At 70.5% G+C, this 55,022-nt stretch carries 59 protein-coding genes and 1 pseudogene (1 of these 60 only partly in view); 29 read left to right on the top strand and 31 right to left on the bottom strand.

Translation table 11 applies throughout. The annotated features are described in order from the left end of the window. A protein-coding gene (locus ABD151_RS13970; protein ID WP_343995372.1) for an MFS transporter crosses the window boundary here: on the bottom strand, positions 1-25 show its beginning. It extends 1,175 nt beyond the left edge of the window; only the first 25 of its 1,200 coding nucleotides appear in the window; its start codon is at positions 23-25; its stop codon lies off the left edge, out of view. Between the two features lie 172 nt (positions 26-197). Here ABD151_RS13970 and ABD151_RS13965 point away from each other — a divergent pair, with 172 nt between their 5' ends. Continuing rightward, positions 198-662 (top strand): MarR family winged helix-turn-helix transcriptional regulator, encoded by a 465-nt coding sequence (locus tag ABD151_RS13965; RefSeq protein WP_343995371.1) that lies wholly within the window; start codon positions 198-200, stop codon positions 660-662. Positions 663-674: 12 nt separating this feature from the next. Here ABD151_RS13965 and ABD151_RS13960 read toward each other — a convergent pair whose 3' ends face one another. Continuing rightward, the gene (locus tag ABD151_RS13960) at positions 675-1,448 is read right to left on the bottom strand and encodes a hypothetical protein (protein ID WP_343995370.1); all 774 of its coding nucleotides are present in this window, start codon (positions 1,446-1,448) and stop codon (positions 675-677) included. Positions 1,449-1,488: 40 nt separating this feature from the next. On the opposite strand from ABD151_RS13960, the gene ABD151_RS13955 reads away from it, so the two are divergent. From ABD151_RS13955 to ABD151_RS13945, 3 genes are read left to right on the top strand one after another with little or no spacing between them, the layout of a single operon-like run. Next, positions 1,489-1,893 carry a hypothetical protein gene (locus tag ABD151_RS13955; protein ID WP_343995368.1) on the top strand — a complete coding sequence of 135 codons (405 nt, stop codon included), beginning with the start codon at positions 1,489-1,491 and terminating at the stop codon, positions 1,891-1,893. After that, positions 1,890-2,480 carry a hypothetical protein gene (locus ABD151_RS13950; RefSeq protein WP_343995366.1) on the top strand — a complete coding sequence of 197 codons (591 nt, stop codon included), beginning with the start codon at positions 1,890-1,892 and terminating at the stop codon, positions 2,478-2,480. The genes ABD151_RS13955 and ABD151_RS13950 overlap by 4 nt, the downstream gene beginning before the upstream one ends. A 26-nt stretch (positions 2,481-2,506) precedes the next feature. Continuing rightward, complete coding sequence (locus ABD151_RS13945; RefSeq protein WP_343995365.1) at positions 2,507-2,992, top strand: hypothetical protein; 486 nt, start codon at positions 2,507-2,509, stop codon at positions 2,990-2,992. On the opposite strand, the gene ABD151_RS13940 is transcribed toward ABD151_RS13945, so the two are convergent. Continuing rightward, positions 2,989-3,306: a hypothetical protein gene (locus ABD151_RS13940; protein WP_343995364.1), complete on the bottom strand. Its 318-nt coding sequence runs from the start codon at positions 3,304-3,306 to the stop codon at positions 2,989-2,991. The two genes, ABD151_RS13945 and ABD151_RS13940, sit on opposite strands and share 4 nt — an antisense overlap. Beyond that, positions 3,303-4,145, bottom strand: coding sequence for a leucine-rich repeat domain-containing protein (locus ABD151_RS13935; RefSeq protein ID WP_343995362.1), 843 nt, complete (start codon positions 4,143-4,145; stop codon positions 3,303-3,305). Before ABD151_RS13935 ends, ABD151_RS13940 begins: the two co-directional genes overlap by 4 nt. Positions 4,146-4,231: 86 nt before the next feature. Here ABD151_RS13935 and ABD151_RS13930 point away from each other — a divergent pair, with 86 nt between their 5' ends. Further along, positions 4,232-4,777: a TOPRIM nucleotidyl transferase/hydrolase domain-containing protein gene (locus ABD151_RS13930; protein WP_343995360.1), complete on the top strand. Its 546-nt coding sequence runs from the start codon at positions 4,232-4,234 to the stop codon at positions 4,775-4,777. 9 nt (positions 4,778-4,786) lie between these two features. Here ABD151_RS13930 and ABD151_RS13925 read toward each other — a convergent pair whose 3' ends face one another. The 16 genes from ABD151_RS13925 to ABD151_RS13850 all read right to left on the bottom strand — a co-directional run bounded on the left by ABD151_RS13925 (position 4,787) and on the right by ABD151_RS13850 (position 21,364). Further along, positions 4,787-5,296, bottom strand: a complete 510-nt coding sequence (locus tag ABD151_RS13925; protein WP_343995358.1) for a flavin reductase family protein — start codon at positions 5,294-5,296, stop codon at positions 4,787-4,789. A gap of 80 nt (positions 5,297-5,376) precedes the next feature. Beyond that, positions 5,377-5,745 (bottom strand): HNH endonuclease, encoded by a 369-nt coding sequence (locus ABD151_RS13920; RefSeq protein WP_343995357.1) that lies wholly within the window; start codon positions 5,743-5,745, stop codon positions 5,377-5,379. A gap of 123 nt (positions 5,746-5,868) precedes the next feature. Continuing rightward, positions 5,869-6,420 carry a TetR/AcrR family transcriptional regulator gene (locus tag ABD151_RS13915; protein ID WP_343995355.1) on the bottom strand — a complete coding sequence of 184 codons (552 nt, stop codon included), beginning with the start codon at positions 6,418-6,420 and terminating at the stop codon, positions 5,869-5,871. Between the two features lie 91 nt (positions 6,421-6,511). Beyond that, positions 6,512-7,498 (bottom strand): NAD(P)H-dependent flavin oxidoreductase, encoded by a 987-nt coding sequence (locus ABD151_RS13910; RefSeq protein WP_343995353.1) that lies wholly within the window; start codon positions 7,496-7,498, stop codon positions 6,512-6,514. 1 nt (position 7,499) lies between these two features. Continuing rightward, positions 7,500-8,432 carry a DMT family transporter gene (locus ABD151_RS13905; protein ID WP_343995351.1) on the bottom strand — a complete coding sequence of 311 codons (933 nt, stop codon included), beginning with the start codon at positions 8,430-8,432 and terminating at the stop codon, positions 7,500-7,502. Between the two features lie 56 nt (positions 8,433-8,488). After that, on the bottom strand, positions 8,489-9,646 hold the full coding sequence (locus tag ABD151_RS13900; RefSeq protein ID WP_343995349.1) for an acyl-CoA dehydrogenase family protein: 1,158 nt from the start codon (positions 9,644-9,646) through the stop codon (positions 8,489-8,491). 116 nt (positions 9,647-9,762) lie between these two features. Continuing rightward, complete coding sequence (locus ABD151_RS13895) at positions 9,763-11,169, bottom strand: aldehyde dehydrogenase family protein (RefSeq protein WP_343995347.1); 1,407 nt, start codon at positions 11,167-11,169, stop codon at positions 9,763-9,765. Continuing rightward, positions 11,169-12,761 (bottom strand): thiamine pyrophosphate-binding protein, encoded by a 1,593-nt coding sequence (locus ABD151_RS13890; protein WP_343995345.1) that lies wholly within the window; start codon positions 12,759-12,761, stop codon positions 11,169-11,171. The genes ABD151_RS13895 and ABD151_RS13890 overlap by 1 nt, the downstream gene beginning before the upstream one ends. Beyond that, positions 12,761-14,794: an acetate--CoA ligase family protein gene (locus tag ABD151_RS13885; RefSeq protein ID WP_343995343.1), complete on the bottom strand. Its 2,034-nt coding sequence runs from the start codon at positions 14,792-14,794 to the stop codon at positions 12,761-12,763. Before ABD151_RS13885 ends, ABD151_RS13890 begins: the two co-directional genes overlap by 1 nt. Then, a complete protein-coding gene (locus ABD151_RS13880; protein ID WP_343995341.1) occupies positions 14,781-15,881 on the bottom strand; it encodes an ABC transporter ATP-binding protein in 1,101 nt (366 codons plus the stop codon). The genes ABD151_RS13885 and ABD151_RS13880 overlap by 14 nt, the downstream gene beginning before the upstream one ends. 16 nt (positions 15,882-15,897) lie before the next feature. Then, a complete protein-coding gene (locus ABD151_RS13875; protein WP_343995340.1) occupies positions 15,898-16,710 on the bottom strand; it encodes an ABC transporter permease in 813 nt (270 codons plus the stop codon). Then, the gene (locus tag ABD151_RS13870) at positions 16,707-17,612 is read right to left on the bottom strand and encodes an ABC transporter permease (RefSeq protein ID WP_343995339.1); all 906 of its coding nucleotides are present in this window, start codon (positions 17,610-17,612) and stop codon (positions 16,707-16,709) included. The genes ABD151_RS13875 and ABD151_RS13870 overlap by 4 nt, the downstream gene beginning before the upstream one ends. Beyond that, a complete protein-coding gene (locus ABD151_RS13865; protein WP_343995337.1) occupies positions 17,609-18,658 on the bottom strand; it encodes an ABC transporter substrate-binding protein in 1,050 nt (349 codons plus the stop codon). The genes ABD151_RS13870 and ABD151_RS13865 overlap by 4 nt, the downstream gene beginning before the upstream one ends. Positions 18,659-18,876: 218 nt before the next feature. After that, a complete protein-coding gene (locus ABD151_RS13860; RefSeq protein WP_343995335.1) occupies positions 18,877-19,404 on the bottom strand; it encodes a hypothetical protein in 528 nt (175 codons plus the stop codon). A gap of 149 nt (positions 19,405-19,553) precedes the next feature. Continuing rightward, positions 19,554-20,102, bottom strand: a complete 549-nt coding sequence (locus ABD151_RS13855) for a hypothetical protein (protein WP_343995333.1) — start codon at positions 20,100-20,102, stop codon at positions 19,554-19,556. Between the two features lie 41 nt (positions 20,103-20,143). Further along, positions 20,144-21,364, bottom strand: coding sequence for an acyl-CoA dehydrogenase family protein (locus tag ABD151_RS13850; protein WP_343995331.1), 1,221 nt, complete (start codon positions 21,362-21,364; stop codon positions 20,144-20,146). A gap of 89 nt (positions 21,365-21,453) precedes the next feature. Between ABD151_RS13850 and ABD151_RS13845 the strand changes: the two genes are divergently transcribed. Continuing rightward, positions 21,454-22,062 (top strand): peroxidase-related enzyme, encoded by a 609-nt coding sequence (locus ABD151_RS13845; protein ID WP_343995329.1) that lies wholly within the window; start codon positions 21,454-21,456, stop codon positions 22,060-22,062. A 91-nt stretch (positions 22,063-22,153) separates the two neighbouring features. Here ABD151_RS13845 and ABD151_RS13840 read toward each other — a convergent pair whose 3' ends face one another. Both ABD151_RS13840 and ABD151_RS13835 read right to left on the bottom strand, forming a co-directional pair. After that, on the bottom strand, positions 22,154-22,330 hold the full coding sequence (locus ABD151_RS13840; protein ID WP_343995327.1) for a hypothetical protein: 177 nt from the start codon (positions 22,328-22,330) through the stop codon (positions 22,154-22,156). A 148-nt stretch (positions 22,331-22,478) separates the two neighbouring features. After that, positions 22,479-23,408, bottom strand: a complete 930-nt coding sequence (locus ABD151_RS13835; RefSeq protein ID WP_343995325.1) for a DUF1707 SHOCT-like domain-containing protein — start codon at positions 23,406-23,408, stop codon at positions 22,479-22,481. A gap of 77 nt (positions 23,409-23,485) precedes the next feature. Between ABD151_RS13835 and ABD151_RS13830 the strand changes: the two genes are divergently transcribed. Together ABD151_RS13830 and ABD151_RS13825 are read left to right on the top strand one after the other, a co-directional pair. After that, positions 23,486-24,565 carry a GNAT family N-acetyltransferase gene (locus ABD151_RS13830; protein ID WP_343995323.1) on the top strand — a complete coding sequence of 360 codons (1,080 nt, stop codon included), beginning with the start codon at positions 23,486-23,488 and terminating at the stop codon, positions 24,563-24,565. Positions 24,566-24,613: 48 nt separating this feature from the next. Continuing rightward, positions 24,614-25,429, top strand: a complete 816-nt coding sequence (locus ABD151_RS13825) for a thioesterase family protein (protein WP_343995321.1) — start codon at positions 24,614-24,616, stop codon at positions 25,427-25,429. Between the two features lie 34 nt (positions 25,430-25,463). On the opposite strand, the gene ABD151_RS13820 is transcribed toward ABD151_RS13825, so the two are convergent. Together ABD151_RS13820 and ABD151_RS13815 are read right to left on the bottom strand one after the other, a co-directional pair. After that, positions 25,464-26,552, bottom strand: coding sequence for a hypothetical protein (locus ABD151_RS13820; protein WP_343995318.1), 1,089 nt, complete (start codon positions 26,550-26,552; stop codon positions 25,464-25,466). A 9-nt stretch (positions 26,553-26,561) separates the two neighbouring features. After that, positions 26,562-28,529 carry an FHA domain-containing protein gene (locus ABD151_RS13815; RefSeq protein WP_343995316.1) on the bottom strand — a complete coding sequence of 656 codons (1,968 nt, stop codon included), beginning with the start codon at positions 28,527-28,529 and terminating at the stop codon, positions 26,562-26,564. Between the two features lie 107 nt (positions 28,530-28,636). Here ABD151_RS13815 and ABD151_RS13810 point away from each other — a divergent pair, with 107 nt between their 5' ends. The 4 genes from ABD151_RS13810 to ABD151_RS13795 are packed head-to-tail and all read left to right on the top strand — an operon-like array spanning position 28,637 to position 32,004. Then, on the top strand, positions 28,637-28,933 hold the full coding sequence (locus tag ABD151_RS13810) for a hypothetical protein (protein WP_343995314.1): 297 nt from the start codon (positions 28,637-28,639) through the stop codon (positions 28,931-28,933). Positions 28,934-28,938: 5 nt separating this feature from the next. Then, entirely contained in the window at positions 28,939-29,847 is a 909-nt protein-coding gene (mshB, locus tag ABD151_RS13805) for an N-acetyl-1-D-myo-inositol-2-amino-2-deoxy-alpha-D-glucopyranoside deacetylase (RefSeq protein ID WP_343995312.1), read from the top strand. Then, positions 29,844-30,215, top strand: a complete 372-nt coding sequence (locus ABD151_RS13800; RefSeq protein ID WP_343995310.1) for a hypothetical protein — start codon at positions 29,844-29,846, stop codon at positions 30,213-30,215. The genes mshB and ABD151_RS13800 overlap by 4 nt, the downstream gene beginning before the upstream one ends. 43 nt (positions 30,216-30,258) lie before the next feature. Next, the gene (locus tag ABD151_RS13795; RefSeq protein WP_343995308.1) at positions 30,259-32,004 is read left to right on the top strand and encodes a VanW family protein; all 1,746 of its coding nucleotides are present in this window, start codon (positions 30,259-30,261) and stop codon (positions 32,002-32,004) included. A 35-nt stretch (positions 32,005-32,039) separates the two neighbouring features. Here the strand turns inward: ABD151_RS13795 and ABD151_RS13790 are convergent, their stop codons facing one another. After that, a complete protein-coding gene (locus tag ABD151_RS13790; RefSeq protein WP_343995306.1) occupies positions 32,040-33,017 on the bottom strand; it encodes a GNAT family N-acetyltransferase in 978 nt (325 codons plus the stop codon). Between the two features lie 58 nt (positions 33,018-33,075). Between ABD151_RS13790 and fdxA the strand changes: the two genes are divergently transcribed. The 11 genes from fdxA to rplQ all read left to right on the top strand — a co-directional run bounded on the left by fdxA (position 33,076) and on the right by rplQ (position 42,221). Then, positions 33,076-33,402 carry a ferredoxin gene (fdxA, locus tag ABD151_RS13785; protein WP_343995304.1) on the top strand — a complete coding sequence of 109 codons (327 nt, stop codon included), beginning with the start codon at positions 33,076-33,078 and terminating at the stop codon, positions 33,400-33,402. Further along, entirely contained in the window at positions 33,399-34,496 is a 1,098-nt protein-coding gene (gene dapC / locus ABD151_RS13780; RefSeq protein ID WP_343995803.1) for a succinyldiaminopimelate transaminase, read from the top strand. Before fdxA ends, dapC begins: the two co-directional genes overlap by 4 nt. 80 nt (positions 34,497-34,576) lie before the next feature. After that, the gene (locus tag ABD151_RS13775) at positions 34,577-36,949 is read left to right on the top strand and encodes an FHA domain-containing protein (RefSeq protein ID WP_343995302.1); all 2,373 of its coding nucleotides are present in this window, start codon (positions 34,577-34,579) and stop codon (positions 36,947-36,949) included. Positions 36,950-37,034: 85 nt separating this feature from the next. After that, the gene (locus tag ABD151_RS13770) at positions 37,035-38,087 is read left to right on the top strand and encodes an LLM class flavin-dependent oxidoreductase (RefSeq protein ID WP_343995300.1); all 1,053 of its coding nucleotides are present in this window, start codon (positions 37,035-37,037) and stop codon (positions 38,085-38,087) included. A 251-nt stretch (positions 38,088-38,338) separates the two neighbouring features. Next, complete coding sequence (gene infA, locus ABD151_RS13765; RefSeq protein WP_011757309.1) at positions 38,339-38,560, top strand: translation initiation factor IF-1; 222 nt, start codon at positions 38,339-38,341, stop codon at positions 38,558-38,560. A gap of 84 nt (positions 38,561-38,644) precedes the next feature. After that, positions 38,645-38,758 carry a 50S ribosomal protein L36 gene (gene rpmJ, locus ABD151_RS13760; protein ID WP_004008316.1) on the top strand — a complete coding sequence of 38 codons (114 nt, stop codon included), beginning with the start codon at positions 38,645-38,647 and terminating at the stop codon, positions 38,756-38,758. Positions 38,759-38,964: 206 nt separating this feature from the next. Further along, on the top strand, positions 38,965-39,336 hold the full coding sequence (gene rpsM, locus ABD151_RS13755; protein WP_343995298.1) for a 30S ribosomal protein S13: 372 nt from the start codon (positions 38,965-38,967) through the stop codon (positions 39,334-39,336). A gap of 91 nt (positions 39,337-39,427) precedes the next feature. Further along, entirely contained in the window at positions 39,428-39,835 is a 408-nt protein-coding gene (gene rpsK / locus ABD151_RS13750; RefSeq protein ID WP_343995296.1) for a 30S ribosomal protein S11, read from the top strand. A 46-nt stretch (positions 39,836-39,881) separates the two neighbouring features. After that, a complete protein-coding gene (rpsD, locus tag ABD151_RS13745) occupies positions 39,882-40,490 on the top strand; it encodes a 30S ribosomal protein S4 (protein ID WP_343995294.1) in 609 nt (202 codons plus the stop codon). A 107-nt stretch (positions 40,491-40,597) separates the two neighbouring features. Continuing rightward, positions 40,598-41,614 (top strand): DNA-directed RNA polymerase subunit alpha, encoded by a 1,017-nt coding sequence (locus ABD151_RS13740; protein ID WP_343995292.1) that lies wholly within the window; start codon positions 40,598-40,600, stop codon positions 41,612-41,614. A gap of 73 nt (positions 41,615-41,687) precedes the next feature. After that, entirely contained in the window at positions 41,688-42,221 is a 534-nt protein-coding gene (rplQ, locus tag ABD151_RS13735; protein ID WP_343995290.1) for a 50S ribosomal protein L17, read from the top strand. 27 nt (positions 42,222-42,248) lie between these two features. On the opposite strand, the gene ABD151_RS13730 is transcribed toward rplQ, so the two are convergent. Beyond that, on the bottom strand, positions 42,249-42,983 hold the full coding sequence (locus tag ABD151_RS13730) for a DUF2786 domain-containing protein (RefSeq protein ID WP_343995288.1): 735 nt from the start codon (positions 42,981-42,983) through the stop codon (positions 42,249-42,251). A gap of 22 nt (positions 42,984-43,005) precedes the next feature. Beyond that, entirely contained in the window at positions 43,006-43,212 is a 207-nt protein-coding gene (locus tag ABD151_RS13725; protein ID WP_343995286.1) for a hypothetical protein, read from the bottom strand. Between the two features lie 50 nt (positions 43,213-43,262). Here ABD151_RS13725 and truA point away from each other — a divergent pair, with 50 nt between their 5' ends. From truA to ABD151_RS13710, 3 genes are all read left to right on the top strand, one after another. Next, positions 43,263-44,090, top strand: a complete 828-nt coding sequence (gene truA, locus ABD151_RS13720) for a tRNA pseudouridine(38-40) synthase TruA (protein WP_343995802.1) — start codon at positions 43,263-43,265, stop codon at positions 44,088-44,090. A gap of 64 nt (positions 44,091-44,154) precedes the next feature. Next, positions 44,155-44,763, top strand: a complete 609-nt coding sequence (locus ABD151_RS13715; protein ID WP_343995284.1) for a class I SAM-dependent methyltransferase — start codon at positions 44,155-44,157, stop codon at positions 44,761-44,763. After that, positions 44,760-46,136 carry an FAD-dependent oxidoreductase gene (locus ABD151_RS13710; protein ID WP_343995282.1) on the top strand — a complete coding sequence of 459 codons (1,377 nt, stop codon included), beginning with the start codon at positions 44,760-44,762 and terminating at the stop codon, positions 46,134-46,136. The genes ABD151_RS13715 and ABD151_RS13710 overlap by 4 nt, the downstream gene beginning before the upstream one ends. Positions 46,137-46,187: 51 nt before the next feature. Here ABD151_RS13710 and ABD151_RS13705 read toward each other — a convergent pair. Next, a pseudogene (locus ABD151_RS13705) lies at positions 46,188-46,928 on the bottom strand (phosphatase PAP2 family protein); the annotation flags it as partial. Positions 46,929-47,020: 92 nt separating this feature from the next. Next, positions 47,021-48,025, bottom strand: coding sequence for a phosphatase PAP2 family protein (locus ABD151_RS13700; protein ID WP_343995280.1), 1,005 nt, complete (start codon positions 48,023-48,025; stop codon positions 47,021-47,023). Between the two features lie 169 nt (positions 48,026-48,194). Between ABD151_RS13700 and ABD151_RS13695 the strand changes: the two genes are divergently transcribed. Next, complete coding sequence (locus ABD151_RS13695) at positions 48,195-49,871, top strand: ABC-F family ATP-binding cassette domain-containing protein (RefSeq protein WP_343995278.1); 1,677 nt, start codon at positions 48,195-48,197, stop codon at positions 49,869-49,871. A 61-nt stretch (positions 49,872-49,932) separates the two neighbouring features. Here ABD151_RS13695 and ABD151_RS13690 read toward each other — a convergent pair whose 3' ends face one another. After that, positions 49,933-50,868, bottom strand: coding sequence for a type IV toxin-antitoxin system AbiEi family antitoxin (locus ABD151_RS13690; RefSeq protein ID WP_343995276.1), 936 nt, complete (start codon positions 50,866-50,868; stop codon positions 49,933-49,935). A gap of 145 nt (positions 50,869-51,013) precedes the next feature. Beyond that, entirely contained in the window at positions 51,014-52,426 is a 1,413-nt protein-coding gene (locus ABD151_RS13685) for a S1C family serine protease (protein WP_343995274.1), read from the bottom strand. Between the two features lie 161 nt (positions 52,427-52,587). On the opposite strand from ABD151_RS13685, the gene ABD151_RS13680 reads away from it, so the two are divergent. Both ABD151_RS13680 and ABD151_RS13675 read left to right on the top strand, forming a co-directional pair. Then, entirely contained in the window at positions 52,588-54,165 is a 1,578-nt protein-coding gene (locus ABD151_RS13680; protein ID WP_343995272.1) for a long-chain-fatty-acid--CoA ligase, read from the top strand. 34 nt (positions 54,166-54,199) lie between these two features. Beyond that, positions 54,200-55,006: an SMP-30/gluconolactonase/LRE family protein gene (locus tag ABD151_RS13675; RefSeq protein ID WP_343995270.1), complete on the top strand. Its 807-nt coding sequence runs from the start codon at positions 54,200-54,202 to the stop codon at positions 55,004-55,006. Positions 55,007-55,022 lie beyond the last annotated feature (16 nt).

Genomic DNA, 55,022 nt, shown 5'->3' with positions numbered 1-55,022 from the left:
CGAGGGCGTAGAGGGCGACAGGCATGACGCGAGGGTCCTTCCGGCGAGCCGATCAACTCTGCTGCTTGAGCAATAATTGCAAGTGCAGTAGTTGCAGACGCAACGGAAAGATAGTTGCACGCGCTTGTTATCGGCGCAAGTCGGGTAGGATGGTTGCCATCCGCGCAGGAGCAGCGGGCTGAGAGAAGGGCGAGCAGATGGGCGTCTCCGACGACGCGATCGAGGTGCGCGCGCAAGGCTGGCGCACGATGGTCGCTCTGCACGGCCTGATCGAGACCCGGTTGGAGCGCGCACTGCAAGGTGCGCACGGACTGTCGGTGGTCGAGTTCACCGTCCTCGACGCATTGAGCCGCCAGGACGGCTGGCACATGCGCATGCAGCAGTTGGCGCGTGCCGCAGCGCTCTCATCGAGCGCGACCACGCGGTTGGTCACCCGGCTCGAAGATCGTCACCTGCTCACCCGCATCCTCTGCGCGGACGATCGCCGGGGCATCTACACAGAGCTGACCCAGGCCGGCGTCGACCTGTTGAACCGAGCTCGACCCACCCATGACAGCACCTTGGAAGCCGCGCTCGCCGAGGCCGAGGCAGTGCCGGAGCTGGCCGCGCTCGCGGCGGCGTTGCACGACTCCGTCGTGCCGGTGACGGCCGCCGCCGACTGAGAGCCGCTTCGGTCATTCCCCAGGTCCGCAAGGCGTCGACGACGCAGGTGTCGCCGCGCCCGCGGCGTCGCGCAGACCGGGCACGGCGAGCAGGCAGCGGGCGCGAGCCAGATCGGGTGGCGCGACGATCAGGCCGTCCCGCCAGACGTGCACGCTCTCCGCGCCCCACGGTGCCGGCACCCGTGCCCTCTCGGCGTGGTCGTCGGCCGCGAGCACCACGATCTCCTGGGGCACCACCGGATAGGCGCTGGTCGCGCCCACCAGCAGGCCGGCGTCCTGGCTCAACAGCCGCACGAACCCCGCCCTGGCCAGGGCAGGCGTGAGGGTCGGGGAGCCGAGCGGGCCACGCCGTCGACGTCGCACCACCTCGAGGGTGTCCAGCGACACCAGGCTCTCGGTGGCACGCTCACGGTGCCCGACGGCGACCAGGCCGTCGTCGTCGAGGCGGAGGTCGTCGTTGTGGCGCCCGATGCCGGCGGTCAGCTTGCGGGTCACCGCGAGCACGTCGAGGTCCACCTCGAAGAGTCCGTATTCGCTGAGCAGCAGCACCTGATCGCCGTCCACCCGCACGGCACCGCGCAGCATGCCGCGGACCCCCTTGAGCACCCGCCACCGTCCGGTGGCCAGCTCCAGCACCCCGATCCGTGCGGTGGCGCGACCCTCGCACCAGGAGGTGAGCAGCAGGCCGCCGTCCAGCAGACGGGTGCTGGTGTGGAAGCCCTCGGGGGAGGCCGCCGGCACCGGGACGCTGATCTCCAGCACGCGTTGCTGGCCGGGCTCCGTCATGGCCTCACCCTAGTGGTGCCGGATCGCTACCATCCTTCCCGTGACGACTGACGCGGGCAGGATCAGCTTCCGAACGGTCTATGGCGGGCCGGACGCAGGGGTGGCATACGCCGCAGACGTAGCCCTGCTCAAGCGGCAGCTGCGGGAGCTCGCCTTCGCCTACGACGTCGATCTCCTGCTGCACCTCGGAGGTGAGATCTCCTCCGCCGAGGGGGCGAGCGGACTGTACGCGCCCCGGGTGTCGGTGGCGAAGCGCACGGTGACCGCCCAGATCCGGGTGCGACAGCAGGATCTGGCGGACGCCGCAGAGCCGGGCGCGACGCTGCGCCGGATCATCAGCGATGCGTTGCTGGAGCTGGTCGGACGCGTTGCCGGCAAGGACAAGAGCGTCGACGCCTCCGCGGAGTCGGCGAAGCTGGAGACTGTCCTCGGAGACGACGCGTGAGCGACGACGGCCCGCGCGGCTTCACGCCCGCGCTCCCGGATCGGGCAGAGGGCGGTCGTCTCGGCGGAGCGCCGCCGCGAGCGATCGAGGACCATCCGTTGCTGGAGACGCACCGCTACCTCCTCACGCTTCCCGCGGGTTGCGCCGAGTGGGCAGCGGATGTGGAGGTCTCTGTGCTCCTGCGCAACGGGTTCTCCATCGCCGACGACGACGTGACCTATCCCGAGATGGCGATGCGAGCGCTCGTCCATCCCTCCTCGCCCCGCGGTGACCGATCCGATCTCGGCTGGCCCGGCCTGCGGTCGGCGGCGCTGAGCGAGCTCGACGGCGCCGACGAGACGCCCGCGCTGGTGCGGACCGGTGCGCAGCCGGTGTTGATCCAGAACGAGCCCGGCTACGCGGCTGCGGTCCTGGCCGACGGCCACCGGTTCCTCTTCCAGATCGACGAGGACGGGTGGCCCGTCGACGGCCCGCTGGAGGACGTGATCGAGGAGTACCTGTGGGGCTACGGCTCGGTCTACTTCTACGGGACACCGGGCACTGACGGCCAGGTGCGAGACGTCCACGCCGGGTTCCTGGACTTCTGATGACCGAAGCGGAATCGCTTGGAGCGGTGACGGAGTTCCTCAGCGGGCTGCGCCGACGCGGGTGGCGAATGGAGCCTGCCCGAGCAGAGGCGCCTGAGCTGCTGTCCGCGGCGCACGAGGTGGCGATTCCGGAGGGCTGGCGGGCCGTACTGGAGCGCTTCTCGCTGCTCGTCGACGAGCACGAGAGCCGGTGGTTCCTCTCCGCCGCGGACTATGCCGGCACCTCCGACAGCGCCTTCGCCTGGAACGCGTTCGAGCAGCTGAGCCTCGAGGCCGCCGTCGATGACGCAGATCGCCGACGCAGCACGGACTTCTGGCGCGAGTTCCTGCCGATCGCCCTCGGCGTCGCGGGCAGCTATGAGTACCTCGCGATCAGCAGGGTGAGCGGCGTCGTCGTCCACGGTGCCGAGCCCGAGTTCGAAGAGGTCACCCTGCTCGCCGACGACCTGCCGGAGTTCCTCGCCGGTGTCGCCGACGGCAGCTTGGGCGCTGACTTCTTCGGCAAGTCCTAACCGACGATCTCCCAGCGAACCGGCGGCAGGTTGCCCGAGGCCAGGTCCGCCAGCGCGACGTCCACCTGCGAGCGGCTCAGCACGTAGTGGGCGGGGTAGTCGATCGCCTGCTCGCCGACCGTCAGCTCGACGAACTCGTCAGGATCCGCAACAACGGTCGCGTTGGCGACCTGGCCGCCACGGGTGGCCGTCACCACGTAGCCGTCCGGTCCGCCGCCTACCATCGTCTGCCAGCCCGCGAGATCGGCGGCGGCGAGGGTCTGCTGGAGGCCGTCCAGCGCGTCGATGGCTGCACTGAGCGGGTCGTTCGTCATCTGGTCGCTCCGATCGTGGCCTGCTCGAGGCCCTCGATGCGCTGCTGCACCGCCGCCAGGCCGAGGTCGCCGCACCCGACCAGGGTCAGGCGCTGCAACGCATCGAGATCGTTGAGCACCTCGATGTTCGCGATCCTCTTGCAGTACTGGAGATCGAGGCGCCGCAGAGCGGGAAGCGTGCGCAGTGCGGCGATGTCGGTGAGGTTGCGCAGGTTCTTCAACCGCAGCTCCTCCAGGTGCCGCAGACGCTCGATCCCGTCGAGGCCGGTGAGCTTGGTGCCGGAGATCAGGCCGAGCCGCCGCAGGGGGCGCTGCGCCAGCAGCGGGAAGAGCTCGTCACCCTCCACCGGGACGTTGAGCAAGGTGAGGTCGGTGAGCTCCAGCTCCATCGCCTGCCGGACGATCCGCAGCGGCCGGTCCGGCTGGATCGAGAGCGCGGTCAGCGCTGGGAAGGAGGCGTTGTCGAAGCGGAAGCGGCCTGCCACCGACAGCGTCCGCAGGCTCGGCATCACCACGTCCGGCCAGGCGAGCACCTTCAGGTAGTCCTGGTGCAGGTGCAGCTCCTCCAAGCCGGCGGGCAGATCGCCTTGTGCTGCTTGGCTGATCACCGACGCCGTGGTGCTGCTCCCGCTTATGGTCAGGGAGCGCAACGACGTCATCGCCGCGAGGATCGGCGGCAGCTGTTGGAGGGGGTCGTCGGGCGGCGCCCAGAGCTGCACGGAGGTGATCCGGGCCAGCGCGTCCGTGGACGCCGGACGGTCCAGGAGCAGCAGATCGCGATCCGAGCCGGGGAACTGCTCGGCATGGCTGCTGTGCAGGAGGACGGTGTCGGACGCCATGGCGGTGAGAGTAGCGAACCGCCGGCCGAGCGGATGCCGAACCCGGACGGAAGGGCCCGGGGCGTTGCACGGCATACTCGCCTGTCGTGCCACGACCGATCACCATTCTTGTTGAGGGCGAGTCCGACAGGGCCGCCGTTGAGACCCTCGCACCGCGCTTCGGCGTGGACCTCGAGGCTGAGCAGATCACCGTCCACGTGATCAACGGCGCCGGCAACTTTCGCGCCGCGATCGCCGAGAGCGTCGCGCAGGGCCACCGCGTCGGCGGGCTCTACGACGAAGGCGAAGAGCGCTACGTCGCCGGTGCGCTCAACCGTCAGATGGGGGAGGACCTGACCAGGCAGGGCTTCTTCGCCTGTCGTCGGGACCTTGAGGAGGAGCTGATCCGGGCCACAGGGGTTGCCGGGGTGACCGCGATTCTCGAGGCCAAGAACGACCTCAAGGGCTTCCGTCAGTTCCAGGCGCAGGAGGCGCACAGCAGCGAACAGGCTGACGAGCAGCTTCGGCGCTACGTCTCCGCCAACGGCGCCCGCAAGCGTGAGTACGCTGCGCGGATGGCTGAAGAGGTTCCCTTCGAGGACGTTCCCGAGCCGATGACCGGGCTAATCAACTGGATCTGGGCCGCGGGCTGACCCGAGCCATCAGGGCTGGACGGCGCGCTCGTCGCTCTCGTGCCCCGGTTCGAGGTGGTCGGCGTCGGAGAGGCGCAGCGGTGTGAAGGCACCGCTCGACTCCGCCGACACCACCCGACAGGTGATGCAGACGTGGTCGCTGCCGTCGTCCAGCAAGGCGATCCGCTCCAGGGCGACCCGGTTCGGCAGTGCCGCGAGCAACGGCACCCCGGACGCCGACGGCTCGACCTCCAGTCCGTCGAACTTGTCGCCGTCCTCACCGGTGCGGGTGCCGAACCGCTCCGCCAGCTCGAGGTCGTCGGCGGTCAGGTAGTGGACCGCGAGGTGGGTGGCGCGCAGCGCGACCCGGTAGGTGTGGTTGGCCTTGGAGAGCCAGACGCAGTAGCGCTGCTCGGTGATGCCGGCCTGGGAGTGGAAGCCGATCAGGCACCCCGCCCGCTGGCCCTCGGCTGCGGTGGTGACGATCGCCAGCGGCGAGTCGAGCGAGGCCATCAGGGAGTCGAAGACGTCGTCATCCACGGGCGGGCTCCTGGGCTCGGATCGCCCCGGCGGGGCGAAGGTGCTCGCTCAGTACCCGAGCGGTGGCCCTTCCATCCCTGTCACGCCCCGGGTTCCACGGGCTCGTTCGCAGCGACGCTGAGGGCACGGCTGATCTCGAGCTGGCGCACCAGGAACGCCTTCTCGTCGAGCTTCTTGCGACGCATCCAGGTGGTCAGCTCGCTGTTGCACTTCGAGGCGTTGCAGGAGCGGCAGGCGGGAACGACGTTGGTCACCGTGTAGCGGCCGCCGCGGGAGATCGGCAGCATCGTGTCCTTCTGCAGGGCCGGCTCCTCGGCACCGCAGTACGCACAGCCGGCCCAGGCCTCCATCAGGTCGAGCCACTGCTGGTCGGTCAGGTCGTTGTCGGCGGCCGCCACCCGGCGCCGACGGCGTCGGGCGATGGTGGCCTTGCGGCTGCGGGGCGGCATGGGAGAACCCTAGGCTCTGGCTGCCGGGCGATCAGGGACGAGGCCGAGCGGCCGCGTTTCGTGGCGCCGGGGGCGCGAGGCGTCGACCGCACGTGTCCTGCGGCCGACACCTCGTCCTGGCGCTCAGGTGGAGATCGAGTCGACCAGGCGGTGGCAGATCGCCCGCATCCGCTCCACGGTCATCCCGTGCGAGGAGAGCAGCACCTGCACCGACAGGCCGTCGATCAGGCCCATCAGGCTGTCCGCGACCAGGGCGCTGTCCTCCGAGACCAGCTCGCCACGCTCCTGGCCACGGGCGACGACCGCCTCGATCATCGAGGCCCACCGGCTGTAGGCGCGGTCGTTGACCTCCGCCAGTGCCTCGTCCTGCAAGGCTGCCGCCCACAGCTCGATCCAGACGTTCCACGCCTCGATCGTCTCCGCGCCGACCGGAAGGTAGGACTCGACGATCGCGTGCAGCGTCTCGGCCGCGTGGGCGTCCTTGTCGTCGAAGATGACCGCACGCCGATCCAACGACCGGGTGAAGTTGTCCTCGAAGGCGGCCCGGATCAACTCGAACTTCGTCTCGAAGTAGTAGTGCACGATGCCGGGGGAGACCCCCGCTCCCTTGGCGACATCCGAGACCCGCAACCCGAGAACGCCCTTGGCCGCGATCTGTGCGCAGGCCGATCGCATGATCTCCTCACGCCGCTGCGCTTCAACACTTGGCCGAGCCATTGCTCTCCTCCTCAGTGACGACGAACGGTACCAAGACGCGTTGCCTGGTTCAGGAACTTGCCAACTCTGCGGGCAGGCGACGCGAGATGATCTGCTCCGCCTCGGCGACGATCTCGTCGATGACCTCCTGGCAGGTGGCCACGCGATCGATGAGTCCCTGCGCCTGGCTGGCCCACCACATGCCGCCGTTCACGTCGCCGCCCGCGAGCACCTCCTGTCGGGCGCGGGCGCCCGAGGCGAGGTGGGCGACGTCGGCGAAGGTCGCCCCCGGCTGCGCGCCCAGCTTGGCGATCTGCTCGGAGACCTCGTTGCGTGCGACGCGCGCGGTGTTGCGGAACTCCCGGAAGACCAGGGTGGTGTCGCGCTCGTCGTTGGCGACGATCTGGTCCTTCACGTTCTGGTGGATCGGCGCCTCGGCCGTGGCCTCGAACCGGGTGCCCATGTTGATGGCGCAGGCACCGAGTGCCAGGGCTGCCACCAGGCCGCTTCCGGTGGCGAAGCCACCCGAGGCGATGATCGGGATGTCGAGCGCCTTGGCCGCCGCCGGGATCAGCACCAGGCCCGGGATGTCGTCGTCACCGGGGTGGCCGGCGCACTCGAACCCGTCGATGCTGACGGCGTCGACGCCGAGACTCTGCGCCTTGAGCGCGTGACGGACCGCGACGGCCTTGTGGATCACCTTGACCCCGGCCTCCTTGAACGCCGGCAGGTGCGGTGCCGGGTTGCTGCCGGCGGTCTCCACGATCTTCACGCCGGAGGCGATGATGACGTCGCGGTACTCCTCGTACGGCACCGGCTCGATCGTGGGCAGGATGGTCAGGTTCACCCCGAACGGCTTGTCGGTGAGCTCCTGGCAGCGCTTGATCTCGGCGGCGAGCGCCTCGGGCGTGGGCTGGGTGAGCGCGCTCAGGAAGCCGAGCGCACCGGCGTTCGCCACCGCGCTGATCAGGTCGGCGGTGCCGACGGCGGCCATCCCGCCACAGACGATCGGGTGCTCGATGCCGAACGTCTCGGTGAACTGGTTGCGGAAGGTCATGTCACTCCTTGGTGTTGAGGGGAAGAGGGTGGGGGTCGGGGGTCTGCTCGGCGCCGACCGCGGCCGGGAGCCGTCGTGGACGGCGCGGGTCGAGCAGCACCAGAGCCGCCGCGGCGAGCACTAGCGCGGCACCGATCAGGGTGCGGGCGTCGAGGACCTCGTGCCAGAAGGCGACCGCGAAGACGGCGGCCCAGACCGGCTCGGTGACCATCACCACCGATGCCTGGGCGACGCCCATCCGCGGCTGAGCCCAGGCCTGGACGAACATCGCCAGGGCGCCGGCAGCCAGGGCCAGGTAGAGCATCGGGATCCAGTCGGCGCCGTGCGGGATCTCGATGCCCCCGGGCACGGTGGGCAGCGCGGTGAGCACGGAGATCGTCGCCATCTGCATGACGGTCACCACGTGGGCCTCGCCGGTGCGGACCAGCCGCCCCGTGGTGAGGATGTGCACGGCGTAGAGCACCGAGGACAACAGGGTGAGCGTCTCCCCGGTGCCGAACGACCAGCCCCGCAGCGACATCACCATCACCCCGGTCGCCGCGACGACGACGGCGACCTGGGTCTGGCGCGACACCGGCAGCCGGAAGACCAGGGCCGCGAGCAGGGGCGTGACGACGACGTACATCGAGACGAGGAACGCCGAGACGGTGGCCGCTGCCGTGGTCAGGCCGGCGAACTGCAGCCATTGGGCGACGCCGTAGATCAGGCCGAGCTGGATGCCGAGCAGCGCCTGGCGCCGGGTGATGCGTCGGACCGCCCGGGGATTGACCAGGGCGAGGACGAGGGCTGCCAGCGCGAACCTGACCGCGAGGTAGTCGCTGACCGGGATCCGGGTCAGCAGATCCTTCGAGATGGGGAAGGTCGAACCCCACACGGCGGCCACCAGCAGCAGCGCGAGCGGCGCTGCCACCGGAGAGCGGAGGTTGCTCGGCACGAGGCTCCTTGCAGTACAGGGGCGGGCCCGCAGCGATGCGCGGGCCCGCCGGGTCGTCAGATCTGGCGGGAGATGATCAGCCGCATGATGTCGGAGGTGCCCTCCTCGATCTCCTCGAGCTTCACGTCGCGCATCCACTGCTCGACCGGGTACTCACGCGAGTAGCCCCAGCCGCCCAGGGTCTGCACGGCCGCGTGGGTCACGTACATGGCGGTCTCCGAGGCCTGCAGCTTCGCCATCGCGGCGATCTTGGTGGCGGGCTCGCCGGCGTCCAGCGTGCGCGCGGCGTGCAACGTCATCAGCCACGACGACTGGATGCGGGTGGCCATGTCGGCGAGGCGGAAGGCGACGGCCTGGTGCTCGATGATCGGCTTGCCGAACTGGGTGCGGTTGCGGGCGTAGTCCAGTGCGTACTCGTAGGCCGCGCGCGCTGCGCCGGTCGCCGCAGCGGCGAGCACCACGCGCGAGATGTCGAAGGTCTCCATCAGGCCGTAGAAGCCCTGACCCTCGTCGCCGAGGCGGTCCTTCTCCGGCACGAAGACGTCGTCGAAGAAGATCTCGCGGCACACGATGGCGCGCTGGCCCATCTTCTTCATCGGCTCACCGAAGGTCATCCCCTCGGCGCCCTTGCGCAGCAGGAAGGCGGTGACCCCGCCGGAGCGCTGGGTGGGGTCGGTCTTGGCGAAGACGACGTACTGGTCGGCCAGGCCGGCGTTGGAGATCCACACCTTCTGTCCGTTGAGCGCGTAGCCGCCGTCCACCTTGGTCGCGGTGGTGACGATCGAGGCGGCGTCCGAGCCCGATCCGGGCTCCGTGGTGGCCAGCGCGGTGAAGAGCGGGTCCGCTCCGGTGAGGGGGCGCAGCCACTCCTCCTTCTGCTCCTCGGTGCCAAGCGCCAGGAGCGGGTCGGAGAAGAATCCGTTGGAGCACACGAAGTTGCCGATGCCCGGGTCGCCCCAGCACAGCTGCTCCTGGACCAGGCACTGGGTGAAGATGTCGCCCAGGCCACCGCCGCCGTACTGCTCGGGCAGCATGAAGTCGGTGATGCCGACCTTGGCCGCGGACTTGAAGATGTCGACGGGAGAGACCACGTCGGCCTCGTCCACCTCCCGGCCACGCGGCCGGATCTCGTTCTCGGCGAACTGCCGACACAGGTCGACGATGGCACGCTGCTCGTCGGTCAGGGGCCAGGGCTCAACGGCATTGATCGCCATGTTCTTACTCCTCATTGCTTGTGCTGTGTGACGTGGGTGGGGCGTCGAAGGGGACGCGACGCGCAGGTGACGGCGTCACCGGTGCGGGGGAGGGGGAGGTGTGGGAGAGGGACCCGTCAGCGCTGCACCGCCGTCCACTCGAGGTACTCCTCGAGGCCGACGCGGCCCAGCTCGCGGCCGAGGCCGGAGTCCTTCCAGCCCCCGAACGGGGCCTCGGGGTTGAACGCGGCACCGTTGAGGTCGACCTGACCGGTCTCCAGCCGGCGCGCGATGCTGAGCGCCCGCTCCTCGGCTCCGGACCAGACCGCGCCGGCCAGCCCGTAGCGGGTGCCGTTGGCGATCCGGATCGCCTCGTCCTCGTCGGCATAGGGATGCACCACCAGCACCGGTCCGAAGATCTCCTCCTGGCTGGCCGGGTCCTGCGGAGCGAGGTCGGCGAGCACCGTCGGAGCCAGGTAGTGGCCGGTGCGGAGCCCGTCGGGAGCGCCGCCCCCGGTGACCAGCCGGGCACCGCGTGCCACCGCAGCGGCCACCATGGCGCTGACCTGCTCCCACTGACCGCGGCTGACCAGCGGGCCGACCTGGGTGCGTTCGTCGGTCGGATCGCCGACCACCAGGTCTGCGGCGTGCTTCCCGGCGATCTCCACGGCTTCGTCGTAGCGCTCGGCCGGCACCAGCAGCCGGGTCCAGGCACTGCAGGTCTGGCCGGCGTTCAACATCGCCGACTCCACGGTGGCGCGCACCGCCGTGTCGAGGTCGGCGTCGGCGCAGACCAGGCTGGCCGACTTCCCACCGAGCTCCAGGCAGACCTTCGCCAGCCTCCCGGCGGCTGCGGCTCCCACCGCGCGGCCGACCTTCGTCGAACCGGTGAAGGAGACCAGGTCGACACCGTCATGGTCTGCCAGCGCGGCACCGATCTCGGCACCGATGCCCGGCAGCAGGTTGAAGACGCCTGCGGGCAGGCCTGCCTCCTCGACGGCTTCTGCGAAGAGGTAGGCCGACAACGGGGTCAGCTCGGCCGGCTTCAGCACGACCGTGCAGCCTGCCGCCAACGCCGGAGCGACCTTGGCCGTCAGCTGGTAGAACGGGTAGTTCCACGGAGTGATGCAGGCGGCGACGCCGACCGGGCGCTGGAACAGGAGGGAGTTCCCGACCTCGCTCTCGAACCGGTGGGCACGCAGATTCCGGATCGCGGAGACGACCAGCTCGATGCCGAGGTCGACGTGCCATGCGGTGGCGTCGGCGACGGGCGTGCCGACCTCGGCCACGGTCACGTCGATCAGCTCGCGACGTCGTCCGCGCAAGGCGTCGACGAGGCGGTCGAGTGCCGTGGCGCGCTGCTCCGGCGGCAGGGATCCCCAAGCAGGCAGGGCGTCCCGTGCTGCCGCGACAGCCAGATCGACCTGGGCGACGGAGGCGCGACCCGAGGTTCCGACCACCTGCATGGTGGCCGGGTTCTCGACCTCGATGGTCTCGGTCGTCGGCAGCCAACGGCCGCCGATCAACACGGTCTCGTACCTCATCACGCCTCCCCGGTGGCGCGGCTGCGCTCACGGACGTGGATCAACGTCGGACGGTCGGCGTGGAACGCCTTGTCGACCGCGGCGGCGACCTCGGCGGCACTCTGCGCCCGGACCCCGAGGCACCCCAACGACTGCGCCAACATCACGAAGTCCGGGCTGCCCAGGGCCACTGCATGGATCGGCTCGTCCCGGTCGTCCATCTCGTTGCGGATCTCGCCGTAGCCGCCGTTGTCCACCACCACGATGGGCAGCGCCAGCCGGAGCTCGGCGGGGGTGGCCAGCTCGGCCACCGAGAACATCAGGCCGCCGTCGCCGTGCAGGACGACGACTGCCGTCTCCGGGTTGGCGACCTTGGCGCCGATCCCCGCCGGAAGCCCGTAGCCCAACGTGCCTGCCCCGGTCGGGTAGAGAAAGGAGTGGGGCCGGTCGAGCGGCAGATTGGAGAGCGCGCCGTAGTAGGCGGCCATCGCGTTGTCGGCGGCGATGATCGCGTCCCGGGGCACCACATCGGCGAGGGCGTCGACGAGCTCGATCCAGGCAGCGCCCTCCTCCCTGGCCTGCGCCCGGTGCGCGGCACGCGCCGTCGCCACCAGGGCGGACGGTTCCTTGCGCTGCACACGATCGGCCAGTGCCGCGAGCGCGGCGGCCGCGTCGGCGACCAGGGCGACGTCCGGCACCACGTTGGTGCTGATCGCGGTGGCGTCGACGTCGATCCGGACCACCTTGCCGGCCAACTCGGGAAGCCCGCCCCACCAGTCGGAGGGCGCGAACTCGGTGCCGAGGGCCAGCACCACGTCTACGGCCTCACAGAGCTCGCGGGCGGCAGCGTGCTGCAGTCCGGCCCCGACGAAGAGCGGGTGGCCGGTAGGCAGCGCGCCCTTGCCGTTGGCGGTGGTCAGCACCCCCGCCCCCAACAGTTCGGCGACGGCGGCCAGTTCGGCCGCGGCGGCGAAGGTCCCGCCACCAGCCACGATGGCGACCGTCTCGGCTGCGTCGAGACGGGAGACTGCGCGGTCGAGGGCTGCCTGATCCGGGTGCAGGGTTCCGGGCCGGGCAGGAAGAACCGGGGCGACCTCGGCCACCTCGTCGAGCAGGTCGAGCGGGATCTCGAGGTGAACCGGGCGGGGGCGTCCCGTCGTCATCACCGCGAACGCCTGCTGCACCGCCAACGGGATCTCGGCGACCGAGGTGACCCGCAGGCTGGTGCCTAGCACCGCTGCCATCGCGGCGCTCTGGTCGACGATCTCGTGCAACAGGCCGTTGCCGTGTGCCGGGTGCTGCAGCGGCATGCCGGGGGAGATGAAGAGGACCGGCACGGAGTCGGAGTAGGCCTGGGCCGCAGCGGCTGCGGCGTTGAGGATCGCGGGCCCGGTCGTGGTCAGCGCGACGCCGACCCGGCCGGTGCTGCGGGCGTAGCCGTCGGCGGCGTAGCCGGCACCCTGCTCGTGGCGGGGCAGCACATGCGTGACGTCGTGCTCCGCCAGGGCCGAGTAGACCGCGAGGTTGTGGGTGCCGGGGATGCCGAAGACCGTGTCGACGCCGTGGCCGACCAGTGCGTCGACCAGCGCCTGGCCACCGGTACGGGCGGCCATCACGCGCCGCCGTCCGCGAGCGGGAGCACCAGGGCGTCGACGGCGAGCGCGCCGCCCGGGGCGACCCGCACCGGGTTGATCTCCAGGTCGCTGATGGCGGGGCTCCCGGCGACGATCTGGGAGACCGAGACGACCATGTCCACCAGGGCATCGGTGTCCACGGCCGGCGCGCCGCGCCAGCCGTCCAGCAGGGCCTTGGCACGCAGCCGCGCGACCATCGCGGTGGCCGTCTCCCGGTCCACCGGTGCCAGCTCCAGATGGACGTCACGCCACAGCTCGGCCTGCACGCCGCCGAGGCCGACCGTCACGGTGGGGCCGAAGTCGCGGTCGACGCGCCCACCGATCAGCATCTCGACGACGCCGTCACGGGTGTCCTGCTCCTCGAGGACGTAGTCGCCGGGGCCGAGGCGACCCACCATGTCGTCGTAGGCGGCCTCGGCCTCTGCCAGCGACCTGACCCCGATCCGGATGCCGCCGTGCTCGCTCTTGTGCTCCAGCCAGCCGGCCTTGAGCACCAGCGGGGTGCGCAACGCCGCGAGGGCCTCGGCCAGGTCGGTGCGCTCGTTGATGAGGCGCGCCTCGGGCAGGCGGACGCCGAGGTCGAGCAGCTGGTGCCGGGCCTGCCAATAGCCGGGGACACGAGGCATCGGCGCGGCGTCGGCGACGGCGAGGTCACGACCTGGTGCCTGGGCCAGCTCCGCGGCCCGTGCCAGCGCACCGAGCGCGAGCTCGACCCCCTCGTAGGCAGGGATGTGGTGCTCCCACATCCGGTCGACGGCCGGCGAGGAGTCGCTCATGCTGTGCACGACCAGCGGCACGTGGCTGGCCTCGGACAGCTTGCCGAGACGGTCCACGACCGCCAGCTCGTCGTCCGCGATGGAGGGGGTGTCCTCGCCGTAGCAGCCCAGGTAGCCGGTCAGCAGGACCGCATCCACCTCGCCCGAGCCGGCCAGCAGCTCGGTGATCGCCGCGTAGACCTCGAGGTCCGCCTCTCCGGCTCCGGCCAGGTCCACCGGGTTGGCCAGGGCCGCTCCGGTGGGCAGCAGCCGGGCGAGCTGCGCCTGCAGCTCGTCGGAGAAGACCGGCGTGACCAGACCGAGCGAGGCGGCGACGTCCGCGGCGATCCCGCCCTGGCCGCCGCTGTCGCTGACCACCGCGATCCGCCGGCCCTGGGGCAGGTCGGCGGCGTCGAGGTAGCGCGCGGTGGCGACCAGGTCGGACGGTGTGGCGACCCGCAGCGCCCCGGCCGCGCGGCAGGCGGCGTCCACCACGTCGAGAGTGGAGGTCATCGAGCCGGTGTGCGACTGCGCCAGGCGCTTGCTGCCCTCGCTGGCACCGGTGGTGAGCAGCAGGGTCGGCTTGCCGGCGGCGCGCAGTGCCCGCAGTGCACGCACCAGGCGGGCACCGTCGGCGAAGCTCTCCAGGTAGACCGCGACCGCATTGGTCTGCGGGTCGTCGACGAGCCCTTCGAGCAGGTCGGCGGCGTTGAGGTCGAGTTGGTTGCCCACCGAGTAGAACCGGGAGACGCCCAGGCCCTGACGCGCCCCGAGGTTGGCGATCTCCGAGCCGAGCTGACCGCTCTGGGAGACGATCGCCAGGCGTCCCGGGGTGAAGTGTCCCCAGGCGAGCTGCAGGTCGGTGGACGCGTCGTACATGCCGAGGCTGTTCGGGCCGAGCATCCGGGCACCGTGCTGGGTGAGCAGGGCGGCGAGCTCGTCCTGGTCGTCGACGCCGGCCGTGATCGCCAGGAAGGCGCGGGTGCCGCGCTCCAGGGCCTCGGCGACGACGGTGCGCACGTGGCCGGCAGGCACGCAGAGCACCAGCAGGTCGGGGGTGCCCGGCAGCTCGCTCACCGAGCGATAGGTGGGCTCGCCCAACAGCTCGGAGCCGCTGCGGTTGACCAGCCAGACGTCGCGTCGCTCCTTGCCCTTGAGGGCGCCGACCGCGAGCCAGTGGCCCCACTTGGCCTGGTCGGCACTGGCGCCGACGACCGCGACCGAGGCGGGATCGATGAATGCTTCAGGCAAGGACACGGGAGTCCTCCACGTTCCAGGAGAGGGTGACCTTGGCGCCGGCGGCGATGCCGTCGTCGCCGCGGGGGACAGGGGTGCGGGCGACCAGCACGTCGCCGCCGAGGGTCCGGGCGTGCACGCTGCGGTCGCTGCCGAGGTAGACGCAGTCCTCGACGATCGCCTCGACGCTGTTGTGCCCGCTCGGCGTGTGCAGGCCGATCGGCTGCACGCTCAGGCGTTCGGGGCGCACCATCAGCGCGGTCCCCCCGGCGGGGCTGTCCGCGGGCACGACGTGCTCGGCATTGTTGGCCGGGTCGTGGAAGCGTCCGTGCTGGAGCGCGCCGTTGAAGATGTTGGAGACGCCGATGAACTCGGCCGCGTAGCGGCACGACGGGGTCTCGTAGAGCTCGGTCGGCGTGCCGAGCTGGACGATCCGGCCGGACTCGAGGAGTGCGATCCGGTCGGACATCGTCAACGCCTCCTCCTGATCATGGGTGACGAAGACGAAGGTGATGCCCATCTCCTTGTGCAGGCGACGGATCTCCAGCTGCAGCTGCTCGCGCAGCATCTTGTCGAGCGCACCGAGCGGCTCGTCCATCAGCAGCACGCGCGGCTTGAAGACGACGGCGCGGGCGAGTGCCACCCGCTGCTGCTGACCGCCGGAGAGCTGGCTCGGGCGGCGCTTGCCGAGGTGGCCCATCTCCACCATCTGGAGCGCCTCGTCGACGAGCGCGGGGATCTCCTTGCGGGGGAACCCGTTGCGGCGCAGGCCGTAGGCGACGTTCTCGAAGACGGTCATGTGCGGGAAGAGCGCGTAGTGCTGGAACACCATGCCGAGGCCGCGCTTGTGTGCGGGCACGGTGGTGAGGTCGCGGCCGTCGACCTTGACGTGACCGCCGTCGGCCTTGATGAACCCGGCGATGATGTTGAGCAGGGTCGACTTGCCGGAGCCGCTGGCACCGAGCAGCGTGATGAACTCGCCGGCGCGGATGTCGAGGGAGATGTCGTCGAGGATCGTCGCCGGCCCGTAGACCTTGCGGACCTGCTCGACGTTGATCGAGGCGCCGGGCTGCGTGGCCCGGGGCGTCGCGGAAGCGATGTTGGTCATGGTGGACACCTGTGTTCTAGAGGGCGATGCGACGGCGTCGGCCGACGAGACGTTGGGTGAGGCGGATCAGGCCCATCAGGGCGAAGCTGGAGAGGATCACCAGCAGGGCGAGCGTCGAGATCGCCGCCAGCGTGGGGTCGATCTGGACCCGGATGCCGGACCACATCTTCACGGGGAGGGTGGTCATCGTCGGGCCGGACATGAAGATCGCCACGACGACCTCGTCCCAGCTGGTGATGAAGGCGAAGAGTGCACCTGCCAGCATGTTGGGCAGGATCGCCGGCAGGGTGACCCGGAAGAAGGTCGACACCGGGCCGGCGCCGAGGTTCATCGAGGCCATCTCCAACCGCCGGTCGACGGCGACCAGGCCGGCGCAGACGTTGATCATCACGTAGGGGACGCCGAGGCAGGTGTGCACCAGGACGAAGCCGAGAGTGGTCTCGGTGAGCCCGGCCTCGAGGAACGCGACGTAGACGGCGAGGCCGATGATCACGTAGGGAACGATCAGCGGGGCGAGCATGACGACCAGGACGCCGCGGCGGAACGGGAAGCGTCCACGCACCAGGGCCAGGGCCGCGGCGGTGCCGAGCACCACGCTGAGGACGGCGGAGAGGCCGGCGACCCGCAGGCTGGCGACGGCGGACTCCATCCAGGTCGGGTCGTCGCGAAGCGCCTGGTACCACTTCCAGGAGAAGCCCTCGGGCGGAAAGGTCATGAAGGAGCTCTCGCCGACCGACATCGGGAAGATGATCAGGATCGGAAGCAGCACGTAGGCGGCGACGGCGACGGCCAGCAGGATCAGGCCGGTGCGGGTGAGGACTCTGGTCATGACCGTCCCATCAACATGCGCTCGAGGTCCATGAACCGGCTGGCGATCGCCAGCAGCGCGAAGGTGGTGGTGAGCAACAGGACGGCCAGGGCGGCGGCGAAGCCGAACTGGAGCACGGTGCTCACCTGTTGCACGATCAGCTCGCCGATCATGGTGTTCTTGGGGCCGCCCAACAGCGACGGCGTGATGTAGTAGCCGAGCGCCTGGATGAAGGTGAGCAGCAGGCCGGCTGCGACGCCGGGCATGCTCAGCGGCACGAAGACCCGCCAGAAGGCGCCGGACGGGCGGTCGCCCAGACCCTGGGCGGCCTCGGTGAGCCGGGGGTCGATGTTGCGCATGGTGGCGTACATGGGGAGCACCGCGAAGGGCAGCGCCACCTGGACCATGCCGAACATGACGCCCTTCATCGAGCGCATGATGGAGAGCGGCTCGTCGATGACGCCGATGTCCATGGCGATCGAGTTGATGACGCCGGTGTCGCGCAGCAGCAGCACCAGGGCGAAGCTGCGGACCAGGACGCTGGTCCAGAACGGCACCAGGATCAACAGGATCAGCAGGTTGCGCCAGGCGGGCCGGCTGATCGTCATCAGGTAGGCGTAGGGATAGGCCAGCAGCATGGTGACCGCGGTGACCGTCAACGCGATCACGAACGTGTTGACCAGGACCTTGACGTAGATCGAGGCCGAGAAGATCTCGCGGTAGTTGTCGAGGCTCAGCGTCGGGTCGGTGAAGCTCTTGGCGATCATGAACCCCAGCGGGGCCACGAAGAAGACCAGCAGGAAGACCAGCAGCGGCAGGATCAACAGGCCCCAGCCGTCGAAGGCGAGGTAGGCCCGCACCCGGGAGAGGGGGCCGCCGTCGGCGGCTCCTCTCCGCGGACGGGAGAGCGAGATGCTGGTCATTCGGCGATCCAGGTGTTGAAGCGCTTGGTGACCTCGGTGTAGTTCTCCGCCCAGTAGGAGTAGTCGATCAGGCCGGCCGACTGCTCGACGACGTTGTCGCTGGGGGCGACGTCGTCACGGATGCTCTCCGGCACCAGGTCGATGGCGTCCTTGGACGCGGGGCCGAAGCCGGACGCCTCGGCGTCCGTGGCCTGCGCCTGCGGGTTCTCCAGGAACCACACCATCCAGTCCTGGGCCAGCTCGACGTTGTCGTAGCCCTTCGGGATCACCACGTGGTCGTAGGAGACCAGGTTCTCGCCGTACTCGTTGGCGACCGGCTCGCCGGCGGCGGCGGCCTGGGAGACGCGGCCGTTCCAGGCCTGGACCAGGGGTGCCTCGCCGCTGGCCAGGAGCTGCACCTGCTGATCGCCGGTGTCGTACCAGACGATGTCGTCCTTGATCGTGTCGAGCTTCTTGAAGGCCCGGTCCAGGTCGAGCGGGTAGAGGTCCTCCGGGGCGACGCCGTCGGCCAGCAGGGCGGCCTCGAAGATGCCGCCGGTGACGTACTTCCAGAAGCCACGCTTGCCGGGGAACTGCTTGGTGTCGAAGAACTCCGCCCAGGTGGTCGGGTGGGCGTCGGCGAACGCGTCGGTGTTGTAAGCGATGCTGAACGTGTACTGCAGGATCGGGATCGCGCAGTCGTTCGTCTGGGCGGGGTCGATGCCGCCCTTCGCGGCGGCGTCCTTGACCCGCTGCGGGAGCTTCTCCAGCTTGCCGGCCGCGCAGGCCGACTCGGAGTAGTTCGGCTCGACCTCGACCAGACCCCAGCTGACCTTGCCCGACTTCACCTGGGCGTCGATCTTCGCGTAGTCGGTGGGGGAGTCCTGGCGGATCGTGACGTCGGCGTCCTTCGCCCACGGCGTGAAGTAGGAGTTGACGTGCGCCTTCTGACCGGCACCACCCCACATCGTCACCGTCACGGACTTGCCGTCCTCGCTGGAGCTGCAGGCCGACACAGACGCGACGAGAGCCGCGGTGGACAGAGCGGCGATTGCCTTGGCACGCATCGTTTCTCCTAAGTTGACTGATGGATCAGTTATTAATGAAAGCGTGACGGCCGTCACGCGTCAAGGGGGAGGGGTGAACTTTCTTCGGAGTCCGTCCCGAGTGCCGGGCGGGCCGGGACGCAGAGCGCCCCCGGCGCCACGGGGGCGCCAGGGGCGAGAGGTCGAGCGAGGCGTGGGGAGTCGGCGGAACCGCCGGGTGGGTGCGGGAGCTGTGCGGCTCACGGCTCCCAGAGGTCCAGGGTCACCGCCGCGATCCGGCCCTGGTCGTCGAGGAAGAGGTCGACGCTGAACCACATCAGGCAGGTGCTGGAGGAGGCTCGGGACGGCTGCAGGGAGACTCGGCGATGACCTTGGTAGCCCGGGGGTGCAGCGACCGGTGGACTGGCGCAATGTGGATGCGGGTCCGTCGACACCTCGAACGCGCCGTCCGCGCTGATCGCCGCGCTACCGGTGTCGTCGACCTGATGACGGAGAAGCCGCAGCGCGCTGAACGGACCGAGGTAGGCGCGGAAGTAGGTCTCTTCCAGGAGCCATCCCTCGGCGTCCGCGAGCTCAGCCGCCGTCCGCACCGCGACGATCTCCGCACCGAGGCCGAGCCGGACGCGGGGTGCGAGTCTGAGGCGAGACGCCTGTGAGGGAAGGGGATCGATGGCGAAGGCGATGACGTCGCCGGCGAGCGCGTGGTGCTCCTCCCCGGCTGAGTCGCGCTGTGGCTCCTCGGTGACACCGAGGAGCGAAGCGCCCATCAGCACAGCCGTGCCTATCGCTGAACCGGTCGTCACGCTGCCGCCTCCGTCGTCGCTCGAGGCCCCGAGCGGAGCCCGTTCCTATGACGCGGAGGCGGCGGGATCGGTTGCCACGGATCAACGACGGGAGTCGGTTGACGTGGACGGACTCACAGGCGGACGGCGGGAAGCGGCTCCACGTCGTGCGTCCGGGGGCCGAGCGAAGCGCGTGTCCTGGTGCGGAGGACCGCAAGGGCCGTGTCGAGGTCGGGGCCGAGCAGATGCAGCGAGTCGATTCCGCGCGACTCCCAGACCGGGAGCTCGCCGTCGGGACTCCGCGCCGCCGGCTGCCACAGCAGGCCGTCGCCGTTCTCGCTCCAGCCGAAGACCTCCAGGCCGGAGCAGAGGTCCCAGCTGCCATCGGGTTCGACCATCCAGTCGTACCCCTCGCGCTGGCCGTCCTGGTAGACGGACCGGAACCGGGCGGTGAGGTTCGCGGCGCGACCCTGCCAACCATCGGCATAGCCGTCGAGCACCGGCGGATAGATGAGCCAGAGCCCGAAGGCTCTGCCCCAGCCCACGTTCTCGACGAAACGACGGTAGGACTGCGGAAACCCCTGCCCGTCAGCGAACCGATGACCGTTGAGCACCTCGTGATCGAGGTGCTCAACGGTGGGCTCTCCAGCGAGGGTGAGCGACGTGTCGCCGGTGCCGGTCATGCCCCGCAGACTAGCGGCCTGAGTCGCGCACCTTGCTGGGCTCAGAAGAGCGGGTGGTTCGGGGGAGCGGTGCCGTCGAGCAGGTGGGCGCCCAGGTGCACGTACTTCCATCGGGCGGGGTCGTGCAGCGAGTGGGTGCGCACGTTGCGCCAGTGGCGGTCGAGCCCGTGCCGCTGGTCGACGGCGCTGGTGCCGGCAAGCTCGATCACATCCGTCGCGATCGCCGGGCCGACCTCCTGGGCGTAGGCCTTCGCCTCGGCTACGGCGAAGCTGGCGTCGAGCAGCTGCGCCTGCGTCGGCGCGGTGCGGTCGACCTCGTCGACGGCTCGGCCTGCCCGGTCGAACAGTGCCTCCAGCGCGGCCAGTCGGGTCCGCAGCTGACCGAAGCGGAGCTGCACATGCGGCTCGTCGGAGACGCGGGCCACTCCGGACTCCACCCAGGGGCGCGACCGGTCACGCACGAAGGCGGCTCCGTCCTCCAGCGCGGCCCGGGCGATCCCGACGTCGATGGCGGCGTGCAGCAGCTGGTCGTAGGCGCCGACCGGGCTGCGCGGCGGGTCCGCGGGAACCGGTCCGAGGTCGAGCAGCTGCGCCGCAGGAACGGCCACGTCATCGAGGATGACGGTTCCGCTGGCGGTGGTGCGCTGGCCGAAGCCCGACCAGTCCTCCTCGATGGTGACGCCGTCGTCGTGGGGTGAGACGAAGACGATGACCGGGTGTCCCGGATCGCCGTCCAGGTTGGCGGCGACGCCGAAGAGCGTGGAGCCGAGGGCTCCGGTGGCGTAGAACTTGCGACCGCGCACCAGCACGGTGCCATCGTCGCGGCGCTCGGCCCGCGTGGTGCGGTCGAAGACGTGCTGGGTGCCTCGCTCGGCGGTGGCGTTGCCGATCCAGCCGCCGGAGGTCGCGACCTCGTGCAGCAGGTCGCGCAGCTCGGGCGTTGCGGCGAGGGCGGCGACGTCGAGGAGCACGAAGTGGGCGAGCACGATCTGGGCCACGGACGAGTCGCCGCGCGCGATCAGGCGCAGCACCTCGCCGGCGCTCGAGTGGGCCAGGCCGGAGCCGCCCGCGCTCGCTGGCACGGTGATGCCGAGCAGTCCGGATGCGGCCAGTGTGCGGACCTCGTCCAGTGGGTGGCGACGCTCGGCGTCGCGGTCGGCGGAGCCCTCCGCGAAGCGAGTCGCCAGGTCGCGGGCGACCTGCTCGACGTCGGCACGGCTGAGGACGGGGGTGCGGACGTGGGTGTCGATCTGTGCGGTCACTGCATCTCCTGGACGGTCGTAGCGGCTAACTTGAGTGAAATGATAGACATACTCAAGTAAGCCTTCCTGTCACCTCCCGAGGAGAGACCATGGCAACCACCGTCGCCGAGCCGGAGCTCGACATCCCCGCCCTGCCCAAGCACCTGGTCACCCGCCTGGGCGGCGTCGACCGCGAGGACGTGTCGCCCCGGCTGCAGCGCCAGTTCGACCACGCGCAGCAGACCTACGGCTACGTGCCCAACTGGCTGCGCGGCTACGCCGTCAACGAGGCCACGCTGGAGCGTCTGCTGGCCATCTACGGACCGCTGTGGGACGACAGCGCCAACCATCACCTGACGATCCAGGAGCGGGAGCTGATCTCGGTGATCGTGGCGCACGAGAACGAGTGCGGCTACTGCGTCGCCAACCACCGCTACGGATTGGCGCAGGCCACCGGCGACAAGCAGCGCGCCGCCCGGATCGCGGACGACCACCACCTCATCGACTTCGATGCACGCGATCAGGCGCTGGTCGACCTCGCGGTCAAGGTGACCCATCAGGCCTCGCGCGTGGGGGAGGCGGACTACGAGCGCCTGCGTGCGGTCGGCCTGACGAATGCCGGCATCGTCGAGGCGATCGAGGTCGCGGCCTTCTTCAGCTACGCCAACAAGCTCACCCAGGCGATCGGCCTCCAGCCGGACGCCACACTCTTCGCCTGAGTGCGCTGACGCAGCAGGGCCCCGCGCCGAGCCTCCGGGCGCGGGGCCCTCGCCTGTCGCGGTCCGCGATGGGCTGGACTGTCGCTGCGGCTCAACCCTCGTGCGTGTGGTCCTCCTCCAGCCCCGCCTCGTGCACATGCGGGTGCGAGTGCGTCACGCCGTCGTGGGTGTGCTCGTGCTCGTGCTCGACATGGGCGTGCTCGTGGGTGGTGTGCGCATGCGTGTGGGCGCTGTCGCCGTGGGTGTGCTCGTGGGTGTGGCTCTCCATGACGGGTTCCCCTCGCTGGTCGGCCGGGCTCGGATGCCCGGCTCACCTCCACGCTAGGCAGTGCGAACGCCAAGCGCAGCATGCTGCGCCGACGAGCTTCCTGCCAGTGATCCGCAGCAGCGATGGGCGAGCAGATCCCTGCCAGGGCTCAGGATTCGGTGTACGGCCAGCTCTTGTAGATCAGACCGTCGAGGGTGGTCTCCATCCAGCCGCTCTCCTCGAACCGGTTGGTCACCCAGATGTTGATCACCGGGATCTCGGTGCTGGAGTCGTACTTGACGTCGATCCAGCTCAGCTTCGCGTCCTCGACGTTCAGGTTGGTCAAGGCGGCGTCGAGGTTGCGGAAGAGCGCATCGACGTCGATGTCGCGGGTGTCGAAGAGCGCCAGGTCGCGTCCGGACTCGATCTCCGGATCGCTGGCCCGGACCCCGCTGCCCTTGCTGTAGGACCAGTCCTCGGTGCGTGGCTGGGTGCCCTTCAGTGGCCGGGTGAAGGAGAAGTAGTCCGGGCGCAGTCCGAGCTCGGTCAGATACGGCGCGTCGAACTGGTTGTGGATCACTTCGAGCAAGTCCCTCACTCGCTCTGCGGTGACCTCCCACGGCTCCAGTGACGGCACCTCGCCCTCGCGCTGGTTGGCGGGCTGGCCGCTGGTCAGTTCGTTCTTGACGTCGCTCCACATCACCACGAACGAGGCCGAGTCGGAGACCGCCTGCGCCTCAGCCTCGGCGTCGGCGTCGGCTGAGATCGAGGAGTCCGGCACCCGGAGGGGGTCGTCGCTGACGATCGCATTGATCACCAGGCCGATGCCGACGATGCCGGCGACGGCGGCGACGATCACGGCGTTGCGCCGCGGGGAGGTCGCGGTGGCTGCCGCGCGGACCGAGGCGACCACGCCGGGCCGGAACCGCTCCGGCGCGTTCTGCAGGTCCTTGACCAGGACCCGCAGGTCGTCCAGCTCGACCGCGCCCAGCGCGGCGGCGACCCGCTCCTCACGCTCGTCAGCGGTGAGCTGGCCATCGACGAAGGCGGCCTCCAGTGCCTCGACCACGTCGTTGCGGTCGACGTCGCGTGCGCGCATGGTGCCCTCCCGAAATCGTCGGCTGGTGAAGATTACGTGGTGGTGTTCGGCTCCGGGACCCGGGTAGCGTGCCGAGGGTGGCTGACCGACTCTCGCTCCCGATCAGGACCGACCGGCTGACGCTGCGCGCGTATCGGCCCGAGGACGCCGAGGACGTGTTCGCCTATCGGGGCGATCGGGAGGTGGTGCGCTACATGCCGCACCAGGCCTGGAGCCATGCCGAGGCGATCACCAAGGTCGCCGAGTGGGCGGCCAGCCGTGACGATCTGGGCGCCGACCATCCGCTCGCCCTCGCGGTCGAGTACCAGGGCCGGGTGATCGGCGACCTGGTGCTGATGGCGGCCGACAAGACCTTGCTGCGCTTGGAGATCGGCTGGTGCTTCCACCCCGACTTCCACGGCCTGGGGCTGGCCCGCGAGGGTGCGCTGGCCATGCTGGACCTCGCCTTCGACCACTACCGGGCGCAGCGGGTCTTCGCGCAGCTCGATCCCCGCAACGTCGCCTCGGTGCGGCTCTGCCAGCGCCTGGGGATGAGCCATGAGGCCCACCTGCGCAACGACTGGCATGACCCGCACGGCTGGAGCGACAACGGGATCTACGGCCTGCTGGCCACCGACCCGCGCCCGGGGGCCGAGCGGCTCGCCGCCATGCCCGAGCAGCGTCCGCCGCTCGACTTCATGGCCGGCGAGCGCGCCGCCCTCGACCAGTGGCTGGAGTTCTACCGCGACGCGTTGCTGCGCAAGGTCGCCGGGCTCAGCGCCGCCGAGCTCGTGCGGGCCAGCGTGCCGCCGTCCACGCTCACTCTGGCCGGCCTCGTCCGGCACCTGGCGAAGGTCGAGCAGTACTGGTTCACGGCCGTGGTCACCGGCGTCAAGGAGCGAGCGCACTTCGGCGACGCCGAGAGCCCGGACGCCGACTTCGAGCAGGTGAGCGCGCCGACCGCGTTGGCCGACGTCGACCTCTACCGTCGTGAGGTGGACCGCGCGCGGGCCGCCGCGGAGAAGGTCACCGACCTCGACGCCGCGCTGCCCGGACGCCGGCACGGCCAGGAGGTCAACCTGCGCTGGGTGCTGCTGCACATGATCGAGGAGTACGCCCGCCACCTCGGCCATGCCGACCTGCTGCGCGAGCGGATCGACGGCGTCACCGGCTACTGAATCGCCCCACGGCCGCAACCGGCGGCGAGGCTGCATACCCTGGCTCGCATGACGTTCGAGTTCGACCGCGCCACCGCCGTCACCGAGACCGACCGCACCGAGGACGGTGCCCGGTTCCTCGCCGAGCTCGACGCCGGGTGGGGCGTGGGCCCTGCCCTCAACGGCGGCTACCTGATGGCGACCGCGGCGCGAGCCCTGCGGCACACGGTGCCCGAGCTGCCGGACCCGATCGCCTTCTCTGCCTACTTCCTCTCGGCGGGAGCGGCCGGCAAGGCCGAGGTGAGCACCCGGGTCATCCGCCGCGGTGGCACCAGCGCGAATCTCGCCGTCGACCTGGTCCAGGACGGCGCCACCCGGATCACCGCGCTGGCCAGCTACGGCGACCTCTCCTCGCTGCCCACCGGCGTGCAGACCACGGCCCAGCCGCCGCGACTGCCGAGCGTGGACGAGTGCCTGTCCACCAAGCTCGCCTCGGCCGAGATGCGCAAGGTCGCCACCATCATGGACCGGATGGACCTGCGCCTGGACCCGGCCTACGCCGGATGGGCGGTCGGCGCCCCGAGCGGGGAGGGCGTGATCCAGGGCTGGATCCGACTCCCGGACGGCCGCGAGCCGGACGCGCTGTCCCTGCTCTGGATGCTCGACGCCCTGCCGCCGGTCACCTTCGACCTCGGCCTGCCCGGTTGGGCGCCCACCCTCGAGCTGAGTGCGCACATCCGCGCCGTGCCCGCACCCGGCTGGCTGGCGATCCGGCATGCCACCCGCAACGTCGCGGGCGGGATGTTCGAGGAGGACTGCGAGCTGTGGGACTCCGCCGGCCGGCTGGTGGCCCAGAGCCGTCAGCTCGCCCGGCTCCCGCGCTGAGCCCACCGACCGTGCGGCGAGCGCGACGCTGCGCTCAGCCGAACCAGTCGCGGCGCATCCCGAAGACCCAGCGCCGCCAGGGGTGCTCGCTCACCGACCACAGCTCCTCGCGGCCGGGCCAGTGCACGATGTCCTCCGGGCCGATCGGCGTCGCGAGATGCCGTGCCCGCAGGGTGCCCGGACGTCCGGCATGCACCGTGCCCGGCCACACCGGCCCGTTCGAGGTGGTCACGTACCAGTCGTCACCGGCGACGGCGACGCCCTGCATCCGCTGCAGCCCGACCTCGTGCAGCGCCACCGGATGCGCGACGCCCGCAGCGTCCGTGCGCAGGTCCCAGGTGCCAGGCTCCAGGGCGTATCGCGCCACCCGGGTGCTCTGCGTGCCGCGGCCGTACTCGCCGGCGATCAGCGACGGGCCGCCAGGACCGTGCGCGGTGGAGAGGAACGAGTAGCGCAGCCGCGCGCCGTCCCCGACGGTCTCGCCGCGATGCCACTCCCGCACCGGCAGCACGTAGCGGTGCCCGAAGGAGGCCACTCCGGCTCCCGAGGCACCCAACCGGGTGCGGTCGGCGAGCCCCACCTCGTCGGGGATCCGGACGATGTCGTCGAGATGACAGGTCGCGAAGCCGCGCCCGGTGGCGGCCACGTGCAGGTAGCGCCCGCACCAGGCGATGCCGCCGGCATGGACCTTCAACGGCGCCAGGCGCAGGTCGCCGTCCCGGTAGGTGGGCGCCACCAACAGCACATGGCGGTAGCGACGGGCGTCCAGGTCGAGCACGGTGATCCGCGAGCCGTGGGTGCCCTCGGCGATCTTCTTCGAATACCAGGACGCGAGCACGATCCGGCGCCCGGCGAGCTCCGCGTCCGCAGCGTCGGCGGCGGTGGTGATGCCCTGTGGCCACCAGCGCGGATCGGCACTGTCGAAGGCGTCCCAGGCATACGCCTCGTGCACCGCGCGCCCGAGCAGGCGCGGCATCCGCGCCCGGTGCGCGTCGCGGTTCAGGTCGGCCAGGACGCCGGGCAGCCCGACCCGATCGGTCAGTGCGGTGAGCGCGTCGACGCCGGTCGCGTCGACCTCGCGGCGCAGCCGCAGGAACGACGGATCGAGCTCGGGCCACCCCATCGCGAGCGCCTACTGGAACAGCAGCGGGTTCTCCGCAGCCACGTCGCCGTCGGTGCCCACCACGAAGACGGCGTTGACGCCGCTCTGTCCGGACTCTGCGGTGAACGGCAGCGAGACGCACTGGCGCTCGGCGCCGCCCTTCCAGGTGTCCTGGACCTGGCCGAGCACGGTGACGCCGTCCGGGGCCACGAAGGTGACGCCGATCGGCAGCCCGTCGGGCAGTCCCTCGACGGCGAACTCGGCGTGCACCGTCTGGCCCGGCGTGACCGACATCGTCTGCGGGCTCTGCAGGGTGCTGGTCCCGGTGCAGCCGTCCGTTCCGGTGAGGCTCCACCCGGCAGCCGTGACCCTGGCCTGCTCGGGCGCGTCCGGTGCGGCGGGAACCTGGTCGGCGAAGGGGGAGACGTAGTCCGGGTCGCCGCCCTTCTTGGCGATGGCCAACACCTCGGAGGCCAGGTCGATCGGCCGGATCAGCGCCGAGCCCTGGGTGATCGCGCCGACGTCCTGGGAGACCGCGGTGATCACCGCGGTGTTGATCCCGATCAGCTCGCCGCGTCCGTTGATCGAGGCGCCGCCGGAGTTGCCGGAGCCGAGCCGAAGGTCGGAGTCGATGAAGCCGCGCTTGGTGTCGATCACCGGGTCGGCCTGGAAGGTGGAGACCACGCCGCGGGTGACGGTGAGCGGGCGCTCGGCGCCGGCGCTGGGGTTGCCGATGCCGGGGTAGCCGAGCGCGGTGATCTCGTCGCCGGTGCGCAGCTCCTGGCTGGAGCCGATCGGCAGCGGCTCGGGCAGCGAGAGGTTGTCGTTGTCGACCTCCTTGCCCTCGGCGTCCGCGTTGATCCGCAGCACCGCGAGGTCGAGGAAGCCGTCGGCGATGATCGGCTCGGCGCGGTAGGTGGGCTCGGCGGGCTTGTCGTCCTCGGGCTGGGTGAGGGCGACCAGCAGGTAGGCCGGGTCGCCGAACTCGCTGGCGCCCTGGCCGGGAGCCGACGGCTTGCCGACGTGGGCGTTGGTCAGGATCAGGCCGTCCGAGCTGATCACGCTGCCGGAGCCCGAGTGCATCGGCTGGTCGTTCTCGTCCATCGCGATCAGCAGCACGCTCGCCGCCTTGGCGCGGTCGAGCTCGGCCGCGGTCAGCCGGTCGTCGCTCGGGTCGTCGTCCCCGCCCACCAGCATGACGCCGGCCACGACGCCGCCGCCGACCAGCAGCAGGGCGGCCACCAGGGCGCCGACGATGCTCAGGGTGCGCCGCCGCTTGCGTCCGGCGATCGCGCGCGACGCCACCTCGGCGGCGACCATCGGCACGATCTCCAGCTCGAAGCCGGCGGTGGGGTGCCCGAGCAGGACGGTGACCGGCTCGTCGAGGCGCTGGCTGCGCACCCGCTCGCCGGCGATGTAGGTGCCGGTGGTCGAGCGGTCGTGCAGCCACCAGCCGTCGGGGCGCGGCTCGAGCAGGGCGTGCTGGCGGGAGACGACCGGGTCGTCGGCGACGACCTCCAGGCCGGGCTCGCGCCCGATCCGGACCGGTGCCAGCGGCGCGAAGCGACGGTCCAGGTCACGGGAGCGGACCAGCAGGGCCGGGGCCATCGTGCCGGGGTTGTTGCTGCGCCCGGGAACGACGGTCAGCGCGAGCTCCTGGGTGAGCGCGACGTCGGGGTGGGGGGCGATCGGCCGCGCTCCCGCGGCCTCCACCACGACCAGGACCGGCGTCGCCTCGCCGCTCTGGCCGAAGTACAGGGTGTGGGTGCCGGTCAGCGGCGCCTGGGTGATCCGCTGGCCGTCGAGCCAGACCCCGTGGGTGCTGCCGGAGTCGACGATCTGCCAGCCGTCGGCGGTCGGCTGCAGCTCGGCGTGCTGGCGGGAGACGGTCGGGCCGCTGAGCACGACGTCGGCGCGCGGGTCGCGACCCAAGCGGACCGGACCGGAGCCGTCGAAGGTGTGACTGCGGCCTTCGGCCTGCACGCGAATGCTGCTCATCTGCTCCCCAGAGGTGGTGGTCCCGGACACCGTCGTTCCCGGATCCTAGCGCTGTGCGCGGTCGTGGGAGGCTGGTGACGCCGGACGGAACGAGAGGGGCAGACGGCGTGAGAGGCATCTTCTTCGAGGAGGACGACGCGCAGGCGGTGGCGCGTGCGTTGATCGCAGGCGGCTGGGAGGCCGAGGTGCGGCGCGAGGCGCTGGCCGGCGAGGACGACGACGAGGACCACCCCTGGGCGGTGCTGACCGATGCCCCCGCGATCATGCTCGAGGTGCTGATCGACCAGCACGACGGCTGGCTCGACGACGAGCTGCCTGCGGGACCGGCCGCCGCGCCGTCGCCGATCCCACTGCCCGATGCGCCGAAGCGGATCAAGCGACCGGGGGCGGGGAACGTAGGCTGAGAGGCATGACCGCGGACCAGCGCCTGCTCCTCATCCACGCCCACCCCGACGACGAGTCGATCGGTCAGGGCGCCACCATGGCCAAGTACGTCAAGGAGGGGCGCGGGGTCACGCTGGTCACCTGCACCGCCGGCGAGATGGGCGAGATCCTGGTGCCCGAGCTGGAGCACCTGGCTGCCGACCGCGACGACGAGCTCGGCACCCACCGCCGGGGCGAGCTGGCCGACGCGATGGCCGCTCTCGGCGTCATCGACCACCGGTTCCTCGGCGGCTTCGGCACCTACCGCGACTCCGGCATGCAGTGGCACCCGGACGGCCACGCGATCGCTGCCGACGACATCCACGACAACGCCTTCTGGCGTGCGGACCTGACCGAGGCGGCCAACCACCTGGTCGCGGTGATCCGCGAGGTCCGCCCGCAGGTGATGGTCACCTACGACGAGTTCGGCGGCTACGGCCACCCGGACCACATCCAGGCGCACCGGGTCGCCACCTACGCCGCCGCGCTGGCGGCGGTGCCGTCCTACCGCACCGACCTGGGCGAGGCCTGGGACATCGCCAAGATCTACTGGGGAGCGATGTCGGAGAGCCGGATGCGCGAGGGTCTGCGGCTGCTGCGCGACTCCGGCGACTCGGCGACCTTCGAGGGCCTCGACCCCGACGGCCCGCTGCCGCACTTCGTCTCCAGCGACGAGGCGTTGGCGGCTGCCGTCGACGGCACCGACTTCATCGACGCGAAGATGGCGGCACTGGCCGCGCACAAGACCCAGATCACCACGGACGGTCCGTTCTTCGCGCTCTCCAACAACGTCGGCGCGGAGGCGATGGGCGTGGAGTTCTACCGGCTCGCCAAGGGCGTCCAGGGCCCGGTCGGTCCGGACGGCTTCGAGACCGACCTCTTCGCCGGGCTGTGAGCGCAGGGCTGCGTGCGCTGCTGGTGGTGCTGCTGGCGCTGACCGGTGCCGTCACCGCGATCGCCTCGGTCGCGATGCACGACGGCAACTGGGCCTGGTTCGTGCTGGCCGTCGGCGCCCCGGCAGCCGCCACCGTGGCGCTGCCGGCTGGCTGGCTCCGCTTCGGCTTCGTCTTCGGCTGGGTGGCGATGGTGCTGCTGGTGATCCAGGGCACCGAGGCCGGATCCTGGGCGATCAGCGCCGATCTGCGCGGCTATCTCTTCCTCGCCGGCGGCCTGGCGCTGATGGTCGCGGCCGTGGTCACCGCGCCGGTCGGCGCCCGCCGTCCGGCATCGTCGCCTGCGGGGGCTCCGGCCGACACCCAGTGAACGCGAAAGTGGGGGATTGGTGCCTCCTCACTAGGATGTGCGGGTGACAGAGTCCACGAAAGAGTCCAAGGGCGGGAAGGTCGTTGCCTTCACCGTGCTGGGCGTGCTCGCTCTCGGGGCGGCGGGTTACGTCGGTGCGTACGCCGCTGCCGGAGCCAAGGTTCCGCGCGGCACCAGCGTTGCCGGCGTCGAGATCGGCGGGCTCGAGCGCAATGAGGCGGTAGCCAAGGTCGAGGAGGATCTCGGCAGCCGCAAGCAGGTCAAGGTCTCCATCGACGGCACGACGACCCGGCTGGCGACCGCCGATCTCGGGATCAGCGTCGACGCCGCGGCGAGCGTCGCCGAGGCCGGGGGCGGCCGCAGCTGGTCGCCCGAGCGGCTCTGGAACTACTACACCGGCGGCGACGACGTCGACCCGGTGATCACCGAGGACACTGCGGCACTCGACGCGGTCCTGGACTCCCTCGACGAGAAGTACGGCACAGCACCCGTCGACGGCACCGTGGTCTTCCGCCGCGGCCAGCTCGACACCACCGAGGCCGAGACCGGCCGCGCGGTGGACCGCGAGGACGCGCGCGAGGAGCTCACCGACGCCTTGCTGAGCGGCGACGTCGCCGAGCTCGAGCTGGTCACCGCGGAGCCGGAGATCGATGGCAACGACGTCCAGAAGGCGCTCGACGAGTTCGCCAACCCGGCCGTCAGCGCCGCCGTCACGCTGGTCTTCGACAAGACCCCGATCCGGCTCAGCCCGGCGGAGTACAGCGCGGCACTGAGCATGGTCCCCGAGGACGGCGTGCTGGTCCCCGAGCTGGACGAGGCCCGCCTGGAGAAGGTGGTCCGCGCCAAGTTCGTCGACGACGACGCCGCGCCGGTCGACGCCACCGTCAAGCTGGTCAAGGGCAAGCCGCGCGTGGTGCCCTCACGTCCGGGCGTCGACTTCACCCCGGAGGACATCAGCGCCACCTTCCTCGACCTGGTCGTGCAGACCAGCGGTGCGCGCAAGGCGGAGGTCAAGGCCACCGTCCGCGACGCCGACTTCACCACCGCCGACGCGAAGGCGCTGGGCATCAAGGAGAAGGTCTCGACCTTCACCACCTACTACCCGCCGGCGACGTATCGCAACGTCAACATCGGGCGGGCAGCCGAGCTGATCGACGGCACCGTGCTCAAGCCGGGGGAGACCTTCTCGCTCAACGACACCGTCGGTGAGCGGACCGTCGAGAACGGGTTCACCTCGGGCTACATGATCGCCGACGGCGTGCTCAAGCAGGATCTCGGCGGCGGTGTCTCGCAGATGGCGACGACGACCTTCAACGCCGCCTTCTTCGCCGGCCTCGAGGACGTCGAGCACAAGGCGCACTCGCTCTACTTCGACCGCTACCCGGTCGGTCGTGAGGCGACCGTGGCCTGGGGCGCGGTGGACCTGAAGTTCAAGAACGACACCGACCACGGCATCCTGATCTCCGCCAAGGTGACGCCGGGCTACTCCTCCAACGGCGTGGTCACGGTCTCCATGTACGGCACCAAGGTCTGGGACATCACCACCAAGACGGGCGCCCGCTACAACTACCGCGCGCCGGGCACCCGCTACCTGCAGGGCGCGGGCTGCGAGCCCAACAACGCGCCCGCGAGCGGCTTCGACATCGACGTGTGGCGCTACTTCCACAAGCCGGGCTCGAAGGCCGTGGAGAAGACGGAGAAGTTCCACACCTCCTACATCGCCAACGACAAGGTCGTCTGCGGTCCGCCTCCGGGCGAGAAGAAGAAGGACGCGAAGACCGACGACTGAGCGGTCTCCGCGCCCTGCCGCGGCGCTGCCCGGGCTCAGGGCGCGCTGAGGTAGCGCAGCTCGTGGTGGGTGCTGAACCCGAGCGACTCGTACAGGTCCAGCGCGGCCTGGTTGTCGGACTCCACATGCAGCCAGCAGGTGGTCGCACCCCGCTCGGCGCCCCAGTCCAGCAGCTCGGCGATCATCCGGCGGGCCAGGCCGCGGCGGCGCAGCTCCGGCTCGACCTGGAGTGCATGCAACCCGAGCCAGTCGCCGGAGAGCCCGGCGCGGGCGGTCGCGACCAGATGCCCGCCGATCCGCAGCTCCAGGGCGACGCGGACCCCGTCGTCGGTGAGCCCGACCTGGGTCTGCGGACGCGCCACCAGTTGCTCGAAGCTCAGCGGCGCGACCGGGCGCAGGGCCCGCGCGGCGCGTGACAGCGAGCCCAGCTGGAAGACCGCGTCGCCACCGGGCACCGGCTGCCACCCGGCGGTGACGAAGATCCGCTCGGCGTCGCTGTCGCGGACCACCTGCGCCAACGGCTCGCGCTCGCGGGCGCGGTAGAAGGCACGGACCTCGTCAACGGCGTCGGCGTCCGCGCGCCCGGGCTCGCCGATCGCCAGGCAGGAGTTGGCCCGCTTGATCAGCCGGCCCACCGGCTGGGTGTCGCTGCGCAGCACCCACTCGCCGATCGGCGCGGTCTCCACGTGCGGCCACAGCACGAGGCTGTGCTGCTCGGCGTCTCGGGCGCTGATCCGGTGGCGTACCGGTGGACGCGGGGGGACCGGCTTGCCGGAGACGATCTCGGCGATCCGGATCGCGACCTCCTGGCCGTCCTCGCGGCGCACCACGCAGACGCCGTCGCCCCAGCTCAGGCAGACGCCGAGGACATCGGTGAAGGCAGGGCCCCCGGTCGCCCCGACCTGGCCGGGGAGCAGCCGTCGCACCACGATCCGGCTGCCCACCACATGCGCGCCGAGGCGGTGCTGGGGAGAAGGTTCGCTCGAAATGTGGAGGTCGCTGCCCGAATCCATGACCGGGATACTAGGCTGAAGCCACTCTTTGCCCCGTATGCCGTTTCAGGAGGAACTGGTGACCTACGTCATCGCCCAGCCGTGTGTCGACGTCAAGGACCGTGCTTGCGTCGACGAGTGTCCGGTTGACTGCATCTACGAGGGCAAGCGGATGCTCTACATCCACCCCGACGAGTGCGTCGACTGCGGTGCGTGTGAGCCGGTCTGCCCGGTGGAGGCCATCTTCTACGAGGACGACACTCCGGAGGAGTGGAAGTCCTACTTCGACGCCAACGCCGCGTTCTTCGACGACCTCGGCGCGCCGGGCGGTGCCGCCAAGATGGGCGAGATCGACCACGACGCTCCGTTCGTGGCGGGCCTCGAGCCGCAGAACCAAGACCACTGAGCTCGGTATCGTCGCGGCTCCCGGACTTCCCCTGGGACAAGCTCACCGAGTACGCAGCGCGTGCTCGGGGGCACGCTGACGGGATCGTGGACCTGTCGGTCGGAACTCCGGTCGACCCCACGCCCGCAGTGGTCCAGGAGGCGTTGGCGGCCGCAGCGGACAACCCCGGCTACCCGACGACGATCGGGTTGCCGGAGTCGCGTCAGGCCGTCATCGACTGGCTGAGCCGCCGCTTCGGCGTCCAGGGCCTGGGGCTCGACGGCGTGCTGCCGTTGATCGGCTCCAAGGAGCTGATCGCGAGCCTCGCGCTGCACCTCGGGCTCGGCGCGGACGACCTGATCGTCTACCCCGAGCTCGCCTACCCCACCTACGAGGTGGGCGCGGCGCTGGTCGGTGCCCGGCACCTGGCGGCCGACTCGCTGACGGCGATCGGTCCGGAGCGGCCGGCGCTGATGTGGATCAACTCGCCGTCCAACCCGACCGGCAAGGTGCTCGGCGTCGAACACCTGCGCAAGGTGGTCGAGTGGTGCCGCGAGCGCGGCACGCTGCTGGTCTCCGACGAGTGCTATCTCGAGTGCTCGTGGGAGGAGCCGCGCCCGATCTCGGTGCTGCACCCCGATGTCTGCGGTGACAGCCACCAGGGCATCCTGACCGTGCACTCGCTCTCCAAGCGCTCCAACCTCGCGGGCTATCGCTGTGCCTTCGTGGCCGGCGACCCGGCGGTCGTGGGCGAGTTGCTCGCGGTGCGCAAGAACCTCGGCCTGCAGATGCCCGGTCCGCAGCAGCTCGCGATGATCGCAGCCCTGGACGACGACGCCCACGTGGCCGAGCAGCACGCTCGCTACGCGGCACGTCGGGCCAAGCTGAAGGAGGCGCTGCTCGGCGCCGGCTTCACCGTCGACCACTCCGAGGCCTCGCTGTACCTGTGGGCCAGCCGGGGCGAGGACTGCTGGGCGACGGTCTCGTGGCTCGCGGAGCGCGGCATCCTGGCCGCTCCCGGTGCCTTCTACGGCGCCTCGGGCAGCCGGCACGTGCGGGTCGCCTTCACGGCGACCGACGAGCGGATCGACGCGGCGGTGGCGCGCCTCGCCTAAGGTGAGGCCGGTCCCAACCTTTGCTCCGGGGGGAGTGTGCGGCATCCATGACCAGTCCATCGTCGGGTTCGTCCTTGCGGGTGAGCGGTCTCGGTGAGAGCCGGGACTTCACCGAGGCGGTCGTGGTGGTCGGGCGCGAGCGTGGCCTGCCGATCACGCTCACCCATCCGGACGTCTCCCGACGCCACGTGGAGTTCCGCCGGGTCGGCGAGCACTGGTACCTGGTCGACCTCGGCTCCACCAACGGCACCTGGGTCGATGGCCGGCGGATCCAGCACGAGCAGCTGCGTCCCGGTGTCGCGACGCGCGTGCTGATCGGTGGCGAGAGCGGTGTCGTGCTGTCGGTGACCCCGCTCGCGGTCGCGCCCACCCCGGCTGCGCCCGCGCACCGTCCGGCAGCCCCCACCCCCCACCTGCAGCAGGCGCCGATGGCGGCCGGCGACCGGTTGCCGATCGCCCCGCCGGGCCGGCTCACCGACGGGCACACCGTGCTCCCGGTGAACCAGCCGCCCGACCGGATGCTCACCATCGGCCGCTCGCGCAGCTGCGACGTGGTGATCGACGACCCGCTGGTGTCGCGCCGGCACGCCACCATCACCCTCGGCCCGGCCCCGGTGCTCCGCGACCTGGGCAGCTTCAACGGCACCTTCGTCAACGGCCACCGGATCTCCACGCCGGCCCACCTCCAGCCGGGCGCCGAGGTGACGGTCGGCAACCAGGCGTTCACCTGGACCGGCGACAACCTCGCCGCCCGCGCCGGTCGCAGCGACCTCACTCTCTATGCGCAGAACCTGACCACGGTCGTCAAGGGCGGACGTCGCCTGCTCGACGGGATGTCGTTCGAGCTCGGACCCTCGTCGTTGACCGCCGTGATCGGTCCCTCCGGTGCCGGCAAGTCGACGCTCCTCGGCGCGCTCACCGGCTCGAGCCCCGCCACCCACGGCCAGGTGCTCTGGCAGGGCAGCGACCTGTACACCCACTACGAGCAGCTGCGCTTCCAGATCGGACTGGTGCCGCAACAGGACATCCAGCACCCGCAGCTCACCGTGCGCCAGGGGCTCAGCTACGCCGCCATGCTCCGGCTTCCGCCGGACACCGCCGCCGCCGAGCGGGCGCAGCGGGTGGAGACGGTGGTGGGCCAGATGCAACTGCAGCGCCAGGTCGACAACCGGATCGGCACGCAGCTCTCCGGCGGCCAGAAGAAGCGGGTCTCGATCGCCACCGAGCTGCTCACCGCACCGCCGCTGCTCTTCCTCGACGAGCCGACGTCCGGGCTGGACCCGGGCCTGGACCGCGACGTCATGCACCTGTTGCGCGGGCTCGCCGACGAGGGCCGCGTGGTGATGGTGGTGACCCACTCGGTGCTGGCCCTCGACGTCTGCGACAACGTGCTGGTGCTGGCGCCGGGCGGACGACGCGCCTACTTCGGCCCGCCGGCCGGCGTGCTGGAGCACTTCGGCTGCCGCGACTATCCGGCCGTCTTCGACCTGCTCGACGACCCGGACCTGTGGCAGCGGATCCCGCCGCCGCCCGCGTCGGTCGAGACCGGCCGTCTGCCTGCGGTCAATGCCCCGGTCGCGCAACCGCCGTTGCAGTCGCTCGGGCGCCAGCTGTGGACGCTGGTGCGCCGCAACCTCGCGGTCACCGTCTCCGACAAGATGCTGCTCGCGATGCTGCTGCTGATGCCGCTGGTGCTGGGGGCACTGAGCCGGGTGGTGCAGGGCGATGCGGGCCTGTCGTTGCTGAGCACGGCGGGGGAGAGCGACGCGGTCTCGCACCGCGAGGCCTTGCAGCGCTTGACGATCCTGATCGTCGCGGCGGCCCTGATGGGCACCGCCGTCACGATCCGGGAGCTGGTCAAGGAGCGGCCGATCTTCCAGCGCGAGTACGCGGTGGGGCTCTCGCCAGGGATGTACCTCGTCTCGAAGGTGCTGGTGCTCGGCACCGCCTGCTTCGCGCAGGGGGTCGTGGTCACCTGGCTGGCGACCGTCGGCCTGCCCGGTCCCGACGACGGCGGCGTGGCCGGGATGGGCTGGTTCGAGATCGCGCTGGCGATGGGCGGGGTCTGCTTCGCGATGGCGGTGCTCGGCCTGGCCGTCTCCGCGCTGGTCAGCTCCTCCGAGCAGACCATGCCGGCGCTGGTCGGCGTGGTGATGGTGCAGCTGGTGCTCTGCGGGGCGCTGGTGCCGGTGGCGGGACGCGCGGTGCTGGAGCAGCTGGCCTGGCTCGCGCCCGCGCGCTGGGGCTTCGCCGCCGCGGCGGCGTCGGTCAACCTGGACCTCGCCAAGGAGCAGGCGCTCGAGCGCGGCCAGGGTGACGAGCAGCTCGACGTCCTCTACGAGCACAGCGCGCTGCAGTGGTGGCTGAACCTCACCGTGCTCTGGATCCTGATCGCCGCCACGCTGCTGCTGGCCTGGTGGCTGGTGCGCCGCAGCGCGGTGCCGCGACGCTGACCGCGACGCACTCCTCGTCGCGCTCGTCGCGAGATCGACGCCCTGGCAGGGAATGCGGCGCCGGCTCGCGCCGTTGAGCACGGACGTGACCTCTGAGCTTGCCCTGTCCGTGCTCGACCTCGCTCCGGTTCGGGAGAACCAGACCTCAGCGGACGCCGTCGCCGCGTCACGGGAGCTGGCGCGTGCCGCCGACCGGCTGGGCTACCACCGCTACTGGGTGGCCGAGCACCACAACATGCCAGCGGTCGCCGCCACCAACCCGCCGGTGCTGATCGGCGTCCTCGCGGCAGCGACCGAGCGGATCAGGATCGGCTCCGGTGGGGTGATGCTGCCCAACCATGCGCCGCTGGTGGTCGCCGAGCAGTTCGCACTGCTGGAGGCGGCGTTCCCGGGCCGGATCGACCTCGGCATCGGGCGTGCGCCGGGCACCGACCCGGTGACGAGCTGGGCGCTGCGCTCGGGGGCCAGCGGCGACGAGGCGGTCGCCCGCTTCGCCGAGTACGTCGACAACGTGGTCACCCTGATGTCGCCGGCAGGTGCCGGCGTCTCGGTCGGCGGCCGCACCCACGAGCTGCGCGCGACCCCCGCGCCGCTCGGCCAGCCGCCGGTCTGGCTGCTGGGCTCCTCTGACTACTCGGCGCGCCTGGCCGCGTCGCGCGGGCTGCCCTACGTCTTCGCCCACCACTTCTCCGGCTCCGGCACCCACGAGGCGCTGGAGCTCTACCGCTCCAGCTTCGTGCCGAGCCAGGACCTCGCCGCGCCGCGGACCTTCCTGACCGTCAACGTCGTCGTCGCCGACACCCATGCCGAGGCCCAGGAGCTCGCCCTGCCGCAACTGCTGGCGATGCTGGCGCTGCGGACCGGGGGACAGCTGCTGGCCCAGCGCCTCGTGGAGTCGGCCGCCGAGGTCGTGGTGGCCGAGTCGCACCGATCGCTGCTGGAGGCGATGCGCGGTCGCTGGGTGATCGGTGATCCCCAGACGGCCGCGGCGCAGGTCCGCGCCCTGGCCGCGACCTACGGCGTCGACGAGGTGATGGTGCATCCGGTGGCCGGCGCACGTCGCGACGACCCCGCCGACCGCGCCCCGGCACGCGAGCGCACCCTGGACCTGCTGGCCGAGGCGCTGGGGCAGCGCTGATTAGGGATTCGTTGGCCGATGCCTCTAGACTGGCTAGTCGGCCCAACGTGGGTCTGCTTCGTGGTGCCTCGCGGCTGCCGGAAGCTGCGGTTCTCGACGTCGTTCGCGGCGTGATTCCGCTGCTCCTGGTCGAGGTCACGCAGCGGCTCACGAGGTCCACCCGGTGCCATCACCGGGAGGTTCCCGGGCCGGCCGAGCAGGCCTCTGCTCGGTTGCAGGAACGGTAAACCAATGAGCGGATTGCGGAGGACATGCCGAAGAAAGAAGGCGTGATCGAGATCGAGGGCACCGTTGTGGAGGCCCTCCCCAACGCGATGTTCCGAGTGGAGTTGAGCAACGGCCACAAGGTTCTCGCACACATCAGCGGCAAGATGCGCCAGCACTACATCCGAATCCTCCCTGAGGACCGGGTCGTGGTCGAGCTCTCGCCGTACGATCTCACCCGCGGGCGCATCGTCTACCGGTACAAGTGACGCCGACCGGGCTCGTCCCGGTCCGTCATCGGCACCACTCCTGCGGTGCCACCAGCCGATAACGAAGAAGAAAGGCCCTCCGAAGTGAAGGTCAACCCGAGTGTCAAGCCGATCTGCGACAAGTGCAAGGTGATTCGTCGCCACGGCCGCGTCATGGTGATCTGCGAGAACCCGCGTCACAAGCAGCGCCAGGGCTGAGTCCTGAGGCTGGGCCGTCAGGCCCGTGACAGCCGGCTCCGGCCGGCGCACAACTGAATAACCAGTTATCAACGTGAATGCTAGGTCTGGGCGACCAGACTGAATCACCTCCGGAACGGATGGCCGGAGCCGGGCACACAGCCACCTCGGTGGCCGCCACGGATGCACCACGTCCATACCACCGTGAATGAAGGGAAACCGCCTCAATGGCACGCCTTGTTGGTGTTGACCTCCCGCGCGAGAAGCGCATCGAGATCGCACTCACCTACATCTACGGCATCGGCCGTACCCGCTCGCAGCAGATCCTGGCTGCGACCGGCGTGGACCCGAACGCTCGCGTTCACACCCTGACCGACGAGGAGCTGGTCAAGCTCCGCGACGAGATCGACGCCAACTTCAAGACCGAGGGTGACCTCCGTCGCGAGGTCCAGGCCGACATCCGCCGCAAGATCGAGATCGGCAGCTACCAGGGTCGCCGTCACCGCATGGGCCTCCCGGTCCGCGGTCAGCGCACCAAGACCAACGCGCGTACCCGCAAGGGCCCCAAGCGCACCGTCGCCGGCAAGAAGAAGAAGTGATCGCAGCCTGACGAAGGCCCCAGCGCCTTTGACAGGTCGATCGGTTCTCTTCCGACTCGAACTCACAGACCAGCAAATCAGGAGTTACTGAATGCCTCCCAAGAGCCGTCAGGCTGCGGCGAAGACCAAGATCCGCCGCAAGGAGAAGAAGAACGTCGCTCAGGGCGAAGCCCACATCAAGAGCACGTTCAACAACACCATCGTCACCATCACCGACCCCACCGGTGCGGTGATCTCGTGGGCCTCTGCCGGCACCGTCGGCTTCAAGGGCTCGCGCAAGTCCACGCCGTACGCCGCGCAGATGGCAGCCGAGGCCGCTGGCCGTCGTGCCATGGACCACGGAATGAAGAAGATCGACGTGTTCGTGAAGGGTCCGGGTTCCGGTCGCGAGACCGCCATCCGTTCGCTGGGTGCCATCGGCCTTGAGGTCGGCACCATCCAGGACGTGACCCCCACCCCGCACAACGGATGCCGCCCGCCCAAGCGCCGCCGCGTCTGAGTTCTGCGACACCACCGATCTTTTTCTACTAAGGAGCAACTGAACCATGGCCCGTTACACCGGCCCCATGACCAGGAAGTCGCGCCGTCTCGGTATCGACCTCGTTGGTGGCGACCAGGCTTTCGAGCGTCGTCCCTACCCGCCCGGCCAGCACGGCCGTGCGCGCATCAAGGAGAGCGAGTACCGCTCGCAGCTGCAGGAGAAGCAGAAGGCCCGCTTCTCCTACGGCGTGATGGAGAAGCAGTTCCACAACTACTACGTTGAGGCTTCGCGTCGCACCGGCAAGACCGGCGACAACCTGCTCCAGCTGCTGGAGTGCCGCCTCGACAACGTCGTGTACCGCGCCGGCTTCGCCCGCACGCGTCGTCACGCGCGTCAGCTCGTCGTGCACGGCCACTTCAAGGTCAACGGCAAGAAGGTTGACATCCCCTCCTTCCAGGTGACCGCTCACGACGTCATCGACGTTCGCGAGAAGTCGCTGGAGATGACCCCGTTCATCGTGGCTCGCGAGACCCACGGCGAGCGCGTCGTCCCCGCCTGGCTCGAGGCCCTCCCGAACCGGATGCGGATCCTGGTCCACCAGGTCCCGGTCCGCGCGCAGATCGACGTGCCGGTTCAGGAGCAGCTCATCGTCGAGTACTACTCGAAGAAGTAATCTCAAGTCCACCCCCTCGGCGTGCCGAGGGGGTGGCACCTCTTCCCATCGATCACCGGTAGTTCGGGCCCATCAAATGGTGGGTGGGCCCGGGAAGGACATCATCAGTGCTTATCGCTCAGCGCCCGACTCTGTCGGAAGAGCCCGTTGGCGAGTTCCGCTCGCGGTTCGTGATCGAGCCGCTGGAGCCCGGCTTCGGCTACACGCTTGGCAACTCGCTGCGTCGCACCCTGCTCAGCTCGATCCCGGGCGCGGCTGTGACCAGCATCAAGGTGGACAGCGTCCTCCACGAGTTCTCGACCGTCGAGGGCGTCAAGGAAGACATCACCGAGGTCATCTTGAACCTCAAGGCTCTCGTCGTCTCCTCGGAGCACGATGAGCCTGTGACCATGTACCTGCGCAAGCAGGGCCCCGGTGACGTGACCGCCGCCGACATCGCGCCCCCGGCCGGTGTCGAGGTGCACAACCCCGACCTGAAGATCGCGACCCTGTCCGACAAGGGCAAGCTCGAGATGGAGCTCGTCGTCGAGCGTGGCCGCGGCTACGTCAGCTCGGTGCAGAACAAGGGCGGCGACAACGAGATCGGCCGGATGCCGGTCGACTCGATCTACAGCCCCGTGCTGAAGGTGACCTACAAGGTCGAGGCCACCCGTGTCGAGCAGCGCACCGACTTCGACAAGCTGGTCATCGACGTCGAGACCAAGCCGTCGATCCGTCCCCGCGACGCCGTCGCGTCGGCCGGAAAGACCCTGGTCGAGCTCTTCGGCCTGGCCCGTGAGCTGAACGTCGAGGCCGAGGGCATCGACATCGGCCCGTCGCCGGTCGACGAGCAGCTGGCTGCCGACCTCGCCCTCCCGGTCGAGGACCTGCAGCTGACCGTCCGCTCCTACAACTGCCTCAAGCGCGAGGGCATCCACACCGTGGGTGAGCTCATCAGCCGCTCGGAGCAGGACCTCCTCGACATCCGGAACTTCGGGTCCAAGTCGATCGACGAGGTCAAGGGCAAGCTGGTCGAGATGGGTCTCTCCCTGAAGGACAGCGCCCCCGGCTTCGACGCCGCCGCCGCCCTCGCCGCCTACGGCGATGACGACGACGACACGTTCGTCGAGGACGAGCAGTACTAACACCTAATTCCGGTACCTGATACGGCCGGTTCTACCCCGGTACCTGATACGGCCGGAGAGAAAAGAGAGAAGCATGCCTACTCCCACCAAGGGTGCCCGCCTCGGCGGTAGCCCGGCTCACCAGCGCCTGATCCTGTCGAACCTGGCCACCCAGCTGTTCGAGCACGGTCGGATCACCACCACCGAGGCCAAGGCTCGTCGCCTGCGCCCGCTGGCGGAGAAGCTGATCACCAAGGCGAAGAAGGGTGACCTGCACAACCGTCGCGAGGTCCTCAAGACCGTCCGCGACAAGGGTGTCGTCCACCTTCTCTTCACCGAGATCGCGCCGTCCTTCTCCGAGCGTCCGGGTGGCTACACCCGGATCACGAAGATCGGTCCCCGCAAGGGCGACAACGCCCCCATGGCCGTGATCGAGCTCGTCACCGAGGCCTTCGAGCCCAAGGTGCGCGCCAAGGCCGCTCCGGTCGCCGAGGCTCCGGCCGAGGAGACCGTGGTCGAGGAGACCGAGGTCGCTGAGGCTCCGGCCGAGGAGACCGCTGAGGCCACCGAGGAGGCTCCCGCTGAGGAGACCACCGAGGAGAACGCCGAGGAGAAGAAGGACGCCTGAGCGTCCTGCTTCGCCTGAGAGGGCCCGTCACCGCAAGGTGGCGGGCCCTCTCGCGTTGCCGAGTCTGGTGCCGCCGAGATCGGCGCGCTCCCCGGCCTGCCAGCCGTCGCGGGCACCGCTGCCGGAGAGCTGACGACGCCGGGCGGCTCGGAGCCGGGGGTAGGTGCGGTGCAGTGCCTCGGTGACCAGGGCAGCGCGGTCGGCGAGCACCAGCGAGGTGCTGGGCAGCCCGGGCGCCCGGACGGCGTCCGCGCGCTGCCGAGCTGCCTCCTCGGCGGCAGCGAGCCGGGTGCCGATCGCCCCTCGGAACCCGGCCAGCCAGGAACGCCGGAAGGCAGCCGCGCTCTCGCCGCGGGGGACCGGGGCCCGGACCATCCAGGTGGCCGCCTGGAGCAGCAGGCTGGTGAAGAGCAGCTCGGTGCGCTCCAGATCGGCGTCATGGCCGAACAGGTGGAGTGCCCAGCGGGTGCCGTCGGGGGTGCGCTCGGCGATCTGCACCGCCTGGCAGCCGTAGTGCGCGCTCACCGTGGCCAACAGGTCGGCTTTGTCCCGGGCGTAGGGCGGGTCGAGGTTCAGCACCCGGTCGCCGGTGCCGGCCGAGGTGGCGCGATCGGCGTCCAGGAGTGCTTGGTCGATGCCGTAGGCGGCGATCAGCTCGGCTGCCTTGGCGGTATACGCCTCGGCCTCCTGCGGGGTCGCGGCGTCGTTCTCCGCCTTCGCCAGGAGCTTGCGGATCTTGGCGAGGATGGGGTGGTCGCTCATGGTCCTCCTTGGGGTGGAGGAGTCAGACTGCCGGAGGGGTCCGACGCTTCTGCAGGCTCGCCCATCCGGCCATCAGCAGACCGAGCACGGTGAGCACCGCGCCGGCGACCAGCAGCGGGCCGAGATCCTCGCTCCACCCGAAGGCGACGATGACCAGCCCCACCACGATGTCGGCCAGGCCGAGGATGATGAAGAGTCGGTACGGGTTCGGGTTCGCGCCTTCTGCCATGGCCTGAGACTAGCCGGGCTCCGCCTGCATGGCAGGATCTGAGCGTGCGGATGCGGATCGACCTGGCCTACGACGGCACGGACTTCAAGGGCTGGGCCAAGCAGCCGCGGCTGCGCACGGTGCAGGGGGAGTTCGAGAGCGCGCTCGCCACCGTGCTTCGGGTGCCGGAGGCGCAGGTGGTCTGCGCGGGCCGCACCGATGCGGGCGTCCACGCGCGTGGCCAGGTGCTGCATCTGGACGTCGACGACGAGGTGATCGCGGCAGCGGCCCGGCTGCACCGCGGCGGACCGGACCTGGGCGTCGTCGCCCGGCGCCTCAACGGGCTGCTTCCCGGCGATCTGCGGGTGCGCGGGGTCAGCGAGGCCCCGGAGGGCTTCGACGCCCGGTTCAGCGCGATCTGGCGCCGCTACGCGTTCCGGATCGTCGACACGACCGAGCGGCTCGACCCGCTCGTGCGCCGGCACGTGCTCGCCTGGCCGCGCGAGCTCGACATGGCCGCGATGAACGCTGCCTGCGAGCCCCTGCTCGGCCTCCAGGACTTCGCCTCCTTCTGCAAGAGGCGTGAGGGGGCGACGACGGTGCGGACCCTGCTCGACCTGTTCTGGGAGCGCGACGCCGACGGGGTGCTCGTCGGCACGGTGCGCGCCGACGCGTTCTGCCACAACATGGTGCGGGCCCTGGTCGGCTCGCTGATCACCGTCGGTGAGGGCCGCCGCGACCCGCAGTGGCCGGCCGAGGTGCTGCGGGCCGCCCTTCGTGATCCGGCGGTCTCCGTGGTGGCGCCGCACGGCCTGACGCTGGAGGAGGTCGGCTACCCCGAGGGCGCGGAGCTGGCCGCCCAGGCCGACCGGGCCCGCAACCGGCGCGAGCTCGCCTGATCCGCGCCGTGCCCGGTGGGGGTCGAAGGACGTCGTGTCGGAGCCGGCAGGCACCATGGTCCTCATGACCAGCGAGCAGGAGCACTACTTCAGTGCCGACCCGAGCGCCCCGTTCAAGCGGGAGCCGCTGGAGGTCGAGGCATGGGGCCAGCGCTACGACGCCCTCAGCGGCGCGGGCGTCTTCTCCCGTGGCCACCTGGACCACGGCACCGCGGTGCTGTTCCGCGAGACGACCGCGCCCCGCTCCGGTCACCTGCTCGACCTCGGCTGCGGCTGGGGGCCGATCGGGCTGACGGCGGCGCTGGCCTCACCGCAGGTGCAGGTCACCGGCGTCGACGTCAACGAGCGGGCGCTGCTGCTGGCCAACGAGAACGCTGCCGCGCTGGGCGTGGCGGAGCGGTTCCGAGCGGTGCTGCCCGAGGCCGTCGATCCCGACCTGCGCTTCGACGAGATCTGGTCGAACCCGCCGATCCGGATCGGCAAGGCCGCCCTGCACGAGCTGTTGCTGACCTGGCTGCCACGGCTGGGCGGCGACGGCCGCGCGGTGATGGTCGTCGGCAAGAACCTGGGCGCGGACTCCCTCCAGCGATGGCTCACCGAGCAGGGCTTCCCGACCTCGCGGCTGGCCAGCGCCAAGGGCTTCCGGATCCTGGAGAGCCGGGTCGCCCGATGAGCACCCGGATCGTCGTCATCGGCGCGGACGCCACCGGGATGAGCGCCGCGCACCAGGCGCTGCGCTCGGCCCGCAGCCATGGCCGGGAGGTCGAGGTGACGGTGCTGGAGGCGACCGAGCACACCAGCTACTCGGCCTGCGGGCTGCCGTACTGGATCAGCGGCGAGGTGCCCAGCGGCGACGATCTCGTCGCGCGCAGCCCGGAGCAGCATCGTGCGATGGGGGTCGACCTGCGCACCGGCGCGCGTGTGCTCCGCGTCGACGCCGAGCGCCGTGAGGTGCGCTACCGCCACGGTGGTGCCGAGCAGGTGCTCGGCTACGACGAGCTGGTGATCGCAACGGGCGCGCACCCGATCGTCCCGGCGTGGGCCCAGGTCGAGGGTGTGGCCAAGCCGGGGCTCGGCGTGGTCAAGAACCTCGACGACGGCGCCCTCTGGCTGGACCGCCTCACCGCCTCGAGCGGCCGGCACGTGGTGATCGCCGGGGGTGGCTACGTCGGCATCGAGATGGCGGAGGCCGCGTTGGCGCGCGGGCATCGGGTGACGCTCGCGGCCCGCTCCCGGCTGCTCAGCATGCTGGAGCCGGGGATGAGCGCGTTGCTGGCCGACACCCTCAAGGCGGCCGGCGTGGAGGTGCTGCTGGACACCGCCGTGGACGGTGTCGACCATGACGACCAGGGCAGGCTGCGCGCGGTGCTCGCGGGTGCCCGGCGGATCGAGGCGGACTATCTCATCCTCGCCCTCGGCGTCGTTCCGGCCACCGAGTTCCTCGCCGGAAGCGGTGTCCCACTCACCGAGCGTGGTGCGCTGAGGCCGGACCCGTCCGGCCGGGTGGCACCCGGTGTCTGGGCCGGGGGCGACTGCTGCGAGGTGCGGCACCGGGTCCTGGACGACTGGCGGTACCTGCCGCTGGGCACCCACGCCAACAAGATGGGCCGGGCGATCGGGGAGAACCTCGGCGGGGGAGAGCTCGTCTTCCCCGGTGCGCTGGGCTCCGCGATCACCCGCTTCTCCGCTCCCGGCGGCTACCTGGAGGTCGCCGCCACCGGGCTCAACCTGCAGCAGGCGCGGGCCGCGGGCTTCGACGCCGTCGAGGTGGTCACCGAGGGCACCACCGCCAGCGGGTACCACCCCGATGCCGCGCCGATCCGGATCAGCCTGGTCGGCGACCGCGCCACCGGACGGCTACTCGGCGGGCAGGTGCTGGGCGGCCGGGGGGCCGCGAAGCGCATCGACGTCGTCGCGATGGCCCTGTGGAGCAACCTCACGGCCCACGACCTCGCGTGGGCGGACCTCGCCTACGCCCCGCCCTTCGCCACGGCCTGGGAGATCATCTCGCTGGCCTCGCGACGCCTGGCCGAGCGGCTCGGCTGAGCGACGGCTCGCCGTGCGCCGCAGTCGCCAGCCGCAGAAGGCGTACGCGGCCAGCACGATGGCGATGCCGGCGACCGGGTCGAGCAGGTAGTGGTTGGCGGTGGTGACGACGCTGAACGCCATCGCCAGCGGCAGCAGCACGCCGAGCGCACGCATCCACAGCCGCCGTCCCTCGAGGACGAGAGCGAGGCCCATCAGCAGGTCCCAGCCCACGTGGAAGCTGGGCATCGCGGCGTACTGGTTGACCAGTGACGGCGGCTGCAGCACCCGGTAGGCCGACGTCTGCTCGGAGACGGTGTCGATCAGCCCGATGTCCAGCAGCCGCGGCGGAGTGACCGGGAAGGTCGCGAAGATGACCATCCCGATCAGCCCCGACAGCAGCAGCGTGTTGCGGTAGAGCGGGTAGCGCTCGGGGCGCCGGATCGCCAGCCACAGCAGCACCGAGATGATCACCGGCCAGTGGCCGAAGATGTAGACCCCGTTGGCGAGCTTCTGCAGGAAGGTGTCGTCGAGCACCAGGTTCTGCAAGGCGGCCTCGTGGTGGATGCCGAGGGCGCGCTCGAGGTCGATGATCGCGTGCGCGTTGTCGTCCGCGGTGGCGACGCTGCCCTCGGTCAGGTGTCGCACCCCGAAGTAGACCAGGGCCGCGAGGGCCACCAGCAGGACCTGCCAGAGCAGTGCCCACAGGCGGTTGGAGCGCGCCGCGGCGCGGGTCCCCACCGTCGTGCGGGAGGGCGTGACGGCAGTGGGGGAGAGTGCATCCCGGTTCCAGATGTCCGCCTGCGACGTCATCGAGGGTCCTCTCGTCCGATTGATTGGCTCAACCACCCAATCCCGGATTACCAAACCGACGACAGGGGCAGCAACCCCAATCTGACCCGGACCTACCCCTCAGAGACCCCTGAGGTGGCCGGCTCGGGTTCGCGCACGGCGCCTGTCTCGCCCCGGGCACGCTCCCACCAGCCGCAGACCAGGATCACCGCCACGGCCAGCGCCGCGCCGGCGATCGTGTCGATCACGTAGTGCTCGGCGTAGTAGATCAGGCCGAGCGACATCACGATCGGGTACAGCAGGGAGAGCCACGCCCAGGCGTTGCGGAAGCGGGAGATCAGGTAGAACGAGATCAGGAACGCGGTCCCGGCGTGCAGCGAGGGCATCGCCGCGACCGGGTTGCCCACGCCGGTGAGGATCAGGTGGTAGCGGCCCATCCCGGTGTCGCCCCAGCCTCGGCTGGTCAGCCGGACGACCTCCTCGCCGACCATGTAGCCGTCGCGCGAGGCCATCCACGGCGGAGCCATCGGGTAGAGCACGTAGACGGCGAGGCCGGCGAAGTTCAGGCCGATGTAGCGGCGCATCCACTTCTTCCACTCCACCCGGTTGCGCAGCCAAAGCACGACGGCCAGGGTGAGCCCGAAGATGAAGTGGGTCGAGTAGACGAGCGTGAACAGCAGATCGAACCAGCGGGCATCGCTGTGCGGATCACACGGCGATCCGCACCATTGCTCCTGGAGCCACAGCGTCGGCAGGTGGCCACCGAACATCCACTTGTCGACGTCGATGGGCATGGTGAAGGCCACCGGCATCGCGTAGAGCTCGTCCGCGAGACCGCGGCCGTAGAAGTAGAGGACCAGCGCCAGCAGCGGCGCCCACCAGTCCCGGATGAAGCCGAGGTGGTGCTGGGCGGGCTCCTGGATGTTCCAGGCGATCGTCGCGCCCCACAGCCAGACGAAGATCTGCACGGTGTCGCTGGGGATCCCGAACTTGAGCGTCCAGATCGCGAGGATCGCCAGGAATCCGCCGAAGGCGAGCACCCGGGCTGCCACGCTCGTCGCGCCGCTGTGTCGGATATGCGCCTGGAGGTCGTCTTCTCTCTCCACCTCGCTGGCCATGCGGGGCATCGTACGGCACCGAGTTCCATCGCGTGGGCACCGCCCTTTCATGGCGCGGCCAGACGGCGGTCGACGGGTGTTGGCGTACTGGTCACCTGGCGTCCGGCGACGAACGGGCTCCGGAAAACGATGTGCGTCCAGCGGCGGTGACGGCGCACAATCTCTCGTTGTGGGACACATCGAAGTTGCCGGCCTCCGCTACGAGCTCCCGGACGGGCGGGTGCTGCTCGACGACGTCTCGTTCCGGGTCGGCGACGGCGCGAAGGTCGCCCTGGTCGGCGCGAACGGCGCGGGCAAGACGACGCTGCTGCGGATCGTGATGGGGGAGCTGGCTCCGCATGCGGGCGTCGTCACCCAATCGGGTGGGCTCGGGGTGATGCGGCAGATGGTCGGGGACGCCGCGACCACCGTCTCCGAGCTGCTGCTGGCGGTGGCGCCGGCCCGGGTGCGGGCCGCGGCAGCCGAGGTGGACGCCTGCGAGCTGGCCCTGATGGAGGTCGAGGACGAGGCCACCCAGATGCGCTACGCCTCCGCGCTCGCCGAGTACGCCGACGCCGGCGGCTACGACCTGGAGGTGACCTGGGACGTCTGCACCATGGCGGCGCTCGGCGTCGGGTTCGACCGGGTCAAGCATCGCGACCTCACCACGCTCAGCGGCGGTGAGCAGAAGCGCCTGGTGTTGGAGTACCTGCTGCGCGGCCCCGACCAGGTGCTGCTGCTCGACGAGCCGGACAACTTCCTCGACGTGCCGGGCAAGCAGTGGCTGGAGTCCCGGATCAACGAGTCACCGAAGACGATCCTCTACATCAGCCACGACCGCGAGCTGTTGAACGCGACCGCGACTCGGGTGGTGACCGTCGAGCTGGGCAGTGCCGGGAACCGGGTCTGGACGCACCCGGGTGGCTTCGGCTCGTACCACGAGGCGCGACGGGATCGGTTCGCCCGCTTCGAGGAGCTGCGACGGCGTTGGGACGAGGAGCACGCCAAGCTCAAGGCGCTGGTGCTGCGGCTCCGGGTGAAGTCGGAGTACAACGACGGGATGTCCAGCCAGTACCGGGCGGCGCAGACCCGGCTCCGCAAGTTCGAGGAGGCCGGTCCGCCCACCGAGCAGCCGCGCGAGCAGCAGGTCACGATGCGATTGACCGGGGGCCGGACCGGCAAGCGCGCGGTGGTCTGCGAGGGCTTGGAGCTGACCGGCCTGATGAAGCCGTTCGACCTGGAGGTCTGGTACGGCGAGCGGGTCGCCGTGCTCGGCTCAAACGGGTCGGGCAAGTCGCACTTCCTGCGGCTGCTCGCCTCCGGGGGCTCCTCCCCGGAGAAGGAGCACCTGCCGGTCGGCGAGGTGGAGATCGCGCCGGTCGCCCACCGGGGCGTGGCGCGGCTCGGCGCCCGGGTGCGTCCGGGCTGGTTCGTGCAGACCCACGCGCACCCCGAGCTGGTCGGGCGGACCCTGGTGGAGATCCTGCACCGTGGCGACGACCACCGTGCCGGCATGCCCCGTGAGCAGGCCTCGCGGGCCCTGGACCGCTACGAGTTGGCACATGCCGCCGAGCAGCGCTTCGACTCCCTGTCCGGTGGCCAGCAGGCGAGGTTCCAGGTCCTGCTGCTGGAGCTCTCCGGCGCGACCCTGCTGCTGCTTGACGAGCCGACCGACAACCTCGACGTCCAGTCCGCCGAGGCGTTGGAGGAGGGCCTGGCCGCCTTCGAGGGAACGGTGCTCGCGGTCACCCACGACCGCTGGTTCGCCCGCGGCTTCGACCGCTTCCTGGTCTACGGAGCCGACGGCTCCGTCTACGAGTCCGACCAGCCCGTCTGGGACGAGTCCCGCGTCACCCGCCCCCGCTAACCCGAACCCGCGCTTGTTCACACCCGAACTTGCGCTTGTTCACAAGCGAACCTGCGCTTGTTCATTGCTCGCGGGGAATCTTCGGTGGGAAGGTGCGGCGGTGAAGCGGCATTCGCTGAGCCAGGACATCCTGCAACCGGCTGATCCAGCCCGCGCGGCCAGCGGCCGTGAGGTCTTGCTTCCGCACCACGATGACTAGCCAGCCGGCCCTTTCCAGGGCTTCACGGCGATCTTGGTCGTGGGAACGGCGGTCGGGGCCGTGGTAGGCCTCGCCGTCATACTCGACGGCGACCTTGAGTGCCGGGTAGGCGAAGTCCAATCGCAGCAGCCCCCAGGCTGGGAGGCGGAGCTCCACCTGCTGTTGGGGCTGTGGAAGCGCAGCTTCAATGATGAACCACTTGGTCCACGACTCCCCTGGGGACTCGGAGAGCGGAGATGCATGTGCGACGACGCGCCGGGCCTGGATGACGCCCCGCCGTCCGCGATGACGAACGAGTTGTGTCTGGAGGTCGAAACGACTGATGTTGTGACTCCGCATGAAGGACTCGACGACCGCGAGTGCCTGCGCACCTCCCCGAAGGCTTGCCAAGTCGATCGCGGTTCGAACGGGTGTTGTGACGCGGACGCCGTCCAACATCATGATCTCGTCCGGCCGGAGAGCTCTCTCACCGGCGTAGATGCCGCGGGAGCGCGAGGCGCAGGCCTGCACTGAAACGACTTCCAAGGCCGGGGCCCGCGTCTCAATCTCGAAGGGAAGCAAGCAGTCAACGCCGTGTAACCAGGCTGCGCTGCGGTCGCAGATCACGGCATGAGGCGGCAGGCCAAGTGCCGCGCATCGTGCGCGTGTTGCCGTGGTGTCGGGCAACTCCGTCGGGCAGTAGACCCCACGAAACGGGTGTCGCAACTGGCCAGCCGCGACGAGGCGGTGGAGATCCATGGGACTGAAGCCGAGAGCGCCGTCAATGGTGGAGCGAAAGGGGATCGAGGGTAGTTCCATGCTTGGTGAGCATGCCCGGCGTCGGTGAGCGAGTCAGGCACAGGTGAGTCCGCCTGTGGATGACAATGCGAGCTTGCACTGGTAGCAGTGCAAGCTCGCAGGTGAACAAGCGCAAGTTCGGGTGTGAACAAGCGCAAGTTCGGGGTTAGGGGGCGTCGGAGCCGAGGGTGAGGGTGGTGGTCTTGGCGTTGCCGTTGCGGATGTAGGTGATCTCGACCTTGTCGCCGGGGCGGTAACCGCGGACGGTGGCGATCAGGGCCTCGGAGCCGGTCACCTGGTGGTCGTCGATCTTGGTGATCACGTCGCCGGCCTTGAGGCCGGCCGCCTCGGCGGCGTTGCCGGAGGTCGCCTCCTGGATCTGCGCACCGGTGGCCCCGGTGTCGTCGGTGCGGACGTCGGCGACGGTGATCCCGAGCCGGGCGTGGGTCGGGGTCTCGCCGTTCTGGATCTGCTCGACGATCGGCAGTGCGGCGTCGATCGGGATCGCGAAGCCGAGACCGATCGAGCCGCCCTGGCTGGTCTGGTCGTAGCCACCGCTGCTGCTGGTCTGGATCGAGGCGTTGATGCCGATCACGTTGCCGTTCATGTCCACCAGCGGTCCGCCCGAGTTGCCCGGGTTGATCGCCGCATCGGTCTGGATCGCGGCATAGGCGGTCGCATTGCCCTGCTGGTCCTGGGCCACCTCGACCGGTCGGTTCAGGGCGCTGACGATCCCGGAGGTGACCGTGGCGTCGAGGCCGTACGGCGAGCCGATCGCGACGACGTCCTGGCCGACGGCGATGTTCGACGACTTCCCGAGGTTGGCCGGGGTGAGTCCGGAGACGTTCTCCGCCTTGATCACCGCGAGGTCGGTCAGCGGGTCGGTGCCGACGACGGTGGCCCGGGCCCGGGTTCCGTCGCTGAACGCGACCGTCACCGTGCCGCCCTGGCCGGCGAGCTCGACGACGTGGTCGTTGGTGAGGATCTGGCCATCGGAGCTGAGGATGATCCCGGAGCCGGACCCACTGCCCTGCTGACCGGTGACCTCGATCTGCACCACCGAGGGGAGCACCTTGTCGGCGACCGACTGGACGCTGCCGTCGGTGGCCTTGGTGACGCCGGTGTCGACCACCGACGAGTGCTGCACCGAGCCGCTGCTGGTGGAGTCGTTGCCTGCGGTCCACGCCGCCGCGCCGGCCACCCCTGCGCCACCGCCGAGCAGCAGCGCGCCGACCAGCAGGCCGACCGCGCCGGCCCGCGAGCGTCGCTGCGGCTTGACCAGTGCGGCGGGGATGCCGGGCTGCTGAGCGCTGTACCCCGCAGAACCCGGAGCCTGCGCGCCGCCGGGGTGCCCCGGACCGCCGAGCGGAGCGCCCGGCGCGGGGGAGTGGCCCTGCTGCGCGCCGTACTGCTCCGGCTGCCCTGCGGCCGGGTAGCCCGGCTGCGGAGCGGGACGGGCACCGGCCTGGGCGGCGTCGGTCGCCGGCGGGGGCCAGGGGCTCTGGCCGGGGCCGGGGCCGAACGAGCCGGCGTCCAGGGGGAGCTTCTGGGTGGGGTCCTGCGGCGTCTGGTCGGTCATGACTCCAGATTGCTGGGCCTGACTGTGAACTCCCTGTGAGCAGCCGAGGGAAAGGCCAAGACTTCCTGAGGGGCGATGGGGGCCACCCCTTGTTCGATCGGGTGACCTGCGTCACAATCGCCCACACGCAGGCCGAGGGGGCCGTGACCGGAAGGAACCGCGTGAGCCAAGCACCGCAGCACGTCTATGTGGATGACCGACTGGCCTGGTGGGCCGAGCAGACCCCGGACGGCGAGGCGATGACCTACCTCGGCCGCACCTGGACCTGGGGACAGTGGAACGACCGGGTCCGCCGTGCGGCCGGAGGCCTCGCCGCACTGGGGATCGGCCGGGGCGACGTCGTCGGGTTCCTCGACAAGAACCACCCGGCCTGCGTGGAGATCAGCTATGCCGCGGCGAGCCGCGGCGCGGCCAACGCGATCGTCAACTGGCGCTCGGCCGGCGACGAGGTCGACTTCGCCGTCAACGACTCGGGCGCGCGCGTGCTCTTCGTGGGCGCGGAGCTGATGCCGACGATCGAGACCATCCGCGACCGGCTGGTCAACGTCGAGCGGATCATCGTGGTCACCCCCGAGGGCGGCGACGACGACGACGAGTACGAGGCGTGGCTCGGCGAGCAGACGCCGATCGGACGCGCGGACGACGTCAGCACCGACGACGTCTGCCTGATCATGTACTCCTCCGGCACCACCGGGCGCCCGAAGGGGATCATGCTGACCCAGGCCGCGATGGTCGCGCACACCCTCAACGCCCACGACGGCTGGGGCTTCGAGCCCGGCGACAAGTCGATGGTCGCGATGCCGCTCTTCCACGTCGGCGGGTCGTCCTATGTCATGTTCGGCATCCACGACGGCATCCCGAGCGTGATGACCCGTGACCCCGACGGCGCCTCGCTGGCCGGCGCGATCCTGGCCGGCGCCAATCGCACCTTCCTGGTGCCGGCGGTGCTGGCGCAGGTGCTTCAGGCCGGGCCGGATGCGGTGAAGCTGTTCGGGGCGCTGAAGACCTACACCTACGGTGCCGCGCCGATGCCTCCGCCGTTGCTGCGCGCCGCGATGCAGGCCTGGCCGGAGACCGACTTCATCCAGGTCTACGGCCTGACCGAGGTCGCCGGGGTGGCCACCCATCTGATGCCCGAGCACCACCGCGACGCCGCGCACCCCGAGCGCCTGCTCTCGGCCGGCATCCCGATCCCGGGGGTCGAGGTGCGGATCGTCGACCCGGCCACCCTGGACGACGTCGCCGTGGGCCAGGAGGGCGAGATCTGGCTGCGCACCCCGCAGCTGATGAAGGGCTTCCTGAACCGCCCCGAGGAGACCGCCAAGGCGATCGTCGAGGGCGGCTGGTTCCGGACCGGCGACATCGGCAAGGTCGACGAGGGCGGCTTCGTCTACGTCCACGACCGGATCAAGGACATGATCATCTCCGGCGGCGAGAACATCTACTCGCCGGAGGTGGAGCGGGTGCTGGCCGAGCACCCGGCGGTGCTGGAGGTGGCGGTGATCGGCGTCCCCGACGACCGGTGGGGAGAGGTCGTGAAGGCGGTGGTCGCCCTGAAGCCGGAGACCACTGCCAGCGAGCAGGAGCTGATCGACTTCGCGCGCGAGCGCCTGGCGCACTTCAAGGCTCCGCGCAGCGTCGACGTGACCGAGGCGCTGCCGCGCAATCCCAGTGGGAAGATCCTCAAGAGGCAGCTGCGCAAGGAATTCTGGGAGGGTCGGGACTCCGCCATCGTCTGAGGGCCTCGAGGAGAGGCCCCGTGAGGAGCCTCTGATGCAGATCACCACGCTGGCCACCGGTCTCGGCTTCTGTGAGGGACCGGTGGCCCTGCCCGACGGGTCGATCGCGGTCGCCTCGATCAGTCTCGGCTGCGTCCACTTCGTGCGCCCGGATGGATCCGTGGAGGTCGTCGAGGTCGGCGGCGGGGCCAACGGGCTGGTCGCCGACGCCGACGGTGTCGTCTACGTCGCCCAGAACGGGGGAGCCTGGCACGGCTCGGGGCCGGCGCCCGGCGGCGTTCAGGTGATCCGCGACGGCCGTGCGGCGTACCTGTGCGAGATCGACGGCATCCCCAACGACCTGGTCTTCGGCCCGGATGGCCGGCTGTGGGTCACCGACCCGGTCCGCGAGTTCGGCTGGAACGACGGCGTCGGCGCGGTGCCGGGCCGGGTCCATGCGGTGGACCCGGCGACCGGAGCGAGTGAGGTGGTCCTGGAGGACGGTCCGGTCTTCCCGAACGGGTTGGCCTTCACCCCGGACGGCGCCGGCCTGCTGCTGACCGCGACGACCGGAGCCGAGCTGTGGCACTACGACCTGGCCGGAGGCCGGCTGGTGAACGGCCGCATCCTGGCGACGATCCGCGACGGGCATCCGGACGGGATGACCCTGACCGAGCGGGGCGCCTGGGTGGCCACGACCAGCGGGCACCGGCTGGACCTCTTCGGACTGGACGGCGCGCTGCTCGACAGCGTGGACACCGGCGCCGGCTCGATGCCGACCAACGTCTGCCCCGACCATGCGGGCACCGGCCTGTACGTGACGGCGTCGCTGCGCGGCCGGTTGCTGCACGTGAGGCTCTGAGCGCAGGGCCCGGGAA

Source organism: Nocardioides dubius, from assembly GCF_039528155.1.
Classification (GTDB): Bacteria; Actinomycetota; Actinomycetes; order Propionibacteriales; family Nocardioidaceae; genus Nocardioides; species Nocardioides dubius.
This window is presented reverse-complemented; position numbering and strand designations above follow the sequence as displayed.

What these genes read in the sequence shown, in the direction of transcription:
- ABD151_RS13895 (WP_343995347.1), bottom strand. Translation starts at nt 11,169, where the DNA reads ATGAGGTACGAGACCGTGTTGATCGGCGGCCGTTGGCTGCCGACGACC.
- rplQ (WP_343995290.1), top strand. Translation starts at nt 41,688, where the DNA reads ATGCCTACTCCCACCAAGGGTGCCCGCCTCGGCGGTAGCCCGGCTCAC.
- ABD151_RS13890 (WP_343995345.1), bottom strand. Translation starts at nt 12,761, where the DNA reads ATGGCCGCCCGTACCGGTGGCCAGGCGCTGGTCGACGCACTGGTCGGC.
- mshB (WP_343995312.1), top strand. Translation starts at nt 28,939, where the DNA reads ATGACCGCGGACCAGCGCCTGCTCCTCATCCACGCCCACCCCGACGAC.
- rpsD (WP_343995294.1), top strand. Translation starts at nt 39,882, where the DNA reads ATGGCCCGTTACACCGGCCCCATGACCAGGAAGTCGCGCCGTCTCGGT.
- ABD151_RS13840 (WP_343995327.1), bottom strand. Translation starts at nt 22,330, where the DNA reads ATGGAGAGCCACACCCACGAGCACACCCACGGCGACAGCGCCCACACG.
- ABD151_RS13855 (WP_343995333.1), bottom strand. Translation starts at nt 20,102, where the DNA reads ATGACCGGCACCGGCGACACGTCGCTCACCCTCGCTGGAGAGCCCACC.
- ABD151_RS13730 (WP_343995288.1), bottom strand. Translation starts at nt 42,983, where the DNA reads ATGAGCGACCACCCCATCCTCGCCAAGATCCGCAAGCTCCTGGCGAAG.
- rpsK (WP_343995296.1), top strand. Translation starts at nt 39,428, where the DNA reads ATGCCTCCCAAGAGCCGTCAGGCTGCGGCGAAGACCAAGATCCGCCGC.
- ABD151_RS13820 (WP_343995318.1), bottom strand. Translation starts at nt 26,552, where the DNA reads ATGGGGTGGCCCGAGCTCGATCCGTCGTTCCTGCGGCTGCGCCGCGAG.
- ABD151_RS13675 (WP_343995270.1), top strand. Translation starts at nt 54,200, where the DNA reads ATGCAGATCACCACGCTGGCCACCGGTCTCGGCTTCTGTGAGGGACCG.
- ABD151_RS13920 (WP_343995357.1), bottom strand. Translation starts at nt 5,745, where the DNA reads ATGCCGCCCCGCAGCCGCAAGGCCACCATCGCCCGACGCCGTCGGCGC.
- ABD151_RS13685 (WP_343995274.1), bottom strand. Translation starts at nt 52,426, where the DNA reads ATGACCGACCAGACGCCGCAGGACCCCACCCAGAAGCTCCCCCTGGAC.
- ABD151_RS13700 (WP_343995280.1), bottom strand. Translation starts at nt 48,025, where the DNA reads ATGGCCAGCGAGGTGGAGAGAGAAGACGACCTCCAGGCGCATATCCGA.
- ABD151_RS13690 (WP_343995276.1), bottom strand. Translation starts at nt 50,868, where the DNA reads ATGGAACTACCCTCGATCCCCTTTCGCTCCACCATTGACGGCGCTCTC.
- ABD151_RS13845 (WP_343995329.1), top strand. Translation starts at nt 21,454, where the DNA reads ATGGCAACCACCGTCGCCGAGCCGGAGCTCGACATCCCCGCCCTGCCC.
- ABD151_RS13835 (WP_343995325.1), bottom strand. Translation starts at nt 23,408, where the DNA reads ATGCGCGCACGCGACGTCGACCGCAACGACGTGGTCGAGGCACTGGAG.
- ABD151_RS13880 (WP_343995341.1), bottom strand. Translation starts at nt 15,881, where the DNA reads ATGACCAACATCGCTTCCGCGACGCCCCGGGCCACGCAGCCCGGCGCC.
- ABD151_RS13860 (WP_343995335.1), bottom strand. Translation starts at nt 19,404, where the DNA reads ATGGGCGCTTCGCTCCTCGGTGTCACCGAGGAGCCACAGCGCGACTCA.
- rpsM (WP_343995298.1), top strand. Translation starts at nt 38,965, where the DNA reads ATGGCACGCCTTGTTGGTGTTGACCTCCCGCGCGAGAAGCGCATCGAG.
- ABD151_RS13910 (WP_343995353.1), bottom strand. Translation starts at nt 7,498, where the DNA reads ATGACCTTCCGCAACCAGTTCACCGAGACGTTCGGCATCGAGCACCCG.
- ABD151_RS13965 (WP_343995371.1), top strand. Translation starts at nt 198, where the DNA reads ATGGGCGTCTCCGACGACGCGATCGAGGTGCGCGCGCAAGGCTGGCGC.
- ABD151_RS13790 (WP_343995306.1), bottom strand. Translation starts at nt 33,017, where the DNA reads ATGGATTCGGGCAGCGACCTCCACATTTCGAGCGAACCTTCTCCCCAG.
- ABD151_RS13815 (WP_343995316.1), bottom strand. Translation starts at nt 28,529, where the DNA reads ATGAGCAGCATTCGCGTGCAGGCCGAAGGCCGCAGTCACACCTTCGAC.
- ABD151_RS13915 (WP_343995355.1), bottom strand. Translation starts at nt 6,420, where the DNA reads ATGCGATCGGCCTGCGCACAGATCGCGGCCAAGGGCGTTCTCGGGTTG.
- ABD151_RS13825 (WP_343995321.1), top strand. Translation starts at nt 24,614, where the DNA reads ATGACGTTCGAGTTCGACCGCGCCACCGCCGTCACCGAGACCGACCGC.
- ABD151_RS13960 (WP_343995370.1), bottom strand. Translation starts at nt 1,448, where the DNA reads ATGACGGAGCCCGGCCAGCAACGCGTGCTGGAGATCAGCGTCCCGGTG.
- ABD151_RS13875 (WP_343995340.1), bottom strand. Translation starts at nt 16,710, where the DNA reads ATGACCAGAGTCCTCACCCGCACCGGCCTGATCCTGCTGGCCGTCGCC.
- ABD151_RS13900 (WP_343995349.1), bottom strand. Translation starts at nt 9,646, where the DNA reads ATGGCGATCAATGCCGTTGAGCCCTGGCCCCTGACCGACGAGCAGCGT.
- ABD151_RS13715 (WP_343995284.1), top strand. Translation starts at nt 44,155, where the DNA reads ATGACCAGCGAGCAGGAGCACTACTTCAGTGCCGACCCGAGCGCCCCG.
- infA (WP_011757309.1), top strand. Translation starts at nt 38,339, where the DNA reads ATGCCGAAGAAAGAAGGCGTGATCGAGATCGAGGGCACCGTTGTGGAG.
- ABD151_RS13710 (WP_343995282.1), top strand. Translation starts at nt 44,760, where the DNA reads ATGAGCACCCGGATCGTCGTCATCGGCGCGGACGCCACCGGGATGAGC.
- ABD151_RS13935 (WP_343995362.1), bottom strand. Translation starts at nt 4,145, where the DNA reads ATGGCGTCCGACACCGTCCTCCTGCACAGCAGCCATGCCGAGCAGTTC.
- ABD151_RS13940 (WP_343995364.1), bottom strand. Translation starts at nt 3,306, where the DNA reads ATGACGAACGACCCGCTCAGTGCAGCCATCGACGCGCTGGACGGCCTC.
- ABD151_RS13725 (WP_343995286.1), bottom strand. Translation starts at nt 43,212, where the DNA reads ATGGCAGAAGGCGCGAACCCGAACCCGTACCGACTCTTCATCATCCTC.
- ABD151_RS13865 (WP_343995337.1), bottom strand. Translation starts at nt 18,658, where the DNA reads ATGCGTGCCAAGGCAATCGCCGCTCTGTCCACCGCGGCTCTCGTCGCG.
- truA (WP_343995802.1), top strand. Translation starts at nt 43,263, where the DNA reads ATGCGGATCGACCTGGCCTACGACGGCACGGACTTCAAGGGCTGGGCC.
- ABD151_RS13870 (WP_343995339.1), bottom strand. Translation starts at nt 17,612, where the DNA reads ATGACCAGCATCTCGCTCTCCCGTCCGCGGAGAGGAGCCGCCGACGGC.